The sequence below is a fragment of the Pseudomonas sp. PvP001 genome, from assembly GCF_040546375.1.
GTDB classification, from domain to species: Bacteria; Pseudomonadota; Gammaproteobacteria; order Pseudomonadales; family Pseudomonadaceae; genus Aquipseudomonas; species Aquipseudomonas coleopterorum.
The window spans coordinates 1830254-1875000 of sequence record NZ_JBEPNQ010000001.1; the positions used below are offsets into that span (position 1 = coordinate 1830254).

Here is a 44747-nt window from a genome sequence, read left to right on the forward strand (position 1 = left end):
CATGCCCGGAGAAGCCGGTGGCCAGATAGAAGCCTGGCAGGCTCTGCACTTGATCCATCACCGGGACGATGTCGGGTGTGACATCGATCAAGCCCGCCCAGCGCTGCTCAATCCGCGCCTGGGCAAAGATCGGGAACTGCTCGGCGAGCATGCTCAGGGCCTTGTCGAGGTAGGCGTCCACCGGCTTGGGATCGTACAAACGCTGTGTCTCGAACGGTGAAGCCTGGGCATTGCTCCAGCGTTTGGGGGTGTTGAGTTCCTGCCAGCTCTGGCGGGTCACGCGCAGGCGGTATTCGTGGTGATGCGCCCTGACCATGGGCAGAAAGTCGGGCAGGTAGCGAAAGCTGTCCGGCACCAGCGCCGCCACGTTGGCGTTGCGCAGGGCCACGGTGTAGCCGCCGTCGGCGCGCTTTCTGAACGAGACCTTCTCGGTGGCCACGGCGCACTCCGGCCCGCCCGGCAGCGGTCCGGTGCGCATCACCGAACCGAGCACGCGCAACTGCGGCAGGCGGATGCCCAGGTTGCCGCAGAACAGGCTCGACCAGGCGCCCGCCGCCAGCACGACGCTGGTGCATTTGATTTCGCCCAGTTCGGTGACCACCGAGCTGACCTTTCCCGCAGTGGTTTCGACACTGCGCGCGGCACAGCGCACGAACAGCCTGGCGCCGCGTGCGCGTGCCCCTTCGGCGATGGCCGCCGTGGCGATGTCCGGCTCGGCGCGGCCGTCGCTTTCGGTAAACAGCGCACCGGTCCACGAGTCCGGCACCTTGGCTTGCAGGCGCGCCTGAATCTGGACGGTGTCGAGCAGCCGCGCCTCGATGCCCAGCGGTTTGGCCTGATCCAGCCAGCTGACCTTGGCTGCCAGCTCGGCTGCCGATTCGCAGGCATAGAGAATCCCGGAGCGGGTGAAGCCTGTCTCTTGGCGCAGCTTGCTGGCCCAGCCGTCCCACAGTTTCAGACTGGCGATGGCCAACGGCACTTCAGCGACGTCACGGCCCATGGTCCGCACCCAGCCCCAATTGCGCGACGACTGTTCGTGGGCGATGCCGCTCTTTTCCACCAGCACTACCGACACGCCCCGCTCGGCCAGGAAGAAGGCCGTGCACACGCCGATGATGCCGCCGCCGATGATCACCACATCGGCGCTGTCGGGCAGAGAAGTGTCGCTGTCGACGTGGGAAATGAGCGGGTACATGGGAACGCCTGCCAATGTCGGTGCCCCTACATCTACCCCTTGGAACGGCGAGCGGCAAGTCTTGGGGACGTAGCGCGCTCATGCTCTCACATGCTGAGACAAAGCCTGGGGCAATGAAAAATTATCCGAATTTTTTTCAGTCATTTTTTGCAACACCTTAGCCACCATGAGACGTGGCCTGCGGCCATTACCACCGGGCACGTTGTCGCAGGCAATGCCCGCTCAGGCGGTTGCGCTGAATCGTTTCAGATGCGATAACAAATAAGCAAACGGCGCGAAAATCTCAAATAAAGCAGATTACAGGGCCCATAAACGCCGTACGCCGGCGATCCTGCTGTGCCCCTCCTGACCCGCCGATTTGTGCCACCGCTGCGTGGCGATTTGCTCTTCACCGAGCCTGCCTTCCAACCTCATCGAGGCCATTCATTCGGCGCGCCCAAGCGCCGTGCTGCAAAAAAGGAACGGACCATTGAGCAATCAATCCACTCCGAACACCCCCCTCTCTCGCCTGTGCGACAAGATCGGCATCCCCTACCCCATGTTTTGGGGCTTCGTCGGCCTGCTGATCTTCATGATCGGCGACGGCGTCGAGCTTGGTTACCTCTCCCCGTTTCTCAGTGACCGCGGCATGCCCGAGGGCGAAATCGCCATGGTGTTCACGCTGTATGGCGTCACCGTCGGCATCTCCTCCTGGCTGGCCGGCGCGCTGTCGAACATCTGGGGGCCGAAACGGGTGATGATGCTGGGCCTGTTGATCTGGAGCGTGTTCGAAGTTCTGTTCCTGATCTATGGCCTGGAAACCCTGAGCTACAAGATGATCCTGCTGACCTACGGTCTGCGCGGCTTCGGCTATCCGCTGTTCGCCTACGGGTTTCTGGTGTGGATCGCCGCCGCGACACCGTCGCGCAAGATGGGTCTGGCCGTTGGCTGGTTCTGGGTGGCTTATGCAGCGGGTCTGCCGACCCTGGGTTCGCTGGTGGCGAGCGTGAGCATTCCGCTGATCGGCGCGTTGCAGACGTTCTGGCTGTCGTTCGCGCTGGTGGTCATCGGTGGTTTGATCGGCCTGATCGGCATGCGTGAAGCCCATGGCATGCGCCGCCTGGCGCCCGAAGGCGAGAAGCCGCTGGTGTCGATGGCCAAGAACATCACCATCATGTGGTCGCACCCCAAGGTGACCCTGGCCGGTGTGGTGCGCATCATCAACACCTCGTCGATGTTCGGTTTTCTGGTGGTGCTGCCGGGGTTCTTCATGGACACGGTGGGGTTCACCCTGGAGCAATGGCTGCAACTGCTGACCATCGTCTTCGTGTTCAACATCATCGGCAACATGGGTTCCAGCGTCATCAGCACGCGGATCGGCTATCGCAATACCATCCTCTGGCTGGGCGCGGTCGGTAGCACGATCACCACGCCGCTGTTCTTCTTCATGCCTCAGGCCTTTCCCGACAACTTCCTGCTGGCCTCGGTGTTCGGCGCGCTGTATGGCCTGACCCTGGCGTGCTTCGTGCCGCTGTCGGCACTGGCGCCGGCCCTGGCGCCGCACAACAAGGCCGCCGCGCTGTCGGTGCTGAGCCTGGGCGCGGGTGCATCCACCTGGGTGGGACCTGCGGTGGTGGCGATCTTCAATGAAAGCTTCGGCCTGGAAGGCGTGGTCTGGGCCTTTACTGGCCTGTACGCATTGAGTGCGGTATTGACGGTGTTCCTGAAAGATCCCGAGCCAGTGCACGAGCCGTTGTTCAGCAAGACCAAGCGCCGGATAAAAGTCCGTGCGCCGCGTCTGGACTATCGCTGGGCGCATGCCACCAAGGATTGATCGTCCCGGTCAGGGCCGCTCGTAGACGGTCACCCGATTGCGGCCAGCGCGCTTGGAGGCATACAGCGCCTGGTCGGCCCATTCGATCAGTTGCTGGTGTTCGGTGCTGGGGTAGCCGAGGTCGGCTACTCCCAGGCTGATGGTGAAGCGGATCGGGCCGCTTTCGTGCTCGACCAGTTCAGCCTCGACGGCCTGGCGCAACCGCTCGGCCAATATGGCGCCACCGGCCTTGTCGGTGTCCGGCAGCAGCACGGCGAACTCCTCGCCGCCGTAGCGTCCGGCAATGTCGGCGTCACGAACCAGCCCGCGCAGCACCTGCGCTACGCGCTGGATGACCTGGTCGCCCACCTGATGGCCATAGGTGTCGTTGACGCGTTTGAAGTGGTCGATGTCGAACATGATCAACGAGGTGGCGTGGCCATAGCGGCCATGCCTCACGTACTCGACCTTCAGCGCTTCTTCCCAGTGGCCACGGTTGCACAACCCGGTCAGGCGATCGGTGCTCGACAGCTTCTGCAGTTCCAGGTTGGAGGCCTGCAGTTGTCGCCGGTTGATGGCCACGTCGGTGACATCGTAGATCACCACGCAGATGTGTTTGACCTCACCATGGGTGGAGCGCAGTGGCAGGATGGTGGTGTTCTGATACATGAACGCCTCCTGCCCGGTGATCGGCTGGTAGTTCTTGAAGCGCAGCAGGTACGGACGCTGTTCCCAGATGGTGAAGGCCGGGGTGCCGAGGGTGACCACGCTGCTGACCTTCTTGCGGAACCACTCGCAATCGATCTCCGGGAACAGGCCGAAGAAGCAGTGTCCGATGGCGTCCTTGGGCTGCACGCCGGAGCGGTTTTCCATGAAGGTGTTCCAGACCTGCACGTGATAATCGCTGTCGAGCACCACAACGCCCACGTCGATGCTCTGGGTGATCGCCAGCAGCCAGTGAAATTCGTCGAGTTCGATGGGTCGGCTCATGGTTCAGTTCATCAGGTAGTCGAGCTTGTCGCGCAGCAACGGCACCGAGTCCTCGGTGAACAGCAGCAACAGGTCGAAGTGAATGCAGTGGCCTTCCAGGGCGTAGCTGATTTCCACGGTGAGGGTCTTTTTCCAGCGGTGCTTGCCGACGGCGATCAGGTCGTCGATCGCGGCATGGTTGCCAAGAATGTGCGGGTGGCTCTGGGAGAACATGACGTCCAGCTGCTGGGCCAGGCCGCTGAGACAGGCGCCGATGATGACCGATGACAGATCCAGCAGCATCTCGAGGTCGGAGTAGTCGAGCGCGCTGCGGTTCATCAAACGAGCCAGGTCGGCGATGTCGCAATCGTGGAAGATCAGCATCGCTTCGCCGGCAATGCCACCGCCGATGAACCCCTGACAGATGGCGGTGATCGGTTGCTCACTCTGCACGTCCGCCAGCACCATGTGCAGCTCGCTGGCTTCGAGCAGGTTGACGTTGGGTACGGGCAGGTGGATGAACACGCCGAGCACTTTGGCCAGCATGGCGGCGGCCTGGCCCATGGCTACGTTGATGGCTTCGCGCAGGGCGTCGATGAAGCCGATGTGCAGCGTGCTGTCGCTGCTGCGACGCAGGGCTGTGCCAGTGGTTTTTTCCAGCAGACCAGCCTTGAGCAGCACCCGGCGCAGCTCTTCGGGTTCGGCCGGTTTCTTGATGAAGGCCAGCGCGCCCAACTCGCGGACCCGGCGCAGGGCCTGATCCTGGACGTCACCCGAGACAACGATGACCTTGCACGGCAGGTTTTGCTCACGCAGCGCGGCCAGGACCTGGTAGCCGTCCATGTCGGGCATGGTCAGGTCCAGCAACATCACATCGCCTTTCCCCTGGCGCACGGCCTCGAGCGCCTGGTGGCCGTTCACCGCCTGGGTGACCGTGGCCTCCCAATCCGCCGGCAGGGCCCGCAGCAACTGCTTGCGAGCCATGTTCGAGTCGTCGCAGATCAACAGGGGAATGGGCAGCATGTCCTCTCGTTCTCTCCATGGGGCGACGCGCATGATCGCCATTGATGCACCATTGCCCACCATACCTCTAAGGCCCTGTTCGCCGCTACCTTGCGTGCTGGCTATTTGCTTTCATTCGGCGCGAATGCCGATGTGGGTTACCACGTTCAGCCAGATTCACCGCATCCACCGCCGACGCGGGGTTGCAGATCGATCACGCCAGGCCTCTGTAGCAGCGGTGCAAGCCGCGTCCGGGCACACCGCGGTCTGCCCGATCCACCGCGCCAACCGCCGACGCGGCTCGCGCCGCTGCTACAGAGGCCACAACCGCTCACGGCGAGCGGTATGCCTGATTGACCGCGTCAACCGCCGACGCGGCTCGCGCCGCTGCTACAGGGGCCACAACCGCTCGCGGCGAGCGGTATGCCTGATTGACCGCGCCAACCGCCGACGCGGCTCGCGCCGCTGCTACAGGGGCCACAACCGCTCGCGACGGGCTTTTGTAGCAGCGGTGCAAGCCGCGTCCGGACGCACCGCGGTCTGCCCGATCCACCGCGCCAACCGCCGACGCGGCTCGCGCCGCTGCTACAGGGGCGACAACCGCTCGCGACGGGCTTTTGTAGCAGCGGTGCAAGCCGCGTCCGGGCGCACTGCGGTCTGCCCGATTGACCGCGCCAACCGCCGACGCGGCTCGCGCCGCTGCTACAGGGGCCACAACCGCTCATGGCGAGCGGTATGCCTGATTGACCGCGTCAACCGCCGACGCGGCTCGCGCCGCTGCTACAGAGGCCACAACCGCTCGCGACGGGCTTTTGTAGCAGCGGTGCAAGCCGCGTCCAGGCGCACTGCGGTCTGCCTGATTCACCACATCGGCGGCCGAGGCGGCTACAGTGGGTGATTCGGGGGGCAACTTGCCCGGTATATGACCAAGTTGTATGATGTCTGTTAACAACCCGCCCACAGGACACGGAGACAACAATGCCTAACATCCTCGGTCACAACTTCATCGGCGGCAACCGCAGCGCCAGTGGCGAGCCCAAACTCAAGAGTGTCGACGCCACCACCGGCGAGGCGCTTCCTTATGCCTTCTACCAAGCCACCGATGCCGAAGTCGACGCCGCCTGCCAGGCCGCCGACAACGCTTTCCTGGAATATCGCCAGCTGAGCCCCGCTCGCCGTGCCGAATTCCTGGACGCCATCGCTGACGAACTCGATGCCCTGGGCGATGACTTCGTGGCCATCGTCTGCCAGGAAACCGCCCTGCCTGCCGGCCGCATCCAAGGCGAGCGCGGTCGCACCAGCGGCCAGATGCGTCTGTTCGCCAAGGTACTGCGCCGCGGCGACTTCCTCGGTGCCCGCATCGACCTCGCCCTGCCGGACCGCAAGCCGCTGCCGCGCGTCGACCTGCGCCAGTACCGCATCGGCGTCGGCCCAGTGGCCGTGTTTGGCGCCAGCAACTTCCCGCTCGCATTCTCCACGGCTGGTGGCGACACCGCCGCAGCCCTGGCTTCCGGCTGCCCAGTGGTGTTCAAGGCCCACAGCGGTCACATGGCGACAGCCGATCTGGTCGGCACCGCCATCATCCGCGCAGCGGAAAAAACCGGCATGCCCAAAGGCGTGTTCAACATGATCTTCGGTGCCGGCGTCGGTGAGCCGCTGGTCAAGCACCCGGCGATTCAGGCAGTCGGCTTCACCGGCTCGCTGAACGGCGGCAACGCGCTGTGCAAGATGGCCGCCGAGCGCGCCCAGCCGATCCCGGTGTTCGCTGAAATGTCCAGCATCAACCCGGTCGTGCTGCTGCCGGACGCCTTGGCTACCCGCGGCGAAACCGTGGCCAAGGAACTGGCAGCTTCCGTGGTGATGGGCGGCGGGCAGTTCTGCACCAACCCAGGCCTGGTGATCGGCGTTCGCTCACCGGCCTTCAGTGCCTTCCTCGAGCACCTGCAAACGCAGATGGCAGCCCAGGCGCCGCAGACCATGCTCAACGCTGGCGGCCTGCGCAGCTACAGCAAAGGTGTCGAACACCTGCTAGCGCACGAAGGCATCACTCATCTGGCCGGCAATGCCCAGGAAGGCCAACAGGCCCAGGCACAGCTGTTCAAGGCCGACGTGAGCCTGCTGCTCAACGGCGACGAACTGCTGCAGGAAGAAGTCTTCGGCCCGGCCACCGTGGTGATCGAAGTCGCCGACGATGCCGAACTCAAGACCGCCCTGCAATCGCTGCGCGGACAGCTGACCGCCACCTTGATCGGCGAAACCGCTACCGACCTGGTCAAGTACCAGTGGCTGGTGCCGGTGCTTGAGCAGAAAGTCGGTCGCATTCTGGTCAATGGCTACCCGACCGGCGTAGAAGTGTCCGACGCCATGGTCCACGGTGGCCCTTACCCAGCCACCTCCGATGCCCGCGGCACGTCGGTCGGCACCCTGGCGATCGACCGCTTCCTGCGTCCGGTCTGCTACCAGAACTACCCTGACGCGCTGCTGCCCGAAGCACTGCGCAATGCCAACCCGCTGGGCCTGCAGCGCCTGGTCAATGGCGAGTGGAGTTCACAGCCGATCGCATGACGCATCGGCGGTGACAATGAACGGCGCGATCTTGATCGCGCCGTTTTTTTTGCGTCACCGTTCTCACTTTTTGTTTCAGCTCTGCCGCCCGTGGCCGATATGGGGAAATCACCAAGACCTTTTCATGGCGACCGCCATAAGCACAACGATGGTCGTCCAGGTCTGACCCTTTACTGTCAGGAGCACATTTTATGAACGGCTGGTTCGGCAATATCAGCGTTACCCGAAAACTTGCATTGGGCTTCGGCCTGGTGCTGGTATTGACCGCGCTGTTGGCGCTGACCGGCTGGACCAGCTTGAGTAGCCTGATCCAGCGCAGCAACTGGATGAGCGATATTTCCGAGCTCAACAACAGCCTGACCAAGCTGCGTATCGTGCGGCTGCAATACATGCTGGCCAACGGCGACGACGCTTCGGCGCAAACCGTTCAAACCCAGCTCGACGCTTTCAAGGCTCAGCAGCAGAAGCTGATCGAAGGATTCAAGAGCCCGGAAAACCTGCAGCGGCTCAAAGCCCAGGCGGAACAGATCGAGGCGTACCAGAAGTCGCTCAACCAGATGCGCGACGGCTACAAGACGAGCAACGTGGCGCGGCAGAACATGACCGACACGGCAGCGGCCGCCACTGCACTGGTCGCTCAGATCAACGACGCCGTACTCGCCGTACCCGACATCGAACTGCGCTTCGAAGAATTGCAGGCCAGCGCCCGGATTCGGGAATTGACCCAGCAGACGCGCTATGAAGTGCTTGCCTATGTCAGCAACGCCAACGAAAAATCCGAGCAGGCTGCATTCGCGCAGATGGACCGCGCTGCGGTCGAACTGCAACAACTGTCCACTCGCCTGCCTACCGAGCAGGCCCGCATGCAGCAGCTCATTGCCGCACTGGTCAATTACCGCAATGCGGTGACCAGCTTCAAAGCATCGATTGCCACCATCACTACCGCACGCGCCGAGATGACCGTCGAAGGCTCGGAAATCGTCCGCCTCAGCGATGAGCTGTACAAGATCCAGATCCAGCGCCGCGATGCCGAAAGCGCCGAAGCGCGCAGCTATCAGATCGGCGCGGCACTGCTGGCATTGATCTTCGGCATCCTCGCCGCCTGGATCATCACCCGGCAGATCACCCGCCCTCTGCAGCAGACCCTGGACGTGGTCGAGCGCATCGCCAGTGGCGACCTCAGCCACGACTTGAAGGTGACGCGCAAGGATGAACTGGGTGTGCTGCAGCAAGGCATCCAGCGCATGGGCGCCACCCTGCGCGAATTGATCGGTGGCATCCGCGACAGCGTCACCCAGATCGCCAGCGCAGCCGAAGAGCTGTCCGCCGTCACCGAGCAGACCAGTGCCGGGGTCAACAATCAGAAGGTCGAGACCGATCAGGTCGCCACCGCCATGCACGAGATGACCGCGACCGTTCAGGAAGTGGCTCGCAACGCCGAGCAGGCCTCGGTGGCTGCGACCACGGCTGACGAGGAAGCGCGCGAAGGCGACAAGGTCGTCGGCGAAGCGATTGCGCAGATCGAAAAGCTGGCCGAGGAAGTCCGCCGCTCCACCGAAGCGATGAACGCGCTGCAGAAGGAAAGCGACAAGATCGGCAGCGTCATGGACGTGATCAAGGCCGTGGCCGAACAAACCAACCTGCTGGCCCTCAACGCGGCTATCGAAGCGGCCCGCGCAGGCGAGGCCGGACGTGGCTTTGCGGTGGTGGCCGATGAAGTGCGCGGCCTGGCCCAGCGCACGCAGAAATCTACCGAGGAAATCGAAGGGCTGGTGGCAGGCTTGCAGGCGGGTACCCAACAGGTCGCCAGCGTCATGCTCAGCAGCCGCGGCCTGACTGATAGCAGCGTCGAGTTGACGCGCCGCGCCGGCACGTCGCTGGAAAACATCACGCGCACGGTGTCCAGCATCCAGGCCATGAACCAGCAGATCGCAGCAGCCGCCGAGCAGCAGAGCTCGGTCGCCGAGGAAATCAGCCGCAGCATCATCAACGTGCGCGACGTGTCGGAACAGACCGCCTCGGCCAGCGAAGAAACCGCTGCCTCAAGCGTCGAACTGGCCCGCCTGGGTAATCAGCTGCAGATGATGGTCAGCCATTTCCGTGTTTGACCAAAACACGCCCAAACCCTGACGCGGCTCGCGCCGCTGCTACAGAAACCCCATCCCTGTAGCAGCGGCGCAAGCCGCGTCAGGCACCAACCCCATCCCTGTAGCAGCGGCGCCAGCCGGCGTCCGGCACCAACACGATCCCTGTAGCAGCGGCGCAAGCCGCGTCCAGCAGCAACCCCATCCCTGTAGCAGCGGCGCAAGCCGCGTCCAGCAGCAACCCCATCCCTGTAGCAGCGGCGCAAGCCGCGTCCGGCAGCAACGCGATCCCAACCGCTCACTCCACTTCCTTCAACACCCGCTCTTCATGAAAGAAGTCATTGGGGTCCACCCCGGCGCGGAAGAAGTACCCGTAATCCTCCAGGTAATACAACGTCTCCACCCGCTTGAAACTGTCCTCCAGATGCGCACACCGCAGCTTCTTCGCCTGCCCGCTCAGACGGGCGTTGACCTGCGCGGCGGGCACCTGCTGTTCGACCCTGCAGTCGAACGCCTGGCGCGGCTTGCCGTACTCGCCCACCACGCTGTTGCTCATCTTGCCGTCGGTGACATAGCCCAACTGAGCGCCCACCGGCATGTTCTTCCAGTCGCCGCTGAACGCAATGGCGTTCAAGCCGATGTTACTCCACCATCGGCGCCTCGCCGCTGTACACGGTCTGCTGGGCCAACGCGACCAGCCCGCGAAAGCTCACCGCCTGCCCCTCGAAGTTGCTGCCCTTGGTTCGCACGGCCAGCAGGCCCGATGCCTTGTCCTGGCTGAACGACTTCTCCTCGGTGAACGGCGCACTCTGCCCCTTGAGATGAGCGGTGCCGGTTTCCACTGTCCGCTTCAACTGTTTTGCCGGTGCCGGCAGATTCAACTGTTTGACCGCCGACAACGCCGGCGCCTGCACCCTGGGCGTGGTCAGCACCAACGGTGCCTTGGTCCGCGGTTTGAACGCCGGCAACGCGGCCAGGCCCTCGGGCTTGCCGCAGGCCGCATCGAACAACAATCGATAGTCAGGATCGCTGCCCTTCACCGAGTAGGTCTTGGGCTCGAAGAACACCCCGCCATCGGTCACGGTGTTGTGTTCGTCCAGGTCATACCCGGCCAGCAGGCTGAAGGTCTGTTTGCCGCAGTCCAGCGCATAGCGTTCGCGCTTCTGCGCATAGGGCGCGTTGTACGGCAGGTCGTGACCGATGCTCGGCGAATCGTAGCCGGCCCAGAACTGCAACTGGCCGTCGACGGTGGACAGGCTGTTGCGGTCGATCAGCACATACTGCTCGTCACCCTTGCCCTTGAGCACCCGCCAATCCGGCTGGGGCGTCGTGGCGCAGGCACGCTGGAAGGCGGGGCTGGCGTTGAGCACCTCGACCTGGACGGCAGGAATCGGGCGCGCCGGTGCGTACTTGCCATCGGGGCTGGCGAAATAGATACGCTTCACGCCATCCAGATAGATCAGGCTGGCGCTGGGGCTGGAGCAGGCCGCATCGACCTGCAACAGAAAGCCGAACGGGGATGTCTCGCTCTTGGGCTGCAACAGCATGAAGCTCAGGCGGTCACCGTTGCGCATCACGCTCTGCGGCACGGGCGGCTGCGACATCGCCTCCTTGAACATGTCCTTGGCCTGTTCGTTGCCCAGGCTGCCGTCGTCGGGCCCCTTGCTGGAGCAACTGGCCAGCGTGATGAGGGCGGCGAGCAATGCGATGCGCTTCATGATGAGTCCTGGCAGTGGCGATCAGGCGTCATGGTAAGCGGCGGATCGAAAGCGGTGCAATCCATCTGCGCCCTCCTCATCAGGCATAGATTCAGCAGGCATAGATTCAGCAGGCGTAAATGGCCAGCTTGTCCTGAATGAAGTCCAGGAAGCACTGAATCCGCAACGCCAACTGCGAATTGCGGTAGTACACCGCATGAATCGGCTGTCGATAGCCGCTGTTGGTCTCGGCCAGCACCACCTGCAAACGCCCCTGACGAATGTCTTCGTGGGTCATGAAATGCGACAGGCAGACAATCCCCTGCCCCTCCAGCGCCAACTGACGCAACGTTTCGCCACTGGACGCCGCAATCCGCGGCTGGATCTGCAACCGATCGCCCTCGGCATGGCGCAACGGCCAGTGATTGAGGGTTTCGGTCTGGGTGAAGCCCAGCAGCACATGCTGGCTCAAGGCAGCGATAGTCTCGGGAACGCCATGGCGTTCGAGGTAGGCCGGGCTGGCGAGGATATTCAACGGCGTGCAACCCAGGGAGCGTGCGTGCAAGGTCGAGTCGGCCAGCACGCCGATGCGAATGGCGACGTCGGTGCTGTGCTCGATCAGATCGATGATCAGATCGTCACTGTTGAGCTCCAGTTGAATGTCCGGATAGCGCTCGCGAAATTCGGCCACGTACGGGACGATCGCGTGCAGCATGAACGGTGACGCGGCATTGATGCGCAAGCGCCCGGCCGGCGTCTGCTGACGCAGCGACAAGCGCTCTTCAAGCTCATCCATGCGCGCCAGGATGTCCTTGGCCTGCTCGAAGAAAAACCGCCCCTCCTCGGTCAGGTCCATGCGCCGTGTGGTGCGGTTGATCAGGGTCGTGTCCAGCTTGGCTTCAAGCTTGGACAGCGTGCGGCTGACCGCCGATGGGGTCTGCCCGAACTGCTCGGCGGCCGCGGATATGGAGCCGCTCTGGATGACGGCGACGAAGACTTGCAGCTCATCGGATCGGGATTTCAAGGCAGGCCTCATCGGGTGTACCGGGACGTGCGCAACATACACCAATCGCTACCCGGACGAGCGTACCGTCAGCCCAGCACCTTGGCCAGGTGCGCTTCATAGCGCGCGACGTCGTTGTCGATGTCGGGTCTCTTCATCACATCGACGCTGAGGAAGGTCGGCAAGGCGGTCATGTCGAGAAACTCGTTGGCCTTGTGGAACGGGAAGTACACCGCGTCCACCCCTTTGCCCTCGAAGAAATCGGCAGGATCGTCGAACGCCTGCTGCGGCGCGTTCCAGGTGGCCGAGATCATGTACTGCTTGCCCTTGAGCAAACCGCCGCTGCCATATTTCTGCGAAGCATCGGAACGCGTGCGGCCGTCGTTGGCGTAGAGGCTGCCATGGCCTTCGGTGAACACTTCGTCGATGTACTTTTTCACGGTCCACGGCGCGCCCATCCACCAGCCCGGCATCTGATAGATGATCACATCGGCCCATTGGTATTTCTGCACTTCTTCGGCGAGGTCGTAGCCGCCGTCGATGAAGGTCTGCTTCACGTCGAAGCCGGCGCGGTCCAGGTAGGCGACGGCGGCGTCATGCAGGGTCTGGTTGTAGCGACCGTCGGAGTGGGCGAACTGCTTGCCGCCGTTGAGCAGGAGAATCTTTTTCATGAAGAGGGCCTCGTTGACTGTGCGAGAAATATCGATGGGCGCAGTCTAGAGGCCTTGGTTGCGGGGAGTAAGGCAGCGATACGCAAATGTATGTTGCCTGGCAGGCACGAATGAAAGCTCATTCGTGCGATTTCCTTGGCGAGCCGAAATCCGCCTGTCGGTATGTCCGCGCGGATTTCAGCTCATGACCACAGCGCTTCCTACTCCTTGCTCAGGTCCACCAACGGTGTCTGCCGCACTTCGGTCTGGCGACCGTCGCGAATCGTGTCGATGGTTCTTCAGCGCCTTGTCCACGGCAGGCTTGTCCGCCAGCAGGCTGTAGCTGATGCTGAACTGCTTCTGCTGCTTGGGCTCGATGGTCGGGACCAGGTTCAAAGGACGCTGGTAACGGCGGTTATAGGAAAAACTGGTACCCGGCTCCAGCCCCGTCACGTACCCCTGACCTTGGGTATCGGTGTTCTTCCACAACGAGAACACCGGCAACTGCTGGACATTGAACCCCACTGCCACGCCCAGGCTACCGGCCTTGTTGTGCAGCACGGTCAGCGTGTCGCCCTTGGCATCGCCGTAGGGCACCACGTTGTAGACGGTTTCGTCATAGTCCTTGGTCGGCGCGCGATAGGTCTGCCAATCGCCCAGGTCGCCCTTGGCCTTGTCGTTGAACGGCGACACCTGTTTGACCGCTGCGGCGAACCGCGCGCCCGCCTCCAGGAACGGCGTGCTGAAGTTGCTGTGATACAGCGCCTGGTATTCCTTGGGGTAGTCGCCGTTGTTGGTCAGGGTGTCGTTGAGCACGAAACGGGCCGCGCCGGGTTCGGTCACCAGCTCGGTCTGTACGCTGAAGTCGACCTTCTTGAAGGCCTGCTCCTTCAGCTCGCCACGCACGTGAATCGCATAGGGCGGCGCTTCGTCGATGTGCACCGTGACCTTGCTGGCCGGAATGTTCGCAGCGCGACCATGCAAGGTCAGCAACTCGCCATTGTCCATGCCGGGGTGACCGACCCACTCGTAACCGCAACGGGTGACCAGCTCGTTGAAGCCTTCCAGCCAACCCAGACCACCTCGGCCGTTGAGCTCGATGAAGGCCGGATTGACCACCTCCTTCACCGGCGAATCCCAGCCCATTCGCGCATCGCCGACCTGGGCATGGAGCACGTTCATGCCGCGCGTAGGCACCAGCGTCAGCTTCATGGTGCCGTTATCGATATCGATCAGGCTCACACCTTCCTGACGGCCGCCGTGCAGGGTTCGCATGGTGATGGAAAACGGCTTGTCGACTTTGGCGCCCAACTGTTCGCTGGTGATGCGCTGGTTCTGCGCAGGCTTGTCGCTGTCCAGCAGCACGAAATCCCAGGCCAGGGCATGGGCGCTGAGGGTGAACGCGGAGATGGCACAGGCGAGGGGTAGCAGTTTCATGGGGGTGGCCCTTTATTGGAGTTATGAGGCAGCAGAGTGAAACGTTTCAGCTTTCGAGTCTAGTCGTCTTGGGGGGATTTGAAAATGGGTCTGGAGGACGCTTTAAGATTCGTCTGATGGGGTTGCGGCGCCCAGCGCGGCACCATGGCTGCGTCTGCTGATCAGGCATTCAAGACCTGTGCAGGCTTCCACTCACTCCCCACTACAAGGGCAATGCAAATGCTGAAGAACCTAGGGAAATACACGCTCGCCTGTGGCGCTTCGTGCCTGTTGCTGGCCGCTGCCAACGTGCAGGCCGCCGACGGTCAGATCGAGTTCACCGGCGCGGTCACCGATAACGCCTGCACCATCAATACCAATAGCGTGAACAGGTCGGTCGAGCTGGGCCAGGTCCGTATCGCCGATTTCGGCCCGGCGGTCGGTGATGCGGCCGGAGGCAACACCTTTTCCATCAGCCTGGACAATTGCAGCACCACCACCCGCAAGAACGTGGCCATCCGCTTCAGCGGCCAGCAGGACGCCGTCGACTCCACCTTGCTGGGCCTGACCGGCGAAAACCAGGTCAGGGGTGTGGCGATTCGCATCAACGACCAGCGCACCGGTAACCAGGTCGCCCTGAACACGCCAACCTCCGATTACGCACTGCGCCCGCAGTCGAACACCTTCGACTTCAGCGCCGAGTATGTGCGGACCGCGGTCGACACCAAGAACGAACAGGGCGAAGTCACGGCATCGGGCATTGGCACCGGTCAGGTGTATGCGCTGGCCAGCTTCGACGTCATCTACAAGTAACTCACTGGCCAAGGCCGGCCCGGGCCGCATCCCGGCTGGCCTTGCCGAGCATGAAGGTATGTCCATGCGTTCCAGATTCCTTTCTCTTCTGACCCTGTTGCCTGTGCTGCTGGCAGGTCAGGCGAGCGCCGCCGTATCGGTAGGCGCTACCCGCGTGATCTATGACAGTGCCGCCAAGGAGGCCAATCTCAGCGTCAGCAACCGTGGTGAAGACGCGCCCTATCTGGTGCAGTCCTGGGTAAGCGCCTACGGCACCCAGACGGAAAACAGCGTCGAAGGCTTCCTCGTCACCCCACCGCTGTTTCGCCTGGATGGCAACAGCGAAAACGTGCTGCGCATTCTCTACACCGGTTCGCAGTCGCTTCCGCAGGACCAGGAAAGCCTGTTCCTGATGAACGTCAAAGCGATTCCGGCCATGACTCAGGAACAAACCGCGCAGAACGTGCTGCAGATCGCCCTGAAAACCTCCATCAAGCTGTTCTACCGGCCCGCAGGCCTCAAGGGCACGCTCAAGGAAGCAACCGCCAACGTGGCCTGGCACTCGAACAACGGCAAACTGCAGGTGCGCAACCCCTCCGGATTCAACCTGGTGGTCAGCGAGTTGAAGGTCAACGACGTCGCCACCGCGGACATCCCCGATGTCATCCGCCCCGCAGAACAGCGCCAGCTCGACGTCGCAGCCAAGCCTGGCGACCGCATCATCCTGAGCTACATCGACGAATACGGCAGCACCCTCGTCGCACCCACTGCCCAGGTCAACTGACCCTCCCTGACTTCAGGATGCCCCATGCTCCGTTCGCACCTTTTCATGCGCTCACGCGCGGTGAAGGTCATCGGCTGCCCTTTTTTTGCAGCCCTGGCCTTGCATCTCGCCGATGCCCAGGCCGGCTACCGGTTCGATTCCTCGTTTCTGGAAATTGGTGGCGGTCGCACATCGACTGCGGTGCAAGAACAAGTCAGCGCATTGAGCGAAGGGCAGTTACCCGGGATCTACCACGTCAACGTGAGCATCAATCAGAAACAGGCAGGCCAGAGCGACCTGCGTTTCATCCGTGACCCACAAACCCCAGCCCGCTCGGTCACCGGCTTGTATCCCTGCGTAGACAGCGAATTTCTATTGAGCAATGGCGTCTCCTCCGACGTGCTGCAAGGTGCCACCGAGGTGGAAACCGGCTGCATGGACTTGAGCGGCCCGCTCAGTGGCGTGAGCTACGACTACGACTTCAATCGCCAACACCTCGACATCCAGATTCCCCAGGCGTATCTGGGCAGCATTCCGTTTGCGCTGCGGCGCAAGCAATGGAGCGAAGGCGAGCAAGTCGCGTTCGCCAACTACAGTTTCTCGGGCAGCGCCTCGCAGTACGATGGAAAGGCCCGTCAGAACCAGTTCGGCACCCTGCGCAGCGGCATCAACAGCGGCCCGTGGCGGTTACGCAACCATTCGACCTGGCGCAAGGGCACCGGCAATCCGGGCCGCTGGCAGAATCTGGAAACCTACGCGCAGCGGGATCTGGGCAACCTGATGGCGATCGCCACCGTGGGCGAGGCCAACACCGAAGGCGACCTGTTCGACGCCCTGCCTTATCGCGGCGTGGGGGTGGCCTCCGACCTGGACATGCTTCCCGATCAGGCTCGGGAGTTCGCGCCTGTGGTGCGTGGCATCGCCAACGGCCGCTCGCGGATCACCATCCGCCAGCGCGGCTATGTGATCGACGAACGCTGGGTGCCTTCGGGCCCTTTCGCCCTGACCGATCTCTACCCCACCTCCAGCAATGGCGACCTGGAAATCACGGTAGAAGGGCCTGATGGGCAGCGACAGGTGTACACCCAGTCGTTCTCCTCTGTGCCGTACATGCTGCGCGAAGGTCAGCAGAGCTACTCGTTCTACGCAGGCCACTATCGTCCCAGCGAAGACAGCCAACAGCACGCCGCACCGGCTTTCGCCCAGGCCACCCTGCGCCGGGGTTTGAGCGGCGGCACCACGGTGTTCGGCGGGACCTTGACCAGCGCCGAATACAACGCCGGCCTGCTGGGTCTGGCGCACGACTTTTCCGGCCTGGGCGCTGTATCTCTGGATGTGACCCACGCCCGTAGCACTGGCGTGGGCGCAGGCAAAGCCAGTGCAAGCGGGCAGTCCTACCGCTTTCGCTACTCCAAGTCACTGGCCGCCACCGACACCAACTTCAGCCTGATCGGCTATCGCTATTCCACCAGCGGCTACTACTCGTTCAGCGAAGCACTCAACAGCCGAGAGAACGTGCAGGCGCTGTCCAGCTATCGCAACGGCCATGTCAAAAGCAACTTCACCGCCAACATTTCCCAACAACTGGGCAATTATGGCGGGCTGTACGCGAACCTGTCGAAATCGGCCTACTGGAACTACAGCAAGGCCGACACCTCGCTCCAGGTGGGCTATAACTTCACAGCGCACAATGTTTCCTACTCCCTGGGCCTGGGCTTGAATCGGGGCAATGAAGTGGACAGCCGCAGCGTGTCGCTGAGCATCAGCTTGCCGCTGGGCGGACCGTCGGGGCAGCGCGCCACCTTCAACACCAGCCAGAGCTCGACGGGCCAGGCATCACGTACCGCAACCCTGAGCGGCAACGCGTTGCCGGAGGGAGCACTGAGCTACAACGTGGGCGTTTCGCAACAAACCAGTGACCAGAGCGACGTCCTGGGCTCATCGATCGCGGCGCGCTATGACGGCTCCCGCGCAGTGGTGCACGGCGCCTACAACCGCTACGGCAATGATCAGCAGCTGGACTACGGCATTGAAGGCGCGGTGCTTGCTCATCGCAATAGCCTGATCTTCAGCCAGCCGCTGGGCGAGACCAACATCATCGTTGCCACTCCCGGGGCTGCCAATGTCAGCGTGCTCAACAAGACCGGCGTGTACACCAACGCCGACGGCTACACGGTGGTGCCATCGGCCCTGCCCTACCGGAGCAATCGCATTTCGCTGGACACCGAAAGCCTGCCCGAAGACATCGATATAACGCAGCTGGTGCAGGAGGTCGCACCGACCCGCGGCGCCTTTGCGCTGGTGGATTTTCACACCCAGCGCGGCCGCCGGGTACTGCTCAAGCTGAGCGATCAGTTCGGCAACCCGGCTCCTTTCGCCGCCAGTGCACAGTTGCTGGACGTGCAGGGCGTTCCTCTGAACGCCGCGATGGTGGCCGACAACGGACGGATCTTCCTCAGCGGTGTGCCGGACAAGGCGCGACTGCAGGTCAGCGTCAATGGTCAATCCTGGTGCGCGGTGGCACTGGACCTGGCCGATCAACCCACCACCGGCATCGCCCAGATCCAGTCCCAGTGCGACCGGCCCGCGACCGCCCAACAGCCAAGCCAAGGTGCACCCAATGTATGAAGCCTGTTTGAAAAAGGCCGTCCTGGGCATGCTCAGCGCACTGCTGTGTCTGCTGAGTGCGCCGGCTCAGGCCTTGATCGAAAACAACATGACATGCAACAACAGCAACTCGTCCGGCGAGTTGGGCAATGTAGCCCCCAATACGCGATTCACCCTGGTGATGGAAGGGAGCTGCACCATCACCCGTTGGTATCCGGTGGGGGCATCACTGCAGTTCGTGCAGAGCAAGCCAATAGGCACACCACCCAGTGTCATGGCGTTCTACCTCGGCACAGGTGCGCAATTGCCAGAAGTACCGGTCGGCACGCCCGGCACCGTCTGCATACCCATAAGCTGTCAGCCTCTGAGAGTCGGCCGTGTGGTCCCCTATTCCGTCGCACTGGTAGGCATCACAGCCGCCACCACCGGTCAGCACTGGCTGGTGGTACAACTCACCGACACCTCCATCGGTGGCTGGCACAACTACGGCGACTACATCAACTCGCTGCTGATCCGCTACACCGTCACGGCCCCGTCCTGCAGCCTGACCTCGCCGGGCACCGTCAACCTGAACTTCGGCACCCTGCGCAACGACAGCCTGCAGAACGTCAGCCAGAACACCACCGTCTCGCTCAACTGCGCCACGGCCTTGCAGGCCAACGTCACCCTGGCCTCCAACCAGCAGACCATGGACGCCGCCAACGGCCTGTCGACGACCTCGCTGTCCGGACTGAACATGGCTGCGCGCTGGACCGACAGCAACACCGCCGTCTCGCTCAACAGCGCCCGCAGTATCAACCTGCGAGCGGGCGACAACAGCCTGAACCTCGGCTTCAGCCCACGTCTGGCCGCGGGCGCATCACCGGCCGGCAGCTTTCAGGCGCAATACACCCTGACCATCGATTACCGCTGAGGCATTGGCCATGAAACGTTCTGCCCTGCTGACCCTTCTTCTGGCGTCGATGATCGACACCGCCGCACTGGCGGCCAGCGATACCGTCAACATCAGCGTTCGGGGAACACTGACCCGCCCGCCTTGCGTGCTGGCCAGCAGTTCGACCCTGACGGTCGACTTCGGTGACGTGCGTACCGACCAGGTCGCCAGCGCCGCACCGATAGCGGTGCCGGTAACACTGACCTGCCCGGCGGGCTCGTCGCTGAGCGTTGGCCTGAGTTCCAGCAACAACACCTTCACAGACACCGTGGCACGAACGACCGCCAACAATCTGGGTGTCTCGCTGACCTGGACCAGTAACAATACGGCCGCCAACCTGGCCAACGTCAAACGCGCTCTGACCGGACAAAGCGGAACGGTGGACCTGAGCCTGAGCGCACGACTGGTGCAGCGTGGCGAGCTCACGCCCGGCAGTTTTACCTCCACCTTAGTGATGAACATCGAGTACCTATGACCATTCGTCATCTTGCCCTGCTCGCCTGGCTTTGCTCATCCGGTGCGCTGGCCGCAGGCGATAGCGCCCGTATCGAAGTGACCGGCCAACTGATCTCCCCGCCCTGCAGCGCCCGCTTCGCTGGTGTTCAGCAAGTGGATCTGGGAGTGGTATCGCTCAATCAACTGCACGACGCCAAGGTCGGCAGCGTCGATGTGCCCTTGGTCTTCGATTGCCGTGACGCCAGCCGCGTCGACCTCAAGCTGTCGGCGGCCAGCACCAGCGATCGCCGCACCCTGGCCACCAGCCTGGCACAGCTGGGCTTGCGCCTGAGCCTGCTGCGGCCGCAGGTGGCGGGGACGGAGATCGATTTCGGCCTGGGCCAGAGCAATGCCTTCACCGTGTCCGGGAAGACCCTGGAGCTGGTATTGCGAGTCACCCCGGTCATGCTGGAAGCACTGCCCGAGGCGGGCAGCTACAGCGCCTTGCTGATGCTCGAAATGACCTACCTGTAGCCGCCTACTCGAACTGCTCGGCCCGTATGCAGTACGTCAACAGCGCTTGATCGCTGTCCACTTCCAGCTTGCGCATGGCGGCCACCTTCTGCGCACTGACGGTCTTGATGCTGCGGCTCAGGTGGCGAGCGATATCGCTGACGCTCAACCCCGTCACGAACAGGCGCAGCACTTCCAGTTCCTTGGGTGACAGACTGGCAAACCGCTCATCGACCTGCTGAGTACTGCCGACCACCGAACTGGCGGGGGCCTGTGGGCTGCGGTAGCTGCGTCGATCGCTCAGGGCGCTCAAGGCCTTCTGAATCTCTTCGTGAAGGTGGTTTTTCTGGATCACGCCCGCCACCCCGAGCTCGTCCAGACGCGACAGGATCAGGCTGTTGGAAACCATGGTGAGCACCAGCACCTGAGTGTCGGGGAAGTGGCGCAGCACGTACTGGATCAGTTTCAATCCATCGCCATACACGGCATCGCCGGGCATGTTGTAGTCGGTGATTAGCACGTCCGGCCGATGGGTCTGTAGTTGCTCCACCAACTGGCTGGGGCTGACGGCCTCGGCCACCACGGCAAAGCGTTGATCGCGCATGACCATCTCACGCACCCCCACCAGGACAATGGGGTGGTCGTCGGCAATGACGACTTTCAGTTGTTGCATAAGCTACCTTCCGTGCGTTGTCCAATGATCATGCGCGCGGCTCCTCTCGCAGAGCCATCGCCACTACGCGCAAGCGTTCCAGCAACACCTTGATACCGGCACTGGCGCGCGCGTCCAGAGGGCCTTGCCCCAAAGCGGCCTCCCATTGACCACAAGCCATGGATAGCGCCGTGGCCCGTACCGTGGCCAGGCCGCCGTTGAGGCTGTGCAGACGCTGTTGCACGAGGGTGCCGTCACCCGAACGCAGACCCTGTTCGATCTGCTCGATATCCTCATGCAGCGTACGTTCCATCAGTTGGCGCATCGCCGGTGACAGGTCGATCCAACCTTCGAGATCCACCGCCAGCCCGCCGCCCTGCGCTTCGCTGCAGTGGGCCAGCACCGTCGCGCGCAGCATCGACAGACTCAACGGTTTGACGACCCAGGCATTCATGCCCACTTGCAGGCAACGCTCACCTTCTTCGCGCATGGCGTTGGCGGTGACCCCGATGATCGGCACCGTAGCGCCGATGCGACGCAGCTCGCGGGTCAGCTCGTAACCATTCATGCGTGGCATGTTGACGTCGGTAATGACCAGGTCGAACGCTTGCGCGGCCCACGCCTGCAAGGCCCGCTCGCCATTTTCCGTCACCGTCGCCTGGGCCCCCAGCGCCTGCAACTGCTCTTGCAATATCGCCTGATTGATCGGGTTGTCTTCGGCTACCAGAATCTGCAAAGGCTTGCCTGGCAAGCGGCTACCCTGCTGGGGCTGCGAGGCCACCGGCGGCGCTTGCAGGGCGACAACGGGCAGTTCCAGCAACAGCGAAAAACTGCTGCCCAGGCCAGGCTCGCTGACCACGCGCATGCTGCCGCCCATCAACTCGCTCAAGCGGGCGCAGATCGACAGCCCAAGCCCGGCACCCGTGCTCTGGTCACGCTCGGACACCTGGTAAAAGGGTTTGAACAGCTGCTCCAGAGCCTTTTCCGGGATACCCGCGCCGGTATCGGACACCTGCCACTGCAACGCCACGCGCGCCTCGCCCATTTCCACCACGGCCAGACGTACCAGTACCCGGCCCGATTCGGTGAACTTGATGGCATTGCTCAACAGGTTGTTGAGGATTTGCCGAATGCGCCCCGGATCACCGCGCAGGCGCGCAGGCACCTGTGGCTCGATCTCGGTTTGAATCGGCAGACCCTTGTGCTGAGCGGCCGCCGTGAAACCGCGGACCGCCTCCTGCACCAGATCCTGCGGACAGAAGGTAATCGCCTCGAGCGCGATCTGACCGGACTCGATCTTGGACACATCCAACACATCGCTAATCAGCTGAAACAGCACCGCCGACGAGCCTTGAATCACTTCCAGATACTGACGCTGACGATGGTTGAGATCGGTCAGGCCGAGCAGTTCCAGATTGCCCAGCACGCCATATAGCGGTGTGCGAATCTCGTGGCTCATGGTGGCCAGGAACAACGTCTTCGCCTCACTGGCCTGGTCCGCCGTGCGCCGGGCCTCCTCCATGGTCTGCGCCGTATCGACATGTTGGGTGATGTCGTTGAAACCGCACAGCAGCACATCCTCGCCCTGATAGCGGGTCGCCACGAAGCACGCCTGCAAGTGTCGTCCGGCCACCTCCAGCCAGACCTCATCGGGGGCGGCAGGGACGTCACCGAGGTTCAGCGACTTGATCAGTTCGGCGGTGCCCTGCCACTCCCGTGCACGCTGGTTCTCGAGCAACACTTCGTGGTCTTCGCGGCGCACGACACTCAAGCCGACCGGGGCGTTGTCCATCATCACCCGGTTGAACGCCTCACCCTCGAACAGACGCTGTTGAGCACGCTGCGCCGGCTGCACGATCTGCAGGCGATACCAGCGATTGATCCACCACCCCACCAGCAAGGCCAGCAATACCGTCAAGCCAAGGCCAACCAGCGGCCACTTGGCGTAACGCAGAAAATCCTGATAGCTGATGGCGTACAGCGCGGTCCAGCGCGCGCCGTTTTCAGTGCTCATCTTGAACCGCAAGCCCTTGCCGCTGAAGCTCAAGCCCATCGGCGCCTGACTGTCATCGTCCAGGCTGCCGAGCAATACCTCGCCCTGGGGCGAGATCAGGGTGAACTGGTTGTACACCGGCCGTCGCAGCAGTCGTTCGATCTCGTTGATCTGCCCCATGTCCAGCAGCGCCACTACGGTGGTCAGGCCCTGTTCCTGCCGTGAGGGCATCATGCTGGCAGGCAGGTCGACGCCGATGCTCGCGACCAACGTCTTGGCAGTGCTGTACAGGCCCGATGGCGCCCGTAGCCAGCGCACCCCCGTGCCGCTGAGCAACGGCCGCTGTGGCTGCAATTGCTCACGCAGGCGCCCGGCTATCTCCAGATACTGGGTTTGGCGCAACGGCAGACGCTGCCGCGTGCCATCAGTGCCTGGCACGGCAATGTCGAACTGAGCGTTGGGGGCGAATACGAACATCTGCGGCGAGGCGTAATAGGAGCCAGCCCAATAGGTGCTGTAGTAATCGGTCAGCTGAGTACCCAGGGAGAGCGCACCGCGGGTTTCCAAGCTGGTCAGCCGACTGTCATAGGCCAAGGTGAAAGGCAATGACAGTGGCAATGCGCGCCCCTGAAACAGCTCGCGATGACCATCGCTGCCCAGCGCCGTCGTGCTGGCCGGTTGGACGTCGGCCAACAGGCTGTGGTTGGTGCGATCGTAGGCGCTGGCCACGTTGCGCAGGAACGTCTCATGCTCGTGGATGTTCTCGATCACCCGCGCGAAATGAAACTCCACCTTGTCCTGTTCCGCCTCGACCAGGCGGCTGACGGCCCAATAGCTGGTGCTGGTGAGCAGCAGCGTCAGCCCCGCCAACAGCAGCAGGCCTTTGTTCAGGCGCTGCGAACTGAGCGCCAGCGCCCCGAGACGCAAGCTTGCATGCTTCATGATCAATACCGTTGAAGCCTTGATGAAAGGCGTGTTGCCTGGCCGTGGCCGTTGACGCCTGAATGCAGGCGACCCTTCCCTTGGGCTTCGTAGACATCGGACCCTGTCCGATCAGCTTAGTGCTGGCGCAGGGCCATCTTCTATCAGCAAAGTGCTGAAACGATCAACCGCGACGGCGGGCGAGATGAGAAACCCCTGTACCTGCTCACAGCCGATACGACGCAGCAGCATGAGCTCGGCATGGGTTTCCACGCCTTCTGCCACCACGGCCAGACCAAATTTGCGGCACAGCTCGACAATGCTCTGCAGTGCCGTGGCCAAGTGCTCGTTGTCGGCACATCCGTGCACCAGCGAGCGGTCGAGCTTGAGCTCGCTGAAAGGCGTGGACACCAGATTGAAGTACGAGCTGAAGCCCTGACCGAAATCATCCTGGGCCAGGCCAAAGCCCTTCATGCGCAACCGGCACGCGCCCGCGTAGTAATCGCTGAGCTGATGGGTGGTGGAGGTTTCCATCAGTTCGAAGATCACCTGTTGTGGATCGGCACCCTGCTCCACGACCTGCGCATGCAATCGGTCAGCCAGATCATGCTGATCCAGCAGATGGGTCGGCAGATTGATCGACACGGGAATGCTGTAGCCCTTGCGCCGCCAGTGCTGCTGCGCTGCCAATGTATGCCGCAAGGTCAGCCACAGCAGTGTTTCTTCCAATCCCGCCCGCTGCACCAACCCGAGAAAGGCCCCGGGCATCAACAACCCTGCACCAGGATGCAGCCAGCGCGCCAATGCCTCGGCGCCGACGATGCGGCCATCGCACAGGCTTTTCTTGGGCTGGAACCAGGCCTGTATCTGACCGTTGTGCAGCGCTGCCGCGACGGCGTCCACATCCTCCAGGATCGGCTGGCCGATCGCGCCGCGCGGCGCGCCGCCGATCTGGTCCAGACAGTCGCGCAGGCGTTGCACGGCCGTCGCCTGCACGGGTTTGGAGATCAGACCGGCGACGGTCAGCCCCAGATTGCGCGCGGCCAGACCAGCCCCCTCCAACATGCGTCGCGACGCCACGCTCATCAGCGCCAGTACCGGAGGGTTGTCCAGAGTCGCCAGTTGCTGGATCAGCTGTACCCCATCCATGCCGGGCATCAGCAGGTCACTGAGGAGCAAATCGTAATGGCCGCCAGCCAACGATTGCAGCGCTGTCTGCCCGTCCCAGACGGTGTCGACGTTGAAGCCACCCGCTTCATTGAACACATGCACCAGATACTCATGTTGAAAGGGGTGGTCTTCAACGATGAGCACGCGATAGGGACTCACGCCACCCTCCGCGGGTAGTGCTGCAGGCACTGGTGCAAGGCCCGCAACGTCACCGGTTTGATCAGGCACTGGTTCATCCCCGCGGCCAGGCACTTGTCGCCTTCTTCGCGCATGGCATTGGCCGTGGCACCGATAATGGGCAGCGTGCAGTCACGCTGGCGCAACTGTGCGGCAAGTTCATAGCCGTTCATGCGCGGCATGTTGACATCGGTCAGCACCAGGTCGAACTCGGCAGCGTGCCACAGCGACAACGCCTCGACACCGTCACCGGCCAGTACCACGTTGCAGCCCAGCTCCTCGAGCTGATCACGCAGAATCAATTGATTGATCACATTGTCCTCGACCACCAGCACGCGAAGATTCAGCTCCATCTCAGCGGGAGCTTCGGTGACACCGGTGCATTGCTTGCGCGCTTGTCCCTGGGCACGGGACACCGCTTCCCTGATCTCTTCCAGATTGTTGAGGTTGGCCTGCCAGATGCCTGAAAGCGCTGCATCGAACATCAGCTCCATGGGGCTGGCGATGACCCTGGGACCGAGCCAGTGCGGCACAAGACTGGACTCTTCGGCAACCGTCTCCAGCTCGACCAGTACGGCATCGACAGGCACCTCCCCTGCTGCCGGCACCCCAACCTGGGCAATCGCGCCCCAGCGTCGCAGCCAGCCGCAGACGCTGTCGGACAGATCGTGCATGCGCGACACCACATAGACCCTATGGGCCATGAGTGGCTCGGCATTGACCAGGCCCGGCTGCTCGCGCACCTGCTCCAGGGGCACATCGAAGGCGAAGCTACTGCCCAGACCCGGTTCGCTGACCACTCGCAGATTGCCGTTCATGAGATGAATCAGACGCTTGCAGATCGACAGGCCCAAACCGGTCCCGGCTACCACATTGGCATTGCCACTGGCCTGGAAAAACGGCTCGAACAAATGCTGCTGATCTTCGCGGCTGATGCCCTTGCCGGTATCGACAATCTGCCAGTGCAGCACCGGGCGCTCGTCGTCTCGCGTATCCACGCGCACCCGCAGCACGATGCGACCGCTGTCAGTGAACTTGAGCGCATTGCTGAGCAGGTTGTTGAGCACCTGGCGTAATCGGGTGACATCCCCACGCAACTGCTGCGGCATCTGCGGATCGATGCAGCTGAACAGCCGCAAGCCTTTGCCTTGAGCGGCACCGGCATACCCCTGCATGACTTCCCGAACCAGCGCCAAGGGCGAGAAGGTCGTCAGCTCCAGCGACAATTGCCCTGCCTCGATCTTGGCCACATCCAGCACGTCGCAGATCAACTGCAGCAGGTTGGCCGACGAGCCCTCGATGGCTTTCAGGTAGTTGCGCTGCTGCCCATTGAGTTCGGTTCGCGTCAGCAGCTCCAGGGTGCCCAGTACGCCGTAGAGCGGCGTACGGATTTCATGGCTCATGGTGGCGAGGAACAGCGTCTTGGCCTCATTGGCCGCGTCCGCCGAGCGGCGCGCCTGCTGCAATGCTCGCTCGACCTGTTTGCGGGCACTGATATCGCTGAACGCGCAGATCAGAACCTCTTCGCGCTGGTAACGCGTCGGCGCGAAGGCGAGGTAAAGATGGCGTCCATCGGCCAGTTCGATTTCGTCGCTGCCATTGCGGTCCAGTTGATCGAAGGCCCGATGAATCCAGCCATGACACAGCTGCTCACGCTCCTGGCCATGGCCCAGCCACTGCTCCGCCAAGGGGTTCTGCAGCACGACCTTGCCATCGCTACGACGCAGCACGCACAGCGCCACGGGCGCGATGCGAATGACGGTGCTGCTGAACGCTTCACTCTCCACCAACGCTTCAATACGGTGACCTGCCGGGATGATCAGCCGCCGATCGATGCGCCGAACCAGCCAGCACATCAGTATCGTCGCAATCAGGCACGACAACAGACAGGTCAACACACGTGCGGCCAACGCCGGAAGCAGCGCACTCAGCTTCAGGGTGTAGACGATCTGCCATTGCGAATAGCCCAGCTGTTTCTTGATCGCCAGATGCTGCGGAAGCCAGCCTCCGCCCACCAGGCCAAAAGCGTTGCTGCTCCTGAGCAGGTCGAGCGCCTGGTACGCCGATTGACCGACAGCACTGGTGAAAATCACCTCACCCCTGGCATCGAGCAGCAGAAAATCTCCAGCGCTGTCGTGGCGCAGCGCTTCCATCAGGTCTGGCACGTCCACTTCCAGGCCCAGCCACCCTGAAGCCGGACTGCGCTCGTCCAGCCGAGTGAAAATATACAGGGGCGAAGCGGCGTCGCTCTGATCGCTGAGCCAGAGGTAGTCGTTGGTCGGTTGTCCAACCCCTTCGAAGGCTCGCAGCCTGCGAGGCACGCACATCGGTACGGGAGAAAGGCTGTCGGCGATACTGAACAGACGGGTGATGGTGGACGTCTGGTCTGGCGCCAGGCCCTGGCCCGCACCGATATACAGGAGGTTGACCTTGCTCTGTCGCAGGTGAGCGAGCATGCGCTTGGTCAGCCACAAGCTCCAACTGTCGGCGCCTTGGCCCAAGGCAATATGCACCTCTTCGGTGGGTACCTCGTTGAGGTTGGGCTTGGGTTGCACCACATTGCGCACAGCTGAAAGCCCCAGGCTTCTGAGCAATGTCTGGCGGCTGACGAAGAAATTCTGAGCATCGGAGATGGCCGCGTTCATGTCGCTGCGGCGCAGACTGACCTCATCATTGAAGGCCGTACGCAGATAACTGCCTGCACCGGCGAACAGCCCCAACACCAAGGCTGCGGCAAACAGATGCAACAGTTTGCGCGCCGCCTTGGGCGTCGAGAAGGAAGAGTCCAACGGTTGCAAGAAGTGTTTGAGTTTCATGGGGCGCACACTACGCACCCCACTGCACCCGGCCCATCAGACGATTCTTAAACGCTCATGGCGGTCAGCGCTGGTACGACTTGACGATCGCCGAGAAATCCAGCCCGCCCCTCCCCGCGCAAACTCATCGCCTGATACAACTGCTGCGCCACCGCCCCCAGAATCACCGGCTGGCGGGCCTGCTTGGCCGCCTCGGTCGCCAGGCCCAGATCCTTGAGCATCAGTTCGGCTCCAAAGCCCCCGCTATACCCACGAGCAGCCGGCGCTGTCTCGCTGACGCCCGGCCACGGATTGTAGGTGTCCGAACTCCAGCATCGGCCCGTAGAGCTGTTGATGATCCCGGCCAGCACCTGGGTATCGATGCCCAGCGCATTGCCCAGGGCCATGGCCTCGGACACACCGACCATGGAAATTCCCAGCAGCAGGTTGTTGCAGATCTTGGCGATCTGCCCGGTGCCCACCTCACCACAGTGAACGATGTTTCGCCCCATCTGCGCCAGCACTGGCTGCAACTGGCCAAACAGCTCGGTCGAGGCGCCGACCATGAACGTCAGGGTGCCCGCCTGGGCGCCGCCAGTGCCACCCGATACCGGCGCATCGGCCAGGTCGACACCCTGCTTGGCCGCTGCGGCGGCAATGTCGCGCGCGGTCTGCGGATCGATGGTGCTGCAATCCACCGCCGGCGTACCGGAACGAATACCCGCCAGCACGCCCTCCTCGCCCAGGTAGACGCTGCGCACATGGGCGGCTGCCGGCAACATGGTGATCACCAGCTCGCCCTGCGCGGCGGCATCCTTCGGCGATGCGCTGATATGCCCGCCCAACTGCGCCAGTTCGGCAAGCACAGCCTGGTTGAGATCGAACAGGTGCAACGTATGGCCGGCCTTGAGCAGGTTGCGCGCCATGGGCGCGCCCATGTTGCCCAGGCCAATGAAAGCGATGTTCATGGCGGTGCTCCTACTTCAGGTTGATGGTGGTGTTGACGCCATCGTTCACGCTGTCGTCATCGAACCAGCGCGCCGTGACTGTCTTGGTCTGGGTATAGAACTGCACCACCTGCTTGCCGTAGGGCCCCAGATCGCCGAGTTTGGAACCGCGCGACCCGGTGAAGCTGAACGAAGGCACCGGCACGGGAATCGGGATATTGATGCCCACCTGGCCCACATCGATCTCGCTCTGAAACTTGCGCGCCGCTGCACCGCTCTGGGTGAACAGCCCCACACCGTTGCCGAACGGGTTGGCGTTGACCAGGGCGATGGCATCATCGAGGGTGTCGACTTCCAGGGTGATCAGCACCGGTCCGAAAATCTCCTGGGTGTAGATCTGCATATCCGTGGTGACACCGCTGAACAAGGTCGGCCCCACGAAGTTGCCCTGCTCGTAACCGGGGACCTGCACACCGCGGCCATCGAGCTCCAGCTTGGCGCCTTCCTGCACCCCGCTGTCGATCAAACCCGTGACACGCTCCAGCGCACGTCGGGAAATCACCGGCCCGACGTCGGTGCCCGGCTCGCTGCCTGCGTTGACCTTGAGTTTCTGCGCCAGCGCCTTCAGGTCCGGAATCCACTCGCGGGATTTGCCCACCAGCACCGCCACCGAAGTCGCCATGCAGCGCTGCCCGGCTGCACCGAACGCAGCGCCGACCAGCGCATTGAGGGTCTGCTCGCGGTTGGCGTCCGGCAATACCACCGCATGGTTCTTGGCCCCCATCATCGACTGCACACGCTTGCCATGGCGGCCAGCCAGGTCATACACATGAGTGCCGACCGCAGTCGAGCCGACGAACGACACCGCTTTGATATCGGCATGGGTGCACAGCGCATCCACCACTTCCTTGCCGCCATGCACCACGTTCAGCACGCCAGGCGGCACACCCGCCTCCAGCGCCAGCTCTACCAGCTGGACCGTGGACAGGGGATCCTGCTCGGACGGCTTGAGCACGAAGGTGTTGCCGCAGACGATGGCCATCGGAAACATCCACAACGGAATCATCGCCGGAAAGTTGAACGGGGTGATCCCGGCACAGACGCCGATGGGCTGACGCAAGGTGTAGGTATCGACGCCACCTGCGACGTTCTCGGCGAACTCACCCATCTGCAGGCTGCCGATGGAGCAGGCGTGCTCGACCACTTCCAGGCCGCGGAAAATATCGCCTTCGGCGTCGGCAATGGTCTTGCCCTGCTCGGCACTCAAGGTCTGGGCGATCCGTTTGGAGTGTTCGCGAATCAGGGCCTGCAGCTTGAGCATGATGCGCATCCGCGCACCCAGCGGCGTCAGACGCCAGGTCTTGAACGCACGCTGCGCGGCAGCAACCGCGGCATTGACTTCATCGGTCGTGGCGAAGGGCACACGCGCCAGCACTTGCTGGGTGGCCGGGTTGACGATGTCGCGCCATTCCTGAGTGGTCGATGCGACCCACTGGCCATCGATCAGCAGTTTCACATCGTCGAGCTTGCTGGCATTCGGTTGAACGGACACGTTCATGGATGACCTCCGCGTATTTATTGTTGTGGCGAGACGGTTCTGCGATGGAGTATAGAGGCTGCAAACATCTAACAAGAACTCACAATAAAGCCGGTCCAACATGCAAAAAGACCTTAGCAGCCTGAACTGGGACGACCTCAAGTTCTTTCTCGAAGTGGCCCGCACCCGCAAGGCCAGCATCGCAGCCAAACGCCTGGGGGTGGACTACACCACCGTGTCGCGACGCATCGGCTCGCTGGAAAACGCGCTGGGTACCCTGCTGTTCGAAAAATCACGGACCACCGGCTTCGTCCTCACCGCCGAAGGGCAGCGCCTGCTCGCGTCGGCCGAATCCATGGAAAGCACCCTGCACATGGCCTGCGAACAGGTTTCAGGCTCCGGCGTGGCACTGTCCGGACACATTCGCATGGGTTGCACCGAAGGCTTCGGCAGCTTCTTCATCACCCCGCAACTGAGCCACTTCGTCGACACCTACCCGGCGATCTCGGTCGACATCCTGCCGCTGCCACACTTCATCAGCCTCTCCAAGCGCGAAGCCGATATCGTCATCGCGCTCGAACGCCCCGAACACGGGCCCTACGTCTGTTGCAAGCTCTGCGATTACCGACTGAAACTGTATGCCACACGCGCCTACCTGGATCGCCACCCGCCCATCGACAGCAGCGCCCAACTCAGCGGCCACCGCTTCATCAGCTACGTCGACGACCTGGCATTCAGCTCCGAGCTGCTCTACCTGAGCAAACTGCTGCCCAACGTCAACGCCGGACTGCGCAGCACCAGCGTGATCGCCCAATACACTGCCGCGCTCCAGGGGCATGGCCTGGTCATCCTGCCCTGCTTCCTGGCCGCCCAGGACGAACGCCTGGTGGAGGTCCTGCCCGATGAAATCGATATCACCCGGCAGTTCTGGATGTACTGCCGCGAGGATCTGCGCAAGCTGAAACGCATCACCCTGTTGTGGGATTACATTCGCAACGTCACCGACCGCAACGCACCGCTATTGATGGGCACCCCCGCCCTGCTGTAGCAGCGGCGCCAGCCGCGTCCCGCTCCACTCAGACGTTAGACTGCCACCCAAGCATCAACCCACTGAGCCTCTTCACCTTGCGCCGTACCGCTTCCTCGAACACACCCTTGCGGCTTTCGACCAAGGTGAACCAGTGCTTGGCACGCGTGATTCCGGTGTAGATCAACTCCTTGGTCAATACCGGATTCAACGCGTCCGGCAGGATCAGCGCCGTGTGCGCGAATTCGGAACCCTGGGATTTGTGCACCGTCATCGCGTACACCGTCTCCACGTCATTCAACCGACTGGGCAGCACGAAGCGAATGCCGCCCTGCCCGTCGTTGCGCGGGAAGGCCACGCGCAAGACCCTTCGCTCGCGCCCGCCACCCTCGGGCAGCATAAGGGCGATGCCGATATCACCGTTCATCAAACCCAGGCCATAGTCGTTGCGGGTCATCAATACCGGACGGCCCTCGTACCAAGGTTGGCTTCCGTCGATCAGGCGCGCCTGTGTCAAGGCCTGGGTGGCGCGTGCGTTCAGGCTTTCGACCCCCCAAGGCCCTTTGCGCACGGCGCACAGCAGCTGAAACTCGTCGAAAGCATTCAGCAACCCACGGGCCCAGGTTGCCCAGGCTTCATCTTCCAGTGGCGTTTCGGCCGGCGGCCGAGCCCTATCGATCTGCTCGAGATAGCGTCGGTAGCCTTGTGGTCCATCGCTGCTGCGACCATGCCCGTCCAGCAGCAGACGCAACAGCGCCGCATCGTGTTCACCCTTGAGTGGCAGCCAATGCACATCCTGGTACCGGCCTTCCTGGAGCAAGGCACGCGCACCTTCGGCGTCCTGCAGGTTGACCCGGGCGGCCAACTGGCCGATGCCACTGTCCTCGCCGAACCGACGCGAGTGCCGCAACATGACCACCTGTTGTGCCAAGGCGTGATCACGCTCGTTCCCTTCGAGCAAACCACTGTGCGCCAGATCCTCGCCGCTCACCTGCTCCAGCCAGGCTCGCGTCGCCGGGCTGTAATAGCCGGCCTCGGCCTGGCTGCATAGATCGCCCAGCACGGCCCCCGCCTCGACCGACGCCAACTGATCCTTGTCGCCCAGCAGCACCAGCCGCGCATGAGGCGGCAGCGCGTCGAGCAGGTTGGCCATCATCTCGAGGTCGATCATCGAGGCCTCGTCGACCACCAACACGTCCAAGGGCAGAGGGTTGGCCGCATCGTGACGAAAATGTCGCGTACCCGGACGGCTTCCCAGCAGCCGGTGAACGGTGGTTACCTCGGTGGGAATGCGTGCCTTGATCGCCGCGTCCACTTCCAGGCTCTGGACCTGCAGGCTGATCGATTCCGTCAGCCGAGCCGCCGCCTTGCCGGTCGGTGCCGCCAGACGAATGCGCAGCGGTTTGTCCTGGGCAACGGCAGGCCCCTGCAACAGCGCCAGCAGGCGCACCACCGTGGTGGTCTTGCCCGTCCCCGGGCCGCCGGTGACGATGCTGAAGGCGCCGCGGGCCGCCAGCGCGCAGGCCAGTTTCTGCCAATCGATCCGCGCCCCATCGGCGGTGCCGAACAATTGCGTCAAACGCTGGGCAAGATCCTCCGGTATCGGCTCATGCGCCTCCAGACGCTGGCGCAACGCATCACCGATGCGCCGCTCGTAAGCCCAGTACCGACGCAGGTACAGACGTTGACTCGAAAGCACCAAGGGCGAGCTGCCTGAAGTGTCGTCCCCGTTGCCCACCAATGGGCTATTCGCCAGACTGCTCAACCAGGCGTCGGCACTCAGGCCCTCCAGCAACTGCGATGGCAGCAGGGCCACGCCTCCCTGCAGATCGCCTTCGGGCGGCAGCGACAAGGCAAAATCCGGCGCCTGCAGCGTTGCTGCCAAGTCCAGGCAAACGTGTCCATGCCCAAGCTGGTGACTGGCCAAGGCAGCAGCCAGCAACACCAGGGGATCCCCCTGCGGATCGAGGTCGGCCAGAAACGCCACGAAGGCCTTGTCCAGCGCGCGCAGCCAGCCGCGCTCGACCCAGCGTTCGAGCAGCGCCAACAGGTCAGCCGTATGTGTGCGGGGCTGCAATCGAGCAAGGCTGTGTGCGTCCAGAGGCGTCGGCAACAGGTCGGCAAACGAGCGGGTCATGGTGTACTTTCCTCGAACAGGTCGGCCTGGACATCGCGGCGTCCGCCTTTGAACAACGCATCGAGCTCCTCGATGAGCTCACGTGGCGGACGCGTGAAGTACACCCCTTGACTGGGCGCCCCCAGGCCACGCAGAAACACGAATACCGCACCTCCAACATGCTGGTCGTAGTCGTACCCTGGCAGCCGGGCTTTCAACTGTCGGTGCAAGGCAAGCAGGTACAGCACGTATTGCAGGTCGTAGCGGTTGGCCAGAATGGATTCGGTCATCGCCTCCTGGGTATAGGCATCATCATCCGGGCCCAGCCAGTTGGATTTGTAGTCGGCAACGTAATATTGCCCCTGATGCTCGAAGCACAGGTCGATGAAGCCCTTGAACATGCCATTGAGCATCGCCCCTTCGGCTGGCAGCCTAAGCACGCCAGGGTGAGTGTACTGGCGCACCAGAGCATCGAGCCGGGTCACGTCGACCTTGTGGCTGGCGAACCAGAACTCCATTTCGATCTGGTATTGATCGAGCTCAGCCATGCGTACCGGCGCGCGTTCAGATCCGAGGCGCAATGGCTCGTCGATGAAACGTCGCAGCCATTCGTCGAGGGTCGGGATCCAACCGGTCCAGCCGCGCCGACTGCAACGGCGTGCGACGTTGTCGGCCAAACGTTCTGGAGCCGCCGCAACACTGGCAAACCCTTCGCGCCCCGCCCACTCCAGTAAACCGTGCAGAAAGGTCCCCGGACCCGGACCGCGGGGGAAACGATGAATATCGCCGCTGGTGGCCGGCACTTCGCGCGGTACCTGGACGTCCAGGCGCTCATCGTCCATGAGCTTCTGCTCAAGCGCGCTGTCGGGCGCCTGATCGTCATCCGCGCTCAAGGTGTCGCTGATGCGCAACGCACTGTAAGAGGCTATCCACCAGTTTTCCCGAGCACTGCGCTTGGGTTGGCGCACCTTGAGCAGCGCGGCATCGCTGCGCAACGGTACGTAGCGGGTCTCGTCCGCTTCCGGTACCGGCAGGCTCACGATGTCCGGGCATCCCGCACTCGCAGCCTGCAACCAGCTCGCAAGCTGGCTCGCATCGACCAGAGGCTGCCCGCCGCCCAACAGGTAACCAATGGCCGAGCGATGGAACACCGACTCCTTGGTCGTGCCGCGCTTGAGGTCCGCGATGCCGAGCCAACAGCTGTGTTGAGCCCGGGTCAAGGCCACGTAGAGCAGACGCAGATCCTCGGCCAGGCGCTCGTCGTCGGCCAGCGCCACCTGTTCAGGCGTAGGGCTCAGCGTCAGTTGCGCCCGGTGTGACGCATCGTGATAGATCAACGGCAAGCGCTTGCCATCGACCGGCTTGCAGCTGCAGATGAAGGGCAGGAAAACCAGCGCGTACTCCAGCCCCTTGGACTTGTGAATGGTCACCACCTTCACCAACTGCTCGTCGCTTTCCAGGCGCAGGATGTGCTCCTCGGCCGCGCTGCCGGACAGCGCCAGCTGTTCGCTCAGATGACGGATCAACGCTTGCTCGCCGTCCAGTTCGCTGGATGCCTGCTGCAACAGTTCGCACAGGTGCAGCAGGTTGGTCAGGATACGTTCGCCATCGTCGCGACCGATCAACGCCAACGGCAGGTCGAAGTCGTGCAGCAACCTGCGCAGCATCGGCAGCACACCCTGGCTGCGCCAGATGGTTCGATAGCTGCGGAACTGCATGACTCGCGCTTCCCATTCCAGCTCGCTGAGATTCAACTGCTCCAGTTCATGCAGCGAACGGTTCAGCGTCATGCTCGCCAAGGCAGCGCGCAATTGCCGCTCCGAATCGGGCTCGGCGCACGCCTTCAGCCAGGCCAGCAGATCGTGGGCCTCTTGTGCAGCGAACACCGAATCCTTGTCCGACAGGTACACGCTGCGTACCCCGCGCTCGGTCAACTCGGCGCGCACGGCCTGAGCTTCCTTGCCATCGCGTACCAAAATGGCGATGTCGGCCGGCAGAATACCTCTGACTTTGCGCCCCTCCACTTGAAAGCCACCTTGCCCGGCTTGGCCGGCGTTCAACAGGCTCACGATTTCGGCCGCGCAGGCAGCTGCCAGGGCCTTGCGATAGGCAACGCCCGAAACAGGCTGATCACTGGGCAATTGCCAGAGGGTCAGCGCCGGTACGGCCTGCTCCTCGACGATCAATGATTCCTTGCGCCCCTGGGCCTGCACATCGATGAACGGCACCGGATTGTCTTCACCCTGCCGGAACAGGAACGCACCTCGTCCCTGCACACGCTGCTCGGCCTGCATGAACACATGGTTGACCGCCCCGACCATGGCCCGGGTTGACCGGAAATTGGTACCCAATGTATGCAGCCGCCCCTCGGTCGCACGACGTGCCTGCAAGTAGGTGTTTATATCGGCACCGCGGAAAGCGTAGATCGCCTGCTTCGGATCGCCGATCAGGAACAGACCGGTCTCCTGTTCGTTCTCCTCGATGTGATAGATACGCTCGAAGATGCGGTACTGAACCGGATCGGTGTCCTGAAACTCATCGATCAGGGCTACCGGAAACTGTTCGCGAATCAACTGGGCCAACTGCTCACCACCGGCGCCCTGAAGCGCACGGTCGAGCCGGACCAGCATATCGTCGAAGCCCATTTCCGCACGCCGGCGCTTCTCTTCCTCGAAGCGTTCGCCGATCCACTGGGCAGCGTGCCTGAGCACCGCGCTTTCAGGTGTCGGCAGCGCCGCCAGCGCTGCGGGCAGCATGACCATCGCCTGCAATCCAGGGTGATCAGGGGCCTCACCCTTCCAGGCTTCGGCCATGCCTTCGGGTGTCAGGCGGGTAAAGCCGGTGCCGATATCCAGCTCGTGCTGATCCGGGTCGGTCGCCCAGGCCGTGATCTTCTCGAACCAGGGTTCGAAATAGCGTGCCTGCATCTTGCGACCGTCGACCGCCTTCGCCGCCACGGCCTGCAGGCATATTTCACGCAACTCGATGGCCCACTGCGGCCAGGGTTTCTTGAGCTCGATCAAGGCCTGCTCACGCTCGGCCAGAGCACGCTCGATCAGCTCACCGGGTTCATCGCCCGAAGCGCCCTCGTGCGCATGGGCAAACAGCCCTCGTACTCTGGCGAGCAACGCTGCGGGCCCGCCCAGATGGGCTCTTACCCAATCCAGGGCAGCGCCTTGCATCGGGTAGTAATAGCGCCGCCAATAGTCGCGCACGACTTCGCCCAGCAGGTCGCTGTGATCGGTCTCCAGACTCTGGGTAAACAAGCTGCCGCTGTCGAACGCATGCTCGCGCAGCATGCGCTGGCACCAGCTGTGGATCGTGGAAACGGCTGCTTCATCCATCCATTGCGCAGCAATATCCAGTCGGGCTGCGCTGGCCGCCCACTGGGTGGTGTCGAATTCGTCGCGCAACTGCGCGATCAATGCATCCGGTGCCGCGATCTCCTCTCGAAAAAAACGAGCCGCTTCGGCCAGCCGTATGCGGATCCGCTCGCGCAGCTCCTTGGTCGCCGCATCGGTGAAGGTCACGACCAAGATCTGCGGAGGCAGCAGTTCGCGACCGAATCCGTTGATGTCCGCACCGTGGCCCAGGATCAAACGCAGATAGAGTGCGGAAATGGTGAATGTCTTGCCGGTGCCCGCGCTGGCTTCGATCAACTGACTGCCACGCAGGGGGAAGGCCAACGCCAATGGACGTTCAGGAGACGTCATGATCGGGCCTCCTGCTCATCGACCGAGCGCCAGGGCGCTTCCAGCATGGGTTGGTAGAGCGTCTGAGCCCAACCCTCGAATTCTTCACTGTCGACCAGTGCATCGAAATCAGCGAACTGACGCATCAACGCCACCGCCTCCCGGCGCTCGCCATTGCTGGTCACCCCATCCCCCTCATAGGCTTTTCGTGCTGCCGCCAAGGCTTTCTCCTCATCAGTCTGCGAAAGCCAGGCCACCGCTGTCTTCACCGCTACCGGCAGAGGACGGGTCATGCCCGTCTGCCAGGCCAGCAAGAGATCGCTCAGCGCCGTTTGAGCCTGGTCCAGAGGCAATGGATCGAGCAACAAGGTATCGTCGCTGGCCACTACCGCCGTTGTCAGGGGCAGTCCCACGGCGCACGATGCGAGATGCAAGACCCAGGGACGTATCAGACGATGCCATTTGCGCGAGCGCACGCCGCCGATGGCATTGGCGATCGTCGAAACACTGAGGCAGTTGCCATCCTCGCGCTGGTACACGCCCGCCAGCCACCCCTCCAGCACGATGCCCTGTGCCCGGAAAGTGATCGGTAAAGCGCTGTCCAGCCGGGAAGGCCAGAGCACGAGCAACTGGCGATAGCGCTCGAGCAGATCGGGCAATGGTTCGATCAATTCTTCCCGCAGTCGCGTACCGAACTCTGCCATGGGTAAAAGACCGCTGCCCTGCAACTTCCGAGCGTGGTTCTCCAGCACGTCGGTGATTTCACCGGCACTGGCCATGCCCGCACTGAGCAGGCTGTCACTGAGGGTGTAACGCTCCAGCGCATCGAGCACGAAGGGCTCGATATCGGACACCGGCTTCTCGGCCGACTCGAAGAAGACCTTGAGCCGCTGGCTGAAAAAGTGCCTGACCGGATTGCGCAGAAAATCCTGCAACTGAGCCACGCTCAATGGCTCTTCCTGACGATGAGCAGGCAGCGGTACCTGCGCATCCGCTGCCGCTATGCCTGCGTGCAAGTGCTGCCACTCGCTGGCAAAACTGAAGAGCGCAGGATTTCCCTGGTGAAAGTACCGAGCACTGAAAGGCTGAAGCGGATGCTCCAGCGTGAGCGCGTGCAAGAGCTTCTGTCCGCTAGCGGAACTGTCCAGTGCCTCGTCGCCTGACAGCCGCCAGCCACTGGCCAGGTGATCGCGCAACTGCCCGATCAGCACCGACGGTGGATGTTCGCTGTTGTCCCTGATGCTGCGCCCCACCCAGCTCATGTAGAGTTGCTCACGCGCCGAGAGCAGCGCTTCCAGCAGCAGGTAGCGGTCGTCCTCGCGACGGGAACGGTCCCCCGGGCGGTAATCGCTGCCCATCAAGTCGAAGTCCAGCGGTGGCTGCGCCCGCGGGTAGTCGCCATCGTTCATGCCCAACAGGCAAACGATCTTGAATGGAATGGCGCGCATCGGCATCAAGGTACAGAAGTTGACGGAGCCTGCCAGGAAGCGCTGGCTCAAGCGCCCCTGATCCAGCCCCGCGAGCCAGGCTTCACGCACCACCGTCAGCGGCAATTGCTCGACCAGTCCCACCGCTTCGCAGGTTTCCAGCCACTCTTCACGCAGTTCTTCAAGCTGATTGAGCAGGTATTCGTCATGCTCCGTGTCGGCAGTGAAGAACAGCTGCAGCAACTGATGCAGTCTGATACCCCACTGCGCAGGGGTGGCCGGACGATCAAGTTGCTGGCAGGCCACTTCCAGCGCATCCAAAAGCGCTGCAAGCGGCCCGATAAGCGCTGCATCCAGGCCACCGATTTCGTCGTAGGGCTCGATGTCACTGCACCCTATTCCGGTTCCCACGGCATAACCAAGCAACATTCGTCGCAGCCCAAAGCGCCAGGTGTTCTGCTCCAGTTCGATCGGCAGTCCCATCTGCGTGCGTTGGCGTGCATCGAGACCCCAGCGAATACCCGCCCCTTCGATCCAGCGACGCAGCGTCGGCAGGTCCCGCTCCAGAATCGCAAATCGACTGCGCAGGGCAGGCACGTCGAGCAGATCAAGAATCTCGCTCACGGGGAAGCGACTGTCCGGCAGCTTGAGCAGGTGCTCGACCGCTATGAGCAAAGGATCACGCCCGCGTTGCCCTTGATCGGTCAGCGTGAAGGGGATGAATCTGCGGTCATCCCGGTCCAGCTGGCCAAACACCGCTCGAATATGGGGGGCGTAGCTGTCGATGTCGGGCACCATGACGATCACGTCACGTGGACGCAGCGCGGCATCGGCACTGAAGCGTGCCAACAGCTGATCGTGCAGAATCTCCACCTCGCGCTGCGCACTGTGGGCAACGTGGAAGCGAATGCTTTTATCGATCTTGATATCGACGCTGGGCCAGATCGACTGTGTTTCGGCCAGGGGGCGCAGCTCGAGGATGTCGTCCTGCAACTGACCCAACAGGTGTCGCGGCTCGCCTTCGCTGAAAAGGTCGATACGACCGTCGCCAAATGCAGCCTGATAGCTGGCGGGGTCGTCATAGCTGTCGAGCAGATTGATGTAGTCACGCCCTTGCTTGCCCCAGGCAGCGAGCAAGGGATGGGCGTGCTGATGAAGGTTGTCTGAATCCAATACGACCGGCATGCCCTGCTTGCGAGCCTGGCGCTTGTATTGATGACGCAGCAGGTCCTTGTCCGCCACGATATCGGCCCAATGGTGCCGACAGGGGTTGTGCACACACAACAGCACCTGACTGAAGCGACCCAGCGCCGCCAAGGCTTCCAGGCCTTGGGCTGGTAACGAAGAGATACCGAACACGATCACACGCGATGGCAATGTCGAAGGCGCTTCATCCAGCGCCGCGGCAGCCTCCATGAAGCGTTGATGCACCCCCGCCCGGCTTTGTGCCATGCCTTCGGACCCTACATCCTCCAGCAATGCCCTCCACAACTCCGCTTGCCAACAATTGCCTACCGGCAAGGGCTTGCTCAAACCGCGCCCATTGCGCAGCTGATGCTTGCCTACCGCCCAGTCCTGAAGCCAATCCGCGCGATAGACCTGATACTGATCGAACAAGTCTGCCAGGCGCTCTGACAACTGATAGCGCTTGCGCAGGTCGTTATCGTCGAGCAGGAAGCGCTGGAGAGGTTCGAAATGGGGCCGGTCGATCAGTTGCGGTAACAGACGCATCAAACGCCAGGTAAGCGGTGCCTTGTCGAGCAGCGAGGAAGAAGGAATCTGGTCATGCCCCAGTACGCTTCGATACAGCTGCCACATGAAACTGCCAGGCAACTGCACATCCACCGCCGCCGAGATTCCTACCCCTCCTTCCTCATCTGCGCTTTCGTCTGCGGCGAGCGCAAGCTTGAGCCATTGAGCGATGCCATTGCTCTGCACCAGGATGATTTCGTTTTCCAGTGGACGCAGCGGGTACAGGCGCATCCAGCTCACGACAAGACTGCGCAGTTCGTCCAGGCGATTGCCATGTACAACCATGAAACCGGGGGTGAGAGGCGACATGGCCGACATGTGCGGAGTCCTTGAGGTAAGCGTGAATCAAGGATCAACCATATCAGATGTAGCTTTCTCAGTTGAGCCAGCCGGTTCTGCTCAACGTGTAAGAGACAACTGAATGTCGACTTGATAAGTAGGAGAGGTCTTACAGGGAAGCGCTAGAGAAAAAGCCGTACAAAGACAAAACCCCTACCTGCTCACGCAGATAGGGGTTTCGGAATTGAATCTTGACGATGACCTACTCTCACATGGGGAAACCCCACACTACCATCGGCGATGCATCGTTTCACTGCTGAGTTCGGGATGGGATCAGGTGGTTCCAATGCTCTATGGTCGTCAAGAAATTCTGTAGCCAGGATGCCCTTTGGGAGGCACTCCAGCAAATCGGGTATGTGATATTTGTGGGTTGTCCTGCTGCGAACTTTCGGTTCGTGTCATCTCCACAGTCACCGCAATCTGGTCTTCGACGCAAATTGCTTGGGTGTTATATGGTCAAGCCTCACGGGCAATTAGTATGGGTTAGCTCAACGCCTCACAGCGCTTACACACCCCACCTATCAACGTCGTAGTCTTCGACGGCCCTTCAGGGAACTCAAGGTTCCAGTGAGATCTCATCTTGAGGCAAGTTTCCCGCTTAGATGCTTTCAGCGGTTATCTTTTCCGAACATAGCTACCCGGCAATGCCACTGGCGTGACAACCGGAACACCAGAGGTTCGTCCACTCCGGTCCTCTCGTACTAGGAGCAGCCCCTCTCAAATCTCAAACGTCCACGGCAGATAGGGACCGAACTGTCTCACGACGTTCTAAACCCAGCTCGCGTACCACTTGTAAATGGCGAACAGCCATACCCTTGGGACCGGCTTCAGCCCCAGGATGTGATGAGCCGACATCGAGGTGCCAAACACCGCCGTCGATATGAACTCTTGGGCGGTATCAGCCTGTTATCCCCGGAGTACCTTTTATCCGTTGAGCGATGGCCCTTCCATACAGAACCACCGGATCACTAAGACCTACTTTCGTACCTGCTCGACGTGTCTGTCTCGCAGTCAAGCGCGCTTTTGCCTTTATACTCTACGACCGATTTCCGACCGGTCTGAGCGCACCTTCGTACTCCTCCGTTACTCTTTAGGAGGAGACCGCCCCAGTCAAACTACCCACCATACACTGTCCTCGATCCGGATGACGGACCTGAGTTAGAACCTCAAAGTTGCCAGGGTGGTATTTCAAGGATGGCTCCACGCAGACTGGCGTCCACGCTTCAAAGCCTCCCACCTATCCTACACAAGCAAATTCAAAGTCCAGTGCAAAGCTATAGTAAAGGTTCACGGGGTCTTTCCGTCTAGCCGCGGATACACTGCATCTTCACAGCGATTTCAATTTCACTGAGTCTCGGGTGGAGACAGCGCCGCCATCGTTACGCCATTCGTGCAGGTCGGAACTTACCCGACAAGGAATTTCGCTACCTTAGGACCGTTATAGTTACGGCCGCCGTTTACCGGGGCTTCGATCAAGAGCTTCGCTTGCGCTAACCCCATCAATTAACCTTCCGGCACCGGGCAGGCGTCACACCCTATACGTCCACTTTCGTGTTTGCAGAGTGCTGTGTTTTTAATAAACAGTCGCAGCGGCCTGGTATCTTCGACCGGCATGAGCTTACGGAGCAAGTCCTTCACCCTCACCGGCGCACCTTCTCCCGAAGTTACGGTGCCATTTTGCCTAGTTCCTTCACCCGAGTTCTCTCAAGCGCCTTGGTATTCTCTACCCAACCACCTGTGTCGGTTTGGGGTACGGTTCCTGGTTACCTGAAGCTTAGAAGCTTTTCTTGGAAGCATGGCATCAACCACTTCGTCGTCTAAAAGACAACTCGTCATCAGCTCTCGGCCTTGAGATCCCGGATTTACCTAAGATCCCAGCCTACCACCTTAAACTTGGACAACCAACGCCAAGCTGGCCTAGCCTTCTCCGTCCCTCCATCGCAATAACCAGAAGTACAGGAATATTAACCTGTTTTCCATCGACTACGCTTTTCAGCCTCGCCTTAGGGACCGACTAACCCTGCGTCGATTAACGTTGCGCAGGAAACCTTGGTCTTTCGGCGTGGGTGTTTTTCACACCCATTGTCGTTACTCATGTCAGCATTCGCACTTCTGATACCTCCAGCAAGCTTCTCAACTCACCTTCACAGGCTTACAGAACGCTCCTCTACCGCATCATCAAAAGATGATACCCGTAGCTTCGGTACCTGGTTTGAGCCCCGTTACATCTTCCGCGCAGGCCGACTCGACTAGTGAGCTATTACGCTTTCTTTAAAGGGTGGCTGCTTCTAAGCCAACCTCCTAGCTGTCTAAGCCTTCCCACATCGTTTCCCACTTAACCAGGATTTTGGGACCTTAGCTGACGGTCTGGGTTGTTTCCCTTTTCACGACGGACGTTAGCACCCGCCGTGTGTCTCCCATGCTCGGCACTTGTAGGTATTCGGAGTTTGCATCGGTTTGGTAAGTCGGGATGACCCCCTAGCCGAAACAGTGCTCTACCCCCTACAGTGATACATGAGGCGCTACCTAAATAGCTTTCGAGGAGAACCAGCTATCTCCGAGCTTGATTAGCCTTTCACTCCGATCCACAGGTCATCCGCTAACTTTTCAACGGTAGTCGGTTCGGTCCTCCAGTCAGTGTTACCTAACCTTCAACCTGCCCATGGATAGATCGCCCGGTTTCGGGTCTATACCCAGCGACTAAACGCCCTATTAAGACTCGCTTTCGCTACGCCTCCCCTATTCGGTTAAGCTCGCCACTGAATATAAGTCGCTGACCCATTATACAAAAGGTACGCAGTCACAGAACAAAGTCTGCTCCCACTGCTTGTACGCATACGGTTTCAGGATCTATTTCACTCCCCTCTCCGGGGTTCTTTTCGCCTTTCCCTCACGGTACTAGTTCACTATCGGTCAGTCAGTAGTATTTAGCCTTGGAGGATGGTCCCCCCATATTCAGACAAGGTTTCTCGTGCCCCGTCCTACTCGATTTCATTGACAAGAGATTTTCGCGTACAGGGCTATCACCCACTATGGCCGCACTTTCCAGAGCGTTCCGCTAATCTCAAACCAACTTAAGGGCTGGTCCCCGTTCGCTCGCCACTACTAAGGGAATCTCGGTTGATTTCTTTTCCTCAGGGTACTTAGATGTTTCAGTTCCCCTGGTTCGCCTCGCATGCCTATGTATTCAGCATGAGATAACCATCTTATGATGGCTGGGTTCCCCCATTCAGACATCTCCGGATCACAGTCTGTTTGCCGACTCCCCGAAGCTTTTCGCAGGCTACCACGTCTTTCATCGCCTCTGACTGCCAAGGCATCCACCGTATGCGCTTCTTCACTTGACCATATAACCCCAAGCAATCTGGTTATACTGTGAAGACGACATTCGCCGAAAATTCGCATTTACTCTAAGAGCAACTCACAAATTTTACCTTAGCCTGAACCTACACCAGTGAAAGTGTCTGTCCAGTCTATCTTTCTATCACATACCCAAATTTTTAAAGAACGATTCTGAAAAAGATCAGAAATCAGCATTCAACCATCAACCGATGGAATGCTCATTTCTAAGCTTTGACAACGATGGAGCACCAAAAGTGGTGGAGCCAAGCGGGATCGAACCGCTGACCTCCTGCGTGCAAGGCAGGCGCTCTCCCAGCTGAGCTATGGCCCCATAATTGGTGGGTCTGGGCAGATTCGAACTGCCGACCTCACCCTTATCAGGGGTGCGCTCTAACCAACTGAGCTACAGACCCAATCGTCTTCTTCAATGAATCAAGCAATTC

Annotated in this window: 25 protein-coding genes, 2 tRNA genes, 2 rRNA genes and 3 pseudogenes (1 of these 32 cut by a window edge); 11 read left to right on the plus strand and 21 right to left on the minus strand. The window is 61.7% G+C overall.

Features of this window, described 5'->3' with window-relative positions:
- A protein-coding gene (locus ABMD26_RS08455; RefSeq protein ID WP_354309033.1) for an NAD(P)/FAD-dependent oxidoreductase crosses the window boundary here: on the minus strand, positions 1–1195 show its 5' portion. Its footprint begins 107 nt before the window's first position; 1195 of the gene's 1302 nt are visible here — the first part of the coding sequence; the start codon lies at positions 1193–1195; its stop codon lies off the left edge, out of view.
- Positions 1196–1664: 469 nt separating this feature from the next.
- Here ABMD26_RS08455 and ABMD26_RS08460 point away from each other — a divergent pair, with 469 nt between their 5' ends.
- Positions 1665–3008, plus strand: a complete 1344-nt coding sequence (locus ABMD26_RS08460; protein ID WP_134723091.1) for an MFS transporter — start codon at positions 1665–1667, stop codon at positions 3006–3008.
- A gap of 9 nt (positions 3009–3017) precedes the next feature.
- Here ABMD26_RS08460 and ABMD26_RS08465 read toward each other — a convergent pair whose 3' ends face one another.
- Both ABMD26_RS08465 and ABMD26_RS08470 read right to left on the minus strand, forming a co-directional pair.
- On the minus strand, positions 3018–3977 hold the full coding sequence (locus ABMD26_RS08465; RefSeq protein ID WP_354309035.1) for a sensor domain-containing diguanylate cyclase: 960 nt from the start codon (positions 3975–3977) through the stop codon (positions 3018–3020).
- A 3-nt stretch (positions 3978–3980) separates the two neighbouring features.
- On the minus strand, positions 3981–4979 hold the full coding sequence (locus ABMD26_RS08470) for a response regulator (RefSeq protein WP_090356116.1): 999 nt from the start codon (positions 4977–4979) through the stop codon (positions 3981–3983).
- A gap of 957 nt (positions 4980–5936) precedes the next feature.
- On the opposite strand from ABMD26_RS08470, the gene ABMD26_RS08475 reads away from it, so the two are divergent.
- The 3 genes and pseudogenes from ABMD26_RS08475 (at position 5937) to ABMD26_RS22170 (ending at position 9631) form a co-directional block, all read left to right on the plus strand.
- Positions 5937–7523, plus strand: coding sequence for an aldehyde dehydrogenase (NADP(+)) (locus ABMD26_RS08475; protein WP_134723094.1), 1587 nt, complete (start codon positions 5937–5939; stop codon positions 7521–7523).
- Positions 7524–7849: 326 nt separating this feature from the next.
- Positions 7850–8728 (plus strand): annotated as a pseudogene (locus ABMD26_RS22165) (methyl-accepting chemotaxis protein); the annotation flags it as partial.
- Positions 8729–8926: 198 nt separating this feature from the next.
- Complete coding sequence (locus ABMD26_RS22170) at positions 8927–9631, plus strand: methyl-accepting chemotaxis protein (RefSeq protein WP_376787137.1); 705 nt, start codon at positions 8927–8929, stop codon at positions 9629–9631.
- 274 nt (positions 9632–9905) lie between these two features.
- Here ABMD26_RS22170 and ABMD26_RS08485 read toward each other — a convergent pair whose 3' ends face one another.
- From ABMD26_RS08485 to ABMD26_RS08505, 5 genes and pseudogenes are all read right to left on the minus strand, one after another.
- Positions 9906–10241 carry a hypothetical protein gene (locus tag ABMD26_RS08485; protein WP_354309042.1) on the minus strand — a complete coding sequence of 112 codons (336 nt, stop codon included), beginning with the start codon at positions 10239–10241 and terminating at the stop codon, positions 9906–9908.
- A gap of 7 nt (positions 10242–10248) precedes the next feature.
- On the minus strand, positions 10249–11325 hold the full coding sequence (locus ABMD26_RS08490) for a hypothetical protein (RefSeq protein WP_354309044.1): 1077 nt from the start codon (positions 11323–11325) through the stop codon (positions 10249–10251).
- 106 nt (positions 11326–11431) lie between these two features.
- Positions 11432–12328: a LysR substrate-binding domain-containing protein gene (locus ABMD26_RS08495; RefSeq protein WP_354309046.1), complete on the minus strand. Its 897-nt coding sequence runs from the start codon at positions 12326–12328 to the stop codon at positions 11432–11434.
- A 68-nt stretch (positions 12329–12396) separates the two neighbouring features.
- Positions 12397–12978 carry an NADPH:quinone oxidoreductase MdaB gene (gene mdaB, locus ABMD26_RS08500; protein ID WP_134723097.1) on the minus strand — a complete coding sequence of 194 codons (582 nt, stop codon included), beginning with the start codon at positions 12976–12978 and terminating at the stop codon, positions 12397–12399.
- Positions 12979–13178: 200 nt separating this feature from the next.
- Positions 13179–14394: pseudogene (locus ABMD26_RS08505) on the minus strand (aldose 1-epimerase family protein).
- Positions 14395–14613: 219 nt separating this feature from the next.
- On the opposite strand from ABMD26_RS08505, the gene ABMD26_RS08510 reads away from it, so the two are divergent.
- The 6 genes from ABMD26_RS08510 (at position 14614) to ABMD26_RS08535 (ending at position 20438) form a co-directional block, all read left to right on the plus strand.
- Positions 14614–15186, plus strand: a complete 573-nt coding sequence (locus tag ABMD26_RS08510; protein WP_354309049.1) for a fimbrial protein — start codon at positions 14614–14616, stop codon at positions 15184–15186.
- Positions 15187–15250: 64 nt separating this feature from the next.
- A complete protein-coding gene (locus ABMD26_RS08515; protein WP_354309051.1) occupies positions 15251–15949 on the plus strand; it encodes a fimbrial biogenesis chaperone in 699 nt (232 codons plus the stop codon).
- Positions 15950–15973: 24 nt separating this feature from the next.
- Positions 15974–18556 (plus strand): fimbria/pilus outer membrane usher protein, encoded by a 2583-nt coding sequence (locus ABMD26_RS08520; RefSeq protein WP_354309053.1) that lies wholly within the window; start codon positions 15974–15976, stop codon positions 18554–18556.
- Entirely contained in the window at positions 18549–19448 is a 900-nt protein-coding gene (locus ABMD26_RS08525) for a fimbrial protein (RefSeq protein WP_354309055.1), read from the plus strand. Before ABMD26_RS08520 ends, ABMD26_RS08525 begins: the two co-directional genes overlap by 8 nt.
- A gap of 10 nt (positions 19449–19458) precedes the next feature.
- Positions 19459–19944 carry a fimbrial protein gene (locus tag ABMD26_RS08530; RefSeq protein ID WP_192069091.1) on the plus strand — a complete coding sequence of 162 codons (486 nt, stop codon included), beginning with the start codon at positions 19459–19461 and terminating at the stop codon, positions 19942–19944.
- Positions 19941–20438, plus strand: a complete 498-nt coding sequence (locus tag ABMD26_RS08535) for a fimbrial protein (RefSeq protein WP_049858611.1) — start codon at positions 19941–19943, stop codon at positions 20436–20438. Before ABMD26_RS08530 ends, ABMD26_RS08535 begins: the two co-directional genes overlap by 4 nt.
- Positions 20439–20442: 4 nt before the next feature.
- Here the strand turns inward: ABMD26_RS08535 and ABMD26_RS08540 are convergent, their stop codons facing one another.
- The 6 genes and pseudogenes from ABMD26_RS08540 to ABMD26_RS08565 all read right to left on the minus strand — a co-directional run bounded on the left by ABMD26_RS08540 (position 20443) and on the right by ABMD26_RS08565 (position 30630).
- Positions 20443–21090, minus strand: a complete 648-nt coding sequence (locus ABMD26_RS08540; protein ID WP_090356094.1) for a response regulator — start codon at positions 21088–21090, stop codon at positions 20443–20445.
- Between the two features lie 28 nt (positions 21091–21118).
- Positions 21119–24004 carry an ATP-binding protein gene (locus ABMD26_RS08545; protein WP_354309058.1) on the minus strand — a complete coding sequence of 962 codons (2886 nt, stop codon included), beginning with the start codon at positions 24002–24004 and terminating at the stop codon, positions 21119–21121.
- Between the two features lie 111 nt (positions 24005–24115).
- A complete protein-coding gene (gene pvrR, locus ABMD26_RS08550) occupies positions 24116–25312 on the minus strand; it encodes a response regulator cyclic di-GMP phosphodiesterase PvrR (protein WP_134723104.1) in 1197 nt (398 codons plus the stop codon).
- Positions 25309–28146: an ATP-binding protein gene (locus tag ABMD26_RS08555; protein WP_354309060.1), complete on the minus strand. Its 2838-nt coding sequence runs from the start codon at positions 28144–28146 to the stop codon at positions 25309–25311. Before ABMD26_RS08555 ends, pvrR begins: the two co-directional genes overlap by 4 nt.
- 64 nt (positions 28147–28210) lie before the next feature.
- Positions 28211–29093 (minus strand): annotated as a pseudogene (gene mmsB / locus ABMD26_RS08560) (3-hydroxyisobutyrate dehydrogenase).
- Between the two features lie 10 nt (positions 29094–29103).
- Complete coding sequence (locus tag ABMD26_RS08565) at positions 29104–30630, minus strand: CoA-acylating methylmalonate-semialdehyde dehydrogenase (protein WP_049858606.1); 1527 nt, start codon at positions 30628–30630, stop codon at positions 29104–29106.
- Between the two features lie 100 nt (positions 30631–30730).
- On the opposite strand from ABMD26_RS08565, the gene ABMD26_RS08570 reads away from it, so the two are divergent.
- Positions 30731–31657 carry a LysR family transcriptional regulator gene (locus ABMD26_RS08570; RefSeq protein ID WP_134723107.1) on the plus strand — a complete coding sequence of 309 codons (927 nt, stop codon included), beginning with the start codon at positions 30731–30733 and terminating at the stop codon, positions 31655–31657.
- Positions 31658–31685: 28 nt separating this feature from the next.
- Here the strand turns inward: ABMD26_RS08570 and recD are convergent, their stop codons facing one another.
- From recD to ABMD26_RS08605, 7 genes are all read right to left on the minus strand, one after another.
- On the minus strand, positions 31686–33773 hold the full coding sequence (gene recD, locus ABMD26_RS08575) for an exodeoxyribonuclease V subunit alpha (protein WP_134723108.1): 2088 nt from the start codon (positions 33771–33773) through the stop codon (positions 31686–31688).
- Positions 33770–37465, minus strand: coding sequence for an exodeoxyribonuclease V subunit beta (gene recB, locus ABMD26_RS08580; protein WP_354309063.1), 3696 nt, complete (start codon positions 37463–37465; stop codon positions 33770–33772). Before recB ends, recD begins: the two co-directional genes overlap by 4 nt.
- Positions 37462–40941 carry an exodeoxyribonuclease V subunit gamma gene (gene recC, locus ABMD26_RS08585; protein WP_354309065.1) on the minus strand — a complete coding sequence of 1160 codons (3480 nt, stop codon included), beginning with the start codon at positions 40939–40941 and terminating at the stop codon, positions 37462–37464. The genes recB and recC overlap by 4 nt, the downstream gene beginning before the upstream one ends.
- A gap of 210 nt (positions 40942–41151) precedes the next feature.
- Positions 41152–41267: ribosomal RNA gene (gene rrf, locus ABMD26_RS08590) — 5S ribosomal RNA — on the minus strand.
- Between the two features lie 147 nt (positions 41268–41414).
- A 23S ribosomal RNA gene (locus tag ABMD26_RS08595) occupies positions 41415–44309 on the minus strand.
- A gap of 250 nt (positions 44310–44559) precedes the next feature.
- Positions 44560–44635: transfer RNA gene (locus ABMD26_RS08600), tRNA-Ala, on the minus strand.
- 5 nt (positions 44636–44640) lie between these two features.
- A tRNA-Ile gene (locus tag ABMD26_RS08605) sits at positions 44641–44717 on the minus strand.
- Between the last annotated feature and the right edge of the window lie 30 nt (positions 44718–44747).

Bases quoted from the DNA above. Each gene is read 5' to 3' on its own strand.
- ABMD26_RS22170 (WP_376787137.1), top strand. From the start codon at position 8,927: ATGACCGCGACCGTTCAGGAAGTGGCTCGCAACGCCGAGCAGGCCTCG.
- recC (WP_354309065.1), bottom strand. From the start codon at position 40,941: ATGTCGGCCATGTCGCCTCTCACCCCCGGTTTCATGGTTGTACATGGC.
- ABMD26_RS08540 (WP_090356094.1), bottom strand. From the start codon at position 21,090: ATGCAACAACTGAAAGTCGTCATTGCCGACGACCACCCCATTGTCCTG.
- ABMD26_RS08555 (WP_354309060.1), bottom strand. From the start codon at position 28,146: ATGAAACTCAAACACTTCTTGCAACCGTTGGACTCTTCCTTCTCGACG.
- ABMD26_RS08515 (WP_354309051.1), top strand. From the start codon at position 15,251: ATGCGTTCCAGATTCCTTTCTCTTCTGACCCTGTTGCCTGTGCTGCTG.
- ABMD26_RS08465 (WP_354309035.1), bottom strand. From the start codon at position 3,977: ATGAGCCGACCCATCGAACTCGACGAATTTCACTGGCTGCTGGCGATC.
- ABMD26_RS08490 (WP_354309044.1), bottom strand. From the start codon at position 11,325: ATGAAGCGCATCGCATTGCTCGCCGCCCTCATCACGCTGGCCAGTTGC.
- mdaB (WP_134723097.1), bottom strand. From the start codon at position 12,978: ATGAAAAAGATTCTCCTGCTCAACGGCGGCAAGCAGTTCGCCCACTCC.
- ABMD26_RS08570 (WP_134723107.1), top strand. From the start codon at position 30,731: ATGCAAAAAGACCTTAGCAGCCTGAACTGGGACGACCTCAAGTTCTTT.
- ABMD26_RS08510 (WP_354309049.1), top strand. From the start codon at position 14,614: ATGCTGAAGAACCTAGGGAAATACACGCTCGCCTGTGGCGCTTCGTGC.
- ABMD26_RS08535 (WP_049858611.1), top strand. From the start codon at position 19,941: ATGACCATTCGTCATCTTGCCCTGCTCGCCTGGCTTTGCTCATCCGGT.
- ABMD26_RS08530 (WP_192069091.1), top strand. From the start codon at position 19,459: ATGAAACGTTCTGCCCTGCTGACCCTTCTTCTGGCGTCGATGATCGAC.
- recD (WP_134723108.1), bottom strand. From the start codon at position 33,773: ATGACCCGCTCGTTTGCCGACCTGTTGCCGACGCCTCTGGACGCACAC.
- recB (WP_354309063.1), bottom strand. From the start codon at position 37,465: ATGACGTCTCCTGAACGTCCATTGGCGTTGGCCTTCCCCCTGCGTGGC.
- ABMD26_RS08525 (WP_354309055.1), top strand. From the start codon at position 18,549: ATGTATGAAGCCTGTTTGAAAAAGGCCGTCCTGGGCATGCTCAGCGCA.
- ABMD26_RS08545 (WP_354309058.1), bottom strand. From the start codon at position 24,004: ATGAAGCATGCAAGCTTGCGTCTCGGGGCGCTGGCGCTCAGTTCGCAG.
- ABMD26_RS08470 (WP_090356116.1), bottom strand. From the start codon at position 4,979: ATGCTGCCCATTCCCCTGTTGATCTGCGACGACTCGAACATGGCTCGC.
- ABMD26_RS08475 (WP_134723094.1), top strand. From the start codon at position 5,937: ATGCCTAACATCCTCGGTCACAACTTCATCGGCGGCAACCGCAGCGCC.
- ABMD26_RS08565 (WP_049858606.1), bottom strand. From the start codon at position 30,630: ATGAACGTGTCCGTTCAACCGAATGCCAGCAAGCTCGACGATGTGAAA.
- ABMD26_RS08520 (WP_354309053.1), top strand. From the start codon at position 15,974: ATGCTCCGTTCGCACCTTTTCATGCGCTCACGCGCGGTGAAGGTCATC.